Here is a 57671-nt window from a genome sequence, read left to right on the forward strand (position 1 = left end):
AGTGAGAGAGCAAAGAGTGCCATCTCTGCAACACCTCCAGTGGTGGAGCCTAAAAGTGCTGTTGAAAGAGGGAGATCGGTTAAAGTATAAAGGAGAAATGCACATACCAAAGATGTGCTCAACATCCAAAAAGATTGGAGGATAGATGGCCAGGCTAAATTACCCAGCAATTTAGCGCAATTTCTATCGAACCGAAGTCCTATAAAAGATCCAATTGTTATCTTGCTTAAAAATGAAACGACATTGGTAGGAAAGGAAATATTTACATCAAGCGACCATAACAAAGCGGTGCTTAAGAGAGGTCCCAATACGAAAGGAGCTGGTAAGCGAAACTGTGATGCACACCACGCCACACATCCGCCAGTTCCAAATAGAAAAAACAACCCAAACAGGTGAGATAACAACATAACTACACCTCTTTTTGGTCGGGAATTATATCGTAGAGGCAATGCAAGCAACGATATTCCATCTTTTAGATAGCGGGGGAATTATCAAAATTTAATGATAATTTTCCCGCTATCCATTAACCGTGGTTCGTCAAAAGAATATAAAATAAAAATTACAAAATCGAATATTATATTATCAACAAGAAATATTTCTAAATAAGATATATCGTAACCAGTTTTTATACATCAATCTTTAACAAAAAAACAATCCCATAAACAGATTTGAGTACTTTTTAGGTAATCCCTTGCTCTTTTTGGACTGTTTTATTGATCAAAGCAATATCAATCATGTGCGCTTACTACATATTTTCACACACAGTTTCGGCAAATTTAGAGCACGAGACCTCAGAAGCTCCTTTCATTAACCTTGCCAGATCGTATGTAACAGTTTTAGATTGTATTGTCCTTTCTATGCCCCTAACTATAAGGGCAGCCGCTTCTTTCCACCCTATGTGCTCAAGCATCATGACAGAGGAAAGAATTAATGAAGTCGGGTTTACTTTATCCATGCCTGCATATTTTGGAGCTGTACCGTGAGTAGCTTCAAACACAGCTGCCTCGTCGCCAACATTAGCTCCCGGCGCTATGCCTAAACCCCCAACCGTAGCAGCAATCGCATCTGAGAGATAGTCTCCATTTAAATTTGGAGTAACTACTACATCGTATTCTTCTGGCCTGAGCAATATTTGCTGGAACATGGCATCGGCTATTCTGTCTTTTACAATCACCTTTTTGCTAGAAGAAAACCCTGTTCTCTTGCTGCTTAAATCTTCTTCTGTAATAGTTTGATCAAAAAATTCTTCTTTTGCCACCTCGTAACAACAAGCTCTAAATAGCCCTTCAGTGTATTTCATGATGTTTCCCTTATGAACTATCGTTACGCTCGATCTGCCTCGTTCGATGGCATACTGCAACGCTTTTCTCATAATGCGCTTAGACCCAAAAACTGATATTGGCTTAAGGCCAAGACCTACATCTTCTCGCAGCGAAATGCCAAATTCATTCGTTAAAACGTTTCTGATCTTGGCGCACTCTACACTTCCAGCCGGCCATTCAATACCGGCATAGACATCTTCCATATTTTCTCTGAATACTACCATGTTGACTTTCCAGGGTTCTTTTAAAGGTGACGGCACTCCGTCGAAATAACGAACCGGACGAATGCAAGCATACAACTCTAGTGCTTGCCTAAGCCTTACGTTGATGCTTCGAATACCGCCGCCGACAGGTGTCATCAAAGGTCCTTTTATCGCAACTTTGAAGTATTTAATAGCCTCAAGGGTATCGTCAATAAGCCAGTTGCCAAACATTTGATTGCATTTCTCGCCTGCATATATCTCCCAAAAGTGAAGCTTTTTATTGCTTCCATATGCCTTGTAAACGGCATTTTCCGCAACAATTTTCATTGCCCGCGTTATATCGGGGCCAATTCCATCGCCTTCTATAAAGGGAATTACAGGATCATTCGGTACGATTAGTTTACCTTCATCTGTCATGGTAATGGGGGAACCAAGAGAAGGTGCATCTATATTTGTAAGTTTAAGCCCGGGAAATTTTGACATTCAAGCTACCTCCTAATTAGTAGAAGTGATCAATTTAATCCAATTAAGCTTGCCGCCTGCTTTAACGACATCTAAATCATCGCCGCATAAAGGACATATAACAGGAATTTCCATGTTTTTCGTTAGATTCCTCAAAACCGCCTGAGATTCGACATTCAGTTGACCGATATCGAAGACAAGTCGATCATCCCGATCTATCTTCTCGTAGTCATCTATATTGGCAAAAATCAATGGCAATATACCGAAGTTAACAAGATTTGCCAAATGGATGCGAGCAAAGCTTTTAGCTATAACGGCCTTAACACCTAAATACCTTGGCGCTAAAGCGGCATGCTCCCTGCTTGATCCTTGACCATAATTCATCCCTGCCACGATGAATCCGCCTTTAAGCTCCTTGGCCCTTTTTGAAAAATCTGGATCCACTACTTCAAAGACATGCTCTGCAATGACGGGAATATTAGAACGCAACGGCAAAAATTTGGCTCCTGCAGGCATTATGTGGTCCGTTGTAATGTCATCTCCTACCTTTATCAAGACCTGGCCATCAAGCTTATTGGACATGGGTTCCATTTCAGGCAACGGCTTTATATTGGGCCCTCTTCGAACAGTAACTCGCTCAGGTTCAGGCGATGGAGCTATGAACATTCCTTCATCGATTATGAGATTTGAGGGCATTTCAAAATGATATGGCTCTATGCAAATTCCCCTCGGATCAGTAATTACTCCTGTAATACAAGCTGCTGCTGCAACTTCGGGACTGGCAAGATATACCTTTCCGCTCGCATGCCCGCATCTTCCATAAAAGTTACGATTTATTGTTCTCACAGAAACGCCGTCTGTAGGAGGCGCAAACCCCATGCCCACACATGCTCCGCAACTTGCTTCCAAAATCCTCACGCCCGCTGCAATTAGGTCCTCAATAGCTCCTTCAGCACCCGCCTGCAACAAAATCTGTCTGCTTCCCGGAGAAAGCCCAACATCGACATTGGGATGTATCCTCCTGCCTTTAAGCATATGCGCTATGGTTAAAATATCGCGCAGTGAGGAGTTTGTACACGAACCGAACATTACCTGATCTACGCGAGTGCCTGCAACCTCCTTAACTGGCACTACATTATCAGGTAAAAAGGGTTTTGCAACCATCGGCTCTAATAAAGACAAGTCTATATCAATTTCTTCATCATAGACAGCATCATCATCTGGATACAAAGGTACCCAATATCGCTCTCTACCTTGAGCTCTTAGCCATTCCCGTGTTATGTCATCACTTTGAAATATAGAGGTAGTAGCGCCTGTTTCGGCTCCCATATTAGTTATAGTTGCTCTTTCACTCACGCTTAAGGATTTAACGCCAGGACCACAATATTCGAGGACTTTTCCCACTCCACCCTTAACCGAAATACGCCGTAATACCTCTAATATCACATCCTTTGCCGAAACGAAAGGAGAAAGTTTGCCCGTAAGATGTACTTTGACGATCTTAGGCATTATCAGGGTAAAAGGCATGCCGGCCATAGCCAATGCTACATCTAAACCTCCGGCACCAATGGCAAGCATCCCAATACCACCTGCTGTAGGGGTATGAGAGTCACTGCCAAGGAGCGTCTTTCCAGGAACTGCAAAACGCTCAAGATGAACATGGTGGCATATTCCATTTCCAGGCCTAGAAAACACCAGCCCGTATTTAGCGGCCATATCCTGCAAAAACCTGTGGTCATCAGGATTTTTAAAATCCTCTTGAATCATGTTATGATCAACATAAGCTACGGATAGCTCCGTTTTAACACATCTAACTCCCGTGGCTTCAAGTTCTAACATGGCCATAGTGCCTGTGGCATCCTGAATCAACGTCTGATCTATCTTAATGGCCACAGAAGCTCCCTTTGTCATATTTCCTTTAATCAAATGATTCTTTATTATTTTTTCTGTTAATGTTAAACCCATAATATAATAATGCCTCCTAAGTTTTTAGTTATCTATTTGTTGCTAACCTGATTTTTTTAATAAAGGGCCAAATGATCGAAAGAACAGTCAATGTAATTAAGACGATGCATATTGATGATCTGAAAAAGATACCGAGACTGCCATCAGAGAGCATTAAAGATTGACGAAAGGAATTTTCCATTGAAGAACCCAATACTACGGCAAGAATCATTGGCGCAAGTGGAACTTTATATCTCCTCATAAAATACCCGACGAAACCAAAAATGAGCAAAAGATAAAAATCTACCACTGAAAAATTTATGGTGTACACTCCAAAAAATGCAATAGCGACTATTAGAGGGTAAAGTAAACGTCCTGGAATAGACAGTACTCTTACTAGCAATCCTGCCAGAGGCAAATTTATAATGATGCAAATGATATCACCGACAAATAAGCTAGCAATTACACCCCAAGCAATTTCGGGATGCTGTTCAAAGAGTAGCGGTCCTGGCTGCAGTCCATAGATCATAAGAGCCCCCAGCATTACTGCCGTTGTTCCTGACCCCGGGACCCCCAAAGTCAACATTGGAATCATGGCTCCGATGGAAGCAGCATTATTGGCCGCTTCTGGCGCTGCTAGACCTTCGGGAATACCCGTTCCGAAACTGTCAGGATCTTTAGAAAGGCGTTTTTCGTTGCTATAGGCCATCATAGCAGCGATCGTGCCACCCGCTCCAGGAAGAACCCCTATGACAAATCCGATGGGAGATTCACGAAGAATTGGCATTAAACACCTTCGCCACTCCTCCATTGTGATCCATATTCGACCAAATGCCTTTTTTAGGGCAAAAACACCAGTTTCCCTTATTGTTTCGAAATTTTTGAATACCTCTCCAATTCCATATAACCCCACTATAACCACAACGAAATCGATACCGGTTTGAAGTTCAGCCACACCAAATGTAAAACGCAATACGCCCGATTGTAGATCTATACCAACGGTCGTTATCATTAGACCAAACAGAAGGGACATAAACCCCTTTATGGGGCTCTCTTGCGAAAGAGAAGCTGTTGCAGCCAGTGCAAACACCATCAACGTAAAGTACTCGGGAGGACCAAAACGTAAGGCAAATCTGGCAACAGGCATTGCCAATACCAGAAAGATAACTGCTGCAATGAGTCCCCCAATAAAAGATGCAATAGCAGAAATTGCCAAAGCTGACTCTGCCTTTCCCTTAAGCGTCATTGGGTATCCATCAAAACAAGAAGCTACTGCAGCACCATCGCCAGGAACGTTTAAAAGTATTGCACTCCTGGAACCACCAAACATTGCTCCGTAATATATAGAGGCCATTGTTATCAATGCAGTTTCAGGCCTCATAGTAAACGTAAGAGGAAGCAAGAGCGCCACGCCCGTTGCTGGACCAACTCCAGGCATCATTCCCAGTATTGTTCCCAGGACACATCCTACTGACATAAATATTATGTTTATAGGCTGAATAATAATCGTTAATCCGTATATTAAATTACTCAATGTTTCCATTTACGCTCAACTCCTGTCACGGCAACGATATATATAATATTTTCTCGAAACAATACCATATTCCAAAAGTTAAACCAACTGTAATTACTATATTTGTTATTAAACCTTTTTTACCATTAATTAAAATTAATAACGCTCCTATAAAGAAAATAGTAGAGGGAATGAAGCCTATCTTGTTGAATATAAAAGCATAAATAACCCCTATAGCCATAGTTCCTAAAACATAAAACCATGGAACTGAGGTTAATGTTTTTTCTTCTCGTCTTTTTTTCCTAAACCCTGTATATAGAAGAATTGCACTGCATAAAATCATCAAAATTCCCAAAGATAACGGGAAATATATTGGAGCCCAAGGATTTCCTATAAAAGCCTTGGGAAGAGCCAAACTTTGAACAAAATAGGAAATGCCCAAGGCTAGTCCTGCAATTCCAACAATTACGTCAGAATTCATATAAATACCCCCTATATGTAGGAGGTAGCCCAAATAATATAGGCTACCTCTCTTTATAGATATCTTTATAGATATTTATTCTCCTTTGTAAAATCCTATCGCTTGCAATACTTCCTTGTACTGCTCGTTTGTATGATCAAGGAACATCCTAAATTGATCGGAGGGCAAAAAGCTCTTATCCCATCCATTTGTTCTACATATTTCGTCCCACATCTGTGTTTTCTCCATTTGAGACAGCTTATCCTCAAGATACTTAACGGCATATTCTGGCATATCGGGAGGACCAAACAAACCGCGCCAGTTGATAAACTCTGCATCTATTCCGGACTGACGTAAGGTGGGCACATTGGCAAAGGGTCCATCTTTATAAGGTTCAGGCCTTGTTACGGCAAGGACTTTAATATCTCCTGACATCATAGGACCTTGAGTTTCTGCTAACCCGGCACTTAGTAAATCAATATGACCCCCGAGCAACGCCGCTAAATGTTGCCCCTCTTGAAAAGCAATGTACGGGATATCCTTCAAATTGCTTATACCTGCAGCTTTGGCAGCTATAAGAAACTGCACATGATCCATAGATCCAGGAGAAGATAGACCTCCAATTTTAATACTCTTCGGATCCTTTTTTAAGGCTTCCATTACCTCCGATATTGAATTGTATTTTGAATTTTTCGGAACGGCAAAAGCACCATAATCACTGATTAACCTCGCAATTGGGGCAGTATTTTTATATGAAAGTTTTGTTTGCCCTGTCAGATTAATTAACAACAGTGGCGGAGAATATACTGCTACTGTATATGGGTCACTTTTGCGTTGTTGCAAATATGCGAGGGCTACCCCTCCACCTCCGCCTGGCTTATTAACCACGGGCATAGGGACAGATACAAGCCCTTCTTCTTGCAACACCCTTGCTACCATCCTTATTGTCGTGTCCCAACCTCCACCAGGACCTGCCGGCGCGATGAACTCAAAAGGCTTGGAAGGATAATTATCCTGAGCTACAGCCATCCCTCCTAACAGAAAGAGCAAAACCAAAAAACCCGCTATTAGACCGCATCTTACCTTCATTTTCCTTACCTCCCCTTATGTTGAATAATTATTTAGATTGCCTTACATAGCAAACATTTATTTATTTTATAAGGGTATTTCTATATCAAATAAGGGTACATATTGCTGCGCACCATGCATATCAATCTCGCCTACAGATCCTTGGGGACGCATACGTGGTATCGTAAATTTGAATGCGTTTGCAGCATCAAAAAAAACAAAATTCAGTATTTTTTCCGGCTCTATTCCATATAGCTTTGCAACCAACTCACGATTTATTGCGCCGCAGGATTTTACTTTTTCGTAGTCTTCCTTGGTTTTAAATATGACATCAAAGGTAAGCTCAAAAGGACCAGCATTTTTACTTCTTATAACTTTCGCTATATCCTTTAGTTTTACCATTTTTTTATCCATAACTACACCTCCATTATATTAACAGGGAAAAGACTTACAGGATCATCAATCTCCATAAGATGATAAACGTTAAATGCAAACACTTCTCCTAAGGGAATCTCGAGAGGCGTGAATGGAAGTGCTATGTTACCCGCCGTACCTATGCGTCCTTCATAAGGACAATGCAAAAGTTCCGTCCGAGCACGTGAGCAAATCGCAGTTGCTAGCTCTTGTGTAGATGCTGCAACCTCAAGAATTATGCACAATTCGAGCGGCATAAAATTTTTAATAGGTTCTAGTTCTGCCATAACCCCATTTTTGCCATATACATGGTATATCATTTGATATTGATCCTCGGGTATATCCTTGAAGTAATCCTTAACATCCTCCGTCACTCTAGCCAACACATCATCAATATGATCTATAAAAATAGGGTCTCTTGCACCTGCTATAAATATAGAGCGGAACCCTACCTTCTTTGCTCCTTCAAGTTTTACTGTGTATTTATCCAAAGGATTGAATTTACTGCCAGAAATTTTAACCCTTCTATCATCTATTTGTTCAAAACTGGTATTAGATAAATCCAAGATACCACCGGGACCAGGTAATAAGTAAGGATGAGATTTTTCGTATAATGTATGCGCTGCTACTGACCATGTGGTACAACGTTCATCGAGGCTTCCAGGCTCAAGAATAAAGTGATCTTCCCTTATGGTACCGAACATCACTTTTCCTGCGGGTTCTGCACAGAGAGCCCCGCACTCCATTATCTTACCCATATGCCAGGCAAGTCCTGGATCAAAACCCTCCTTTATTGGTAGCGCCGCTATGGTAACAGGATCATAAGACCTTCCGGCTATTACAATATCTATATCATTTTCTTTTAAGACCTTAACAATTGGCTCGACGCCCATTTGCGCAACTATAGTAGTGGCTAAATCCACTTCTTCTTCAGATAGATGCTCGACAGGTCCACAGGGTGCTATTTGCCCTTTTTTCAATTTTTCTTTAACTATGGACTTATCAATCTCGCTATATATTGTTGCAATCTTAAAATGATATCCCTTCTCTCTAGATATTTTTTTTATAATATTTATAAAAGTGTCTACTTGAGCGTTGGTCCCAGCCCCACCTGCAGAACTAATTAATAGAGGGATCTTTTTCTCTGCGATAGCTTCTAGTAATAACGATATATCTTTCGTGTAAGCCTCTTTAGAACATGTCATAACACCCATAGCCAGTTTATGTGGACCACTATCAGTAGAACCAGAATCGACTGCTATTACGTGAGGGTCCATTGATAATGCTCGTTTAAACCACTTAACTGGAAAACCATAACCCAACATTCCGTTTGGCGTAAGAATGCGAAGCTCTTTCACTTTCACTTCACCACCTATTTACTGATTTCTGATTTATCGCAAAGACCTTCTTCTCTTAAAAATGCCTCTAGGGCACCTGTTAAGTGTTTTTTGACTGCCATTTCGGCACGTATTGGATCACGTTCAATAACCGCTTGTAATATTTCTTCATGGTCATTGAGAGCAACTATTTGCCTTTCTCGCTTTGCCATGGATATAGTTCTAAATTGTTCCAAATATTCCATATAAACTCTGACAAGTTTAATTAATCTAGGCATCCTACAAGATCTGACCAATATATCGTTAAACTCCTGACAAACGGAGAATAATTTATCGGCTTGCGATGATTCAGTATATTTTCTCATTAGATCTACTAATTGTTTTAATCGATTAATTTCGGCAGGGGTAATTTTTTCTACGGCTTTAGAAACGGCTAGAGATTCGAGTGAGATTCGGATAGCGTAAATTTCCTCCACATCTTCTTTGGTTATTCCTTTTACAAACAAACCCTTCCGCGGCACTCTTTTTAAAAGTCCTTCTGCTTCAAGAACTCGCAATGCCTCGCGAACCGGAGTACGACTTACATTAAGCATTTGAGCAAGATCCGACTCTACTATACGATCACCAGACACTAATGTTCTGTTTAAAATTGCCTCTCTGAGACGCTCAAGCACTAGATCTCTGGCAGGTCTAAAGTCATCATAAGGTATGGGTTCAATCAATTTTTGTTCGTTCATCATGCTCTGCCTCCGTATGAAATCAATTACATCATTTTTGGATACTTGCATCCTGAATACAAGGATACAATTTATATGCTATTTGTCAAGTATCTATTTTGATACTCGAATAATTTCTTATATGTGTTAAAATAAATTTAATTCAATTTATCTGATAAGTGAGGTGACAATCTTGAAGAGCTTAGGAGAGATGCTTTTAAGAAAGGAACCTTTCAGCGAGATTGTCATGGGAGATACTGCAATTGTGAGGGCTATGATAGAGGCAGGGGTAAGGGTTGCAACGTCCTATCCGGGTTCTCCCACTCCAGAAATCGCCGAGGCAATAGCCTCCGTACCTTTTGATCAACGCCCTTTCTACTTCGAATTTTCGACGAACGAAAAGGTAGCGCTTGAGGTAGCCTTCGGAGCCAGCATAAACGGTCATTTATCATGTCCATTCTTTAAGAGTGTGGGCCTAAACGTTGCAGCCGATTCCTTCGTTCAACTTTCCATGATGGATCTTTTGGGCGGCATGGTGATAGTGCTGGGAGATGACCCCGGAGCCAACTCTTCTCAAAACGAGCAGGACAACAGACATCTTGCTCGCCTGGCTTATGTCCCCGTCTTTGAGCCCGCCACACCAAAGGAAGCATATAAAATGTTCTTGGAGGCAGCCGATCTGGCTAAGAAACACCACATGCCGATTATCGTAAGGCTTACTACCCACGTCTGCCACGCAAAGGAAAAAGTTGGTTTTGGGCACTGGGAGCCCCGGCCTTTGGACAAAACGTCACGTTTCGATCCTAAAACTAGCTGTTATATTCCCCTGACCGCGGCGACTGTATACCCCATGAAGCGAAGAGCTCTCCAAAACATAGATGCCGTCAAAAAATATGCTGAAGACTCGCCCTTCAACACTACCGTAGATAACAGCAATAAAGAAAGGGGTATTATAACGGTAGGCCTGCCATTTTTATCGCTAATGGACACACTTCAGTTTGCCGAAAGCAAACCAGATGTGTTAAAACTTGGCATGGTATATCCTCTGCCGGAAAAAACCATTGTCGATTTCATGGCCTCCCACGAAGAAGTAAAAATACTTGAAGAACTGGATAATTTCATAGAACTTGAAATCAAAAGCCTTGCCTTCGATCATGGACTGAAGACGAAAATTTTAGGCAAAAAAGACGCAGAAGATTGGATAGGCGAATATGTACCCGAAAAGGTCTATCAGGTTATGAAAAAAACATGGAATGACCTGCTTCCGGAGACGGACTTTTCTCCCAAAGGCGTTTTGCCTTCGCCGAGGCCTCCTCAGCTTTGCCCCGGATGCGGACACAGATCCGCCTTTTACGCGGTAAAACGGGCTTTAAAGGGCACCGACATAACTGTTGCCGACATAGGCTGTCATACCCTGGGTTACCTTGAGCCTCACGAAATGGGGCAGGTCCTCTTGTGTATGGGACATTCTACGGGCACGGGATCGGGCCTTTCTTTGTTCAACGACGAACGGAAGGTAGTGGCTTTTATAGGTGACTCAACCCTTTTTCATGCCGGACTACCGGGCATTATCAACGCAGTCTTCAACCGCCACAATCTGACGCTCGTAATAATGGAAAACGGCACGACGGCAATGACGGGTCATCAGGATCATCCCGGATCGGGAAAGAACTTTAACGGCCCAACAGACGCAATATCTATAAAGAAAATGCTTGAAGGACTTGGCGTCAACTCCGTCAGAGTTGTCGATGCTTACTCGCAGGAAAAACTCACCGAAGCCATCAAGGAAGCAGTTAGCGAAGAGGGCTTTTCCGTCGTCATAGCTACCCATCCTTGTATGCTTAAATTTACCAGAGAGCAACGCAGGAAGGGCAAAGGTGTGGAAAGACAGGTATCGGTTGACAAGGAAAAATGCGAACACATATATGAGTGTCTTAAGGCCTTTGCCTGCCCTACTTTTCAGCTCATGGACGACGGATCCGTAATAACTTCCAAAGAGCTGTGTATAGGAGACGGCTCTTGTATTCAAACCTGCCCTGTCAGGGCAATAGGTTATCAGGATAAATAAGGCTTCCCGAAGGAACGGAGGGGTTAAAATGAAGCTAGATATTTTCGTGATCGGCGTTGGCGGCCAGGGAATAGGATTGCTTAGCGAAACCATTATACGCGCCGCAGATCATGCTGGTCTGACCGTAAAAGGAGTCGACACTCACGGATTGGCCCAACGCGGCGGAATGGTAACTTCTCACATTAGAATAGGAGAGGATGCATTTTCTCCTTTGATAATGCCGGGGCTGGCCGATATGGTCTTGGCCCTTGAAATTCACGAAGCCTTAAGAGGGCTGAACACATATCTCAAAGATAAAGGTACTTTAGTTTATTACAGCGTATCACTGCAACCTCTGAACGTACGGCTTGGCGAAGAAAAACCCGTTACTATCGACGATATAAGCAGGGAATGCAAGAAGCGATCTGTCAAAGAATACGCCGTTTCAAGGGAAGTGCCCGACCCTCGAATGCAAAACATAGCGATACTCGGAACCCTGGCAAGGGAAAGGCTGATCGATTCGGTCGAACCAAGACACTACGAAATGGCCTTAGAGGACCTGTTGTCCGGGAAGGTTCTCGAATTGAACTTAAACCTTTTTCGTTCAATTTTAGCAGATTAATTCTTCTTATCATATAACTAACTAACTTCCTATAATAAAAATAGCAGAGAGGACAACCTTTATTAAAGAAAGTCCTCTCTGCTATTTTCAAAAGAACAGTTTCAGTTTTCAAAGATTATATTATTGCTGCTGAGCCTCTTCCTTGGCATCGGTCTCTGTCTGCTCCGCCGTTTGGCTTTCTGCCTGATTTTCGGACTGGCCTTCTTCTACGACCTCTGCTCCAACATCGCTGTCTTGGCCACCCTCTTCTTCCGCCGAAGGTTGTGCAGGTTCTTCGACCTTTGGCGCCTCAAATACGGAAGAGTCGACTATCTCAACGTTAGCCCTATCTACCAAACCCTGCAAATACTCCTGACGTTGCGCTTGGGCTTTCTGCTGGCTTAAAGCAAGTTTAATATTTTCTTTAACCTCATCATATGGGATCTTTTCCTGTTTTTGGTATCCTTTGACCAAATAGATACCAAACTGCTCCTCATCAAGCTGGATTGGTCGGCTAAGCTCGCCTTCTTTTAGCTCCTTCAGAGGGAGCAACTCTTCCTGGGCTTCCAAAGTCGTCATTGGCAACAGTAAAGGCTTATCATAGGAAGTGCTGTGCAAGGCTTTATCGCCATACTGACTCATCACATCATCCCATGTCTGTCCACTCGCAAGGGCATCCCTGACTCCTTGAGCTGTTTTTTCGTCGGAAAAAATGGCGAAGTTCACCCACAATCCTTCGGGGCGCACGAAGTAGTCGTCGCCTCTGGCCTCATAAAACTCCTGCATTTCTTCCTCGGTAACCGTATCGTCCGTTTTTACCGCCGTCTGCAATAGCTTCTGCTGAGCCAGCTGCCTTCTTAGTTCTTTTTTAAGATCTTCCTCTTTGATGTTATATGCGCTTAAATAATCCTGGTAGGCTTCCTTTGTCGGAAACTGGGAAATTATCCTATCCATGGCCACGTTTATCTCATCATCTGTGACTTCGATCTTGTTCTCCTTGACTTCCTTATCCAACTCCATATCTAAGACTATTTGGTCCAAAACGTGTTTTCTCAAAATATAATACTGACTCTGAGGTAAGTTGCTTATCCCCATCTGGTCCATTAATTGCCTAACACCCATATCTATCTGAGAAAGCATGATGTTGGTTCCATTGGCTTTGGCCACCACTTTATCCTTTTCCGTAGTAGCGGAAGAATCTCCTCTTCTGGAGTAAATGCCATATCCTGCAAATATGGAAATAACGAATGCTACTGCGACTGCGATCATGATTACCTTAGTTCTCGTTCGAAGCGCCTTTAAAATCATTACAACCTTCCCCTTTCATTATTGTTCCCAAAAATCATTCACATATTTTCTATACACATAACAGCACATAGTATATATCACAACAGTTATTTTAACAAAATCAGTATATCTCCGTATATAATAGAGGCATCGGACAAAGAGGTGATACTTTTTGAGCATTTTAACGAGAGGTAGCGAGCTGACGCTAAATGCGATACCGCTATTCATCAAGCTTCGCAGGCTCAGTTTAAGGAGTTATAAAACCATACCCGAGGACGAAGTCTACGATATAAAAAACAGATTTGAACACCTGGGGCCTTCGTTCATCAAGCTCGGCCAAATGTTGAGCTGTCATTACGACGTGCTGCCACCCATTATAGCAGAAGCTTTATCCCATCTGTTGGACGAGTTACCCCCCTCTCCTTCGCCAAAGGTGTTTAAGCTCATCCAGGACGAGCTGGGAGACAAGTTGGATGAGATATCCTTTTGGGATCCCCAACCCATTGGCGCTGCCAGCTTGGCACAGGTTCATAAATGCGACCTCAAGGACGGACGGGTTGCTGCGATGAAGATCTTAAGACCAGATGTCGAGCAGCGCATCGAAGAAGATATAAAAATAATGCGCTTTTTGGTCAAGAGACTCCCCGACTCTCAATCATTCCCCATCGATCTGAAGGATACAGTTGATGAATTCTCAAGCAACATCATCAAGGAATTGGACCTTCTCAGGGAACTGGCATGCATGAGAAAATACGGCGAAGGGCTGCCTGCCGAATGGGAAGTAAAAGTCCCAAAGGGATACGCCGGGTTATGCACCAAAAATATACTCACCATGTCGTTTCACAACGGCCAGAGGCTCGATAGGGCCGTGCCTCATTTGTCACGTTTCAGGCGTCACCATATGGCTCTTTCTCTGGCAAAGACCTACTTATATAAATTTCTAAAAGAGGGGCTCGTTCATACGGATCCTCATTTTGGAAACATATTGGTGGATGAAGACGAGCATCTGGTGCTTTTGGATTACGGCGCCACTACCTTTTTATCAGAGAAGATAAGACATAAATCCATGTTGCTCTTTTGGGGGTTGCTGCGCAGGGATATCAGCCTCGTCTACAGCAGCCTCGCGTCCCTTGGAGTAATTCAGGGTCAATCGGATCCTTTGGCCATTGAAAACGAAATATACGACTTTCTCGAGGACTACCTGCACAGGCCCTTAGGACAGCTTTCCTTGCCCGACATGCTAAAAGACATGATAGCCCAAAGCCCTATCTGGGGCATAAAGATACCAAAGCCCCTGTTATATCAGGTCAAGGCCCTATCGATGCTCGAGGGAACTCTCCACACGCTGGATCCCGAAATTGGCTTTGAGGAGCTTTTAAACGAAAGTTTCCAGGAAGTCACCTCCATACTTCACCTTCAGCCAATCCTCTTCATGGAGCTTGGAAAGGAAAAAGTAAAACAAGCCCTATTCGACATTTCCATGACAACAACATCGACGAGCAGAAAACAGCAGGAGAAAAGAGGCGATACATCAGCTTTGGGCATGGCCTTCTTGCTGTCGATTTTCGGCATCGGCTTCATGGCTTTGCCACAGGGCGCTCACCCATATTGGTTTGCCCTTTGGCTGTTTGCCTCTCTTATTCTCGTCAGAAGGTAGCGGCTGCGCTTCACACTTCGGCCAAAGTGCGGCCGCTCTTTAGGTTAACCTCCAGAGGCACCGAAAGCTCTACGGCGCTTTCCATGCTCTCTTTAAGGATCCCGGAAACAACTTCCTCATCCTTTGCGGAACACTCACAAATGAGTGAGTCATGAATTTGCAATATTAGCGCAGCATCAATATTTTCTCTTTGTAGGGCCTCGTCCAAGCGTATCATGGCGATCTTCGTTATGTCGGCGGCCGTGCTTTGAATTGGGGTATTAATAGCGACCCTTTTCAAAGCTGCCGTGCTGTTTCCCACTACTGTAGTAACCTCGTTCAGTGGTCTTCTTCTTCCAAAAAGCGAGAGGGTATAACCTCTCTTTCTCGCCTCCTCATAGCTTTTTTCAATGTAATCTCCCACTTTAGGAAAGGCAGAAAAGTACCTATCTATAATTGTTTTGGCCTCTTCTCTGCCTATATTTAACCTCGATGCAAGGCCATAGGGAGTCATCCCGTACAGCAATCCGAAGTTTATCATTTTCGCCATTCTCCTAAGTTCGGGGGAAACCTTTTCCGTATCCACACCAAATATCCATGCTGCCGTCTCTGCATGAATATCTCTACCCCTCTCAAAGGCTTCGCATAGCTTTTTGTCTCCTGAAATGTGCGCCAGAACGCGCAACTCTATCTGTGAATAATCGGCAGCGATAAATATGCCGTCCCTTCGATCCGGTACAAACGCCTCCTTTAATTTCATTGCCCAGTCACCGTAGGCAGGGAGGTTTTGAAGGTTTGGATCTCGGCTGCTCAACCGCCCGGTACCGGTGCTCGTATGCTCAAATGTGGTATGCACCTTGCCGGTCTTGGGATCGATGGCGTCGATCAAGGGCTGTACAAATCCGGTAAGCATCTTAGTAAGCTCCCTGTGATCCAGGAGAAGTTTTGCCACCAATGCCTCGGGCCTATCCAATCGACTTAACTCCTCAAGAACGGTAACATCGGTCGAATATCCCGTTTTAGTCTTCTTTATGACAGGTAATCCCAGGTGATCGAAAAGCAGCCAGCCAACCTGCTTGGGCGAGTTTAGGTTTACCTTGTAACCGGCCGCCATGTCTATGGAGGCCTTTACGTCATCGAGCGTTCTCTCCAGCTCTTGCTTTACCTTCCAAAGATGGTCCAGGTCGAGGCGTATTCCCTTTCTCTCCATCCTTGAAAGGACAACCGACAGAGGTATATCGATTCGATACATGAGGCCATGCAATGCTTCGTCCATCTCTGAAGATATCTTCCCGTACAGGTCAAAAAGGGACAAAGCCTCTTTATCCAGGCCTTCTTCGCTTTTCAGCATCTTTTTTATTTCGGCCAAACCTTCTTTGGATGACGATTTGTCGGGATGAAGCAAATAATAAGCTATTTTGCCGTCCCATACCTTGTCCTTTTCAAAGGGTGCTTTCTTAATTGAAGTTGTAAACTCCTTGAACCCCCAGATCAGGATTTCTTTTTCCCTTAATTTTTCGACCAAAGCATCGTAATCGTCATCGCCTTTGGGCTCTAACAAATAAAAAGACCCTTCCCTTTCGGCTAAGACGCATCGTGAAAGGGCAAAGGACTGAGGATAACGACCCCTGCCTTCAAAGGCTAAGGCTACGATTTTACTCCAATCTTGGCTTTCCTCAGTGTTGGGCGTCTTTTCGCCCTCTCCCGCTTTAGAGCGAGTTTCCCTGGAATCGACATCCTTTACTCTCAGGCCAAGCCTTTCGGGTATCTGCTTAAAGCCAAGCCTTTGAAATATACCAATCAGTGCTTCATTGTTTCTTTCTCCTCCGCCTTTAAATTCATCGGGGCTTATACACAAGGTATCACGCAGGCGAATGAGCTCTCTCCATTGGAACAGTTCGTCCTTTTTATCCTTCAGGCTCGATGCAATTTTTTGGGGCAGTTCGTTTATGTGCTCATATAAATTTTCCAAACTGCCATATTGTTGTATTAATGCCGAGGCCCTTTTGGACCCAATGCCGGGAATGCCGGGAATGTTATCCACTTTATCTCCTATCAAAGAGAGATAATCGGGAAAGGAAGAGGGAGGAAAACCAAACTCCTCTTCAAAGGTTTTTTCATCATATACCTTGAAAGTAGAAACGCCCTTTATGGGTCTCATGACTTTGACATCAGCCCTTATCAACTGGAGCATGTCCTTATCGGCCGTCAGCACTAAAGCGCTGCCCTTTCCCTCCAAAATACGAACGACAGAGGCTATTGCATCGTCTGCCTCAACGCCCTCAATCTCTATGACGGGATAACCGAGGTATTTCATTATTTCCTTTATGAGGAGCAATTGCGACTTAAACTCCTCAGGAGTCGGAGGCCTTCCTTCCTTGTATTCTTTGTATGCTTCATGCCTGAATGTCTCGCCTTTTGCATCGAAAAAGACAATGACTTGATCTGGGTTTTCATCGTTTATTATCTTAAGCAGCATATTTAAAAATCCTAATATTGCATTGGTGGGCATCCCATCGGGCGCGTTAAGTTCCGGCAAGGCATAGAAGGCTCTGAAGGCCAAGGCATGTCCATCCACTAAAAGTATCCTTTCTTCCTTCAAAAAGCGACATCTCCCTTTTAGTTTTTGATACAATTGTAATATATGCAACAGCCGATGACAAAGGCAGATTTTTGTACCATCTTCAAGTCTAAAAATGCCATAATGTTTATTGAATGCTACAATATCACATTACTCGTTACTCTTGATTAGGAGGTATTATTCATGGACGGAGTCAGAGTTCGCTTCGCCCCGAGTCCAACGGGAAATCTTCATATTGGAGGTGCCCATACGGCACTTTTTAATTGGCTTTGGGCAAGGCACATGGGCGGTAAATTTGTGCTTCGCATAGAAGATTCGGACAGAGAAAGGTCAACCCTGGAATATGAGGAAAGCATATATTCCGGCCTTGAATGGCTTGGCTTGCTGTGGGACGAAGGCCCCAGAGCCGGTGGTCCTTATGGTCCCTACCGTCAATCCGAAAGGCTTGAGATATATAGGGAATATGCCGGCAAGCTGGTGGATAGGGGGCTCGCCTATCGCGAAGGCGAAGCCATTATATTCAGGGTCGTTCCCGGCGAGATAGTGTCCTTCGATGATATAGTTTACGGACATATTGAGGTTAAAAGCGAGACCTTAAAGGACATAGTAATGATAAAAAGCGACGGAATGCCAACTTATAATTATGCCGTTGTCATAGACGACTACACTATGTCCATAACCCACGTCATAAGAGGGGAGGACCACATCGCCAATACGCCTAAGCAAATATTGCTTTATAAGGCCCTGGGTTTCGAGCTCCCGCAATTTGCACATCTGCCAATGATTCTTGGAAAAGACAAAAAGAAACTTTCTAAAAGGCACGGAGCCACCAACGTGCTTGAATATAAAGATATGGGCTTTTTGCCAGAAGCGTTATTTAACTTCCTTGCTTTGCTGGGATGGTCACCGGGAGATGACCGCGAGATCTTTACCATAGAAGAAGCCGTCGAGTTGTTTGACATCAAAGATGTAAACAAAAGGGCAGCGGTATTCGATATGGACAAATTGCGCCACATCAATCAAGAACATATCAAGCGAATGAATCCCGACAAACGTCTGGAAGCCGTCAAGCCATTCTGGGAAGATTTGGGACTGCCTTATCACAACCATAGCTCCGATTATCTGGCCAAGGTCTTAGGTATAATGGAAGGAAGGGGACAAACCTTAAAGGAGCTGGCAGAATATACTGATTATTTCTTGACCTTCGAGCCCGTTAAAGAAAGGGTCGATCGCGAATACGCTGCAACTTCTAAGGAGGTGTTGGGTCCCTTTTGTGAGGATATGATAAAACTATCCCAGTGGGAAACAAAGGCTTTGGAAGATTTCGCTCGAGAGTGGAGCAACAAAAAAGAGGTGCCTTTAAAAAAGATAGCCATGCCGTTGAGAATCCTTCTGACGGGCACCAAGGTTAGCCCGGGAATTTTCGAAGTTATCGAACTTCTTGGAAAGGACGAGACGATAAAAAGGCTTTCCCACTGGGGCATACTCAACGTATCCGAATAAGTTTTCAAACTAAACTTTGAAAAAAGGGCCCGAGCATTTTAATCATAAGCCGCTCGGGCCCTTTTTGTATTCGTATTTCTAATTATTCCCCACCACAACCTGTTCTTTTCTATTATAGGAGGCCAGTAAGAACTCGTTGCTCATCGACAGACACTGTACAGGGCATATCTCGGTACATTGAGCACAGAAACAACATCGGTCAACATGTACCATAATTTTCTTTTCCTCCGTTATATAGGATATAGCATTGGCGGGACATACCCTTACGCACAATCTGCAGCCGATGCACTTATCTTTATCGTATGCTATCCTTCCCCTGAAGCCCTCGGGCGTTGGCACCGGTGGGTTAAGCTTTGCCTCGCCCGATTTAACCCTTTTCAAGACAGCCAACAGGTGATCCGGTATGTGCGCCAGCGGAAACAAATTGGTAAAGGGTTTTTTGAAGAATTGCTTGATGTTGATAAATAACATTTTATTTATCATTTTGTGCCCCTCCTAAAAAAACATCACATCTAGCGTAACGAGGACCATCCCCGCCAGCGCCAACCCTCCCATTTGAAACCAGTAAAATTGGGAGGCCTGCCATATTTTAAACCTTCCGTACATCGTTCTGACTACAGTAATGGCCACGATCTGAACCAGAAACACCTTTACCCAAAACCAGATAAAATCTACCAGCACGAATGATGCTCCGTTTAAGCCAAACAACTTGCCCAGCGAAAAGGGAAAGAAGAGGGGTACCAACAATGCTGACATGGCAAGGGATCGTAGAGCAAAAGTAAGTTTAAACAGCGCTAAATTCCTTCCCGAATATTCGGCCAAGAAGCCTTCCAAAATCTCCGTCTTGGCCTCGGCAATATCCATCGGGACCTTGCCCACTTCTGCCGGGACCACTCCCAGCAAGGAGAGAAGAAGGGCAAAAATTCCCATGCCGCCAATCAAACCGACGGTATTCCATACAGGAACAGAAACAAAGGTCTCCAAGCTAAAAGGAGCTCCCGGAACTCCCCTCTTGTATACCAACCATGCCAGAGTCAAAACCACGAGTGCCAAGGGAAGCTCATAGCTCATCATCAAGACCATTTCCCGCTGTGACCCGACGTTGGCATAGGGAGAGCCGCTGGCGAAGCCTCCGATAACCATCATCACAGCGGAAGCTGCGAGTAGGTAGAGTATTAAAATAATATCTCCGTTTCCGGCCAAGATTGGCGGTATGGAACCGATGGGAATATATAAAAAGATCAACAGCGTCAACGCCATAGCCATCCAAGGAGATGCCTGAAACACGGCCCTGACAGCCCTTCTGGGAACTATGGACTCCTTTCCCAACAATTTTATTACATCGTAAAAAGGCTGCAGCAAGGGCGGTCCAAAGCGCCTCTGCATTCGAGCGTGAACGATCCTATCGACTCCTTCATACAAAAGAGCAATCAATATAACAAGGCAAAAGAGCGCAAAACCCGATACAATCTTCGTAAGCAGCGGGCTCATCTATGCATCAGCCTCCTCGTCTTATCACGGCACATCCTTATCAGCTCCTCCTTGGTCGCGACAGTAGATGAACCTTTTTCATTAACGACCAACATCCTCTCCATACAAGAAATGCAGGGGTCTATGCTGTTAATGATTAGCGGAGCATCAGCTATCTCCTGATCTTTAAACATAATGGGCCACGACATGGCATTCGCATAGGTTGGAGCTCTGACCTTCCACCACGTAACGTTTTCCTGCGCCTGAGTCAGTTTGATGACATGAGTATCATCTCCGCGAGGCGCTTCTATAGATGATTGACCTACACCATCAGCTGTCTTTAACAGGTTTAACAGTTTTGCTGGTTTCGGCTCATGCATGATCGGCCCTTCCGGCAGGCCGTCCATGCACTGTTCTATAATTTCCAAAGACTGATAAACCTCCATGACCCTCACGAAAAATCTGTCGAAAACATCGCCCTGAGCATTGCCGAAGTAATCCTGCGGAACAATTGGCTCTACCTTCAAATCCTCGTAAGCCTCATAGGGGGAAGACCATCTGAGGTCAACGCGCAATCCGCTGGCACGCGCCGTGGGGCCAACGGCACAATATCTCACGGCATCTTTTTCGGAAAGCACGCCAACGTTTCGCATCCTGGCTTTGACGATAGGATCTTCGGTAACGGCATTATAAAAATACGAGAACTCCCGCTTGTAATATTCGACCATTTCTTTTATTGCTTCAGCCACTTGGAAAGTTATATCCCGACGAACGCCCCCTATCGTACCGACGCCATAATTTACCCTATTGCCCGTCATGGCCTCCAATACGTCCATGACCTTTTCCCGAAGCAACATACCCAAATTGAAGGCTGAGTCGTATCCGAAGGTATAACAAGCTACGCCAGCCCAGAGAATATGGGAGTGTATACGTTCAAGCTCCAGCAAGATAGTGCGTATATACTTTGCCCTCGGAGGAACTGGAATGCTGGCTGCATCTTCTACAGCCCTCACAAAGGAAATTATGTGAGCAAATGAACAGATACCACATATCCTTTCCGCCAGATATATGACTTGAATGGGATTTCTTTCCCTTGCCATATATTCAATCCCTCGATGTATTGCGCCAGGCCGTATGCGCACATCTACAATTCTTTCGCCATCAACTTGCAGCCAGGCAGTAATCGGCTCCTTGAGGCCTACATGAACAGGACCGATCGGAATAGTATAAGTTTTTCCTTCTCCAATAGCCATCGTTCATCACCTTTTCAAGAAAGTTCCCGTATATGTTTGGGAGACAACCCGGAATCGTCACGCCGCCAGGGATGAACCTTTTCATCCCAATTTTCGGGCAAAAATACCAACGATTGATCCGGCAACCCCTCGAAAGACACGCCCAGCATCTCATGCATCTCTCGCTCGCTGTATTCAATGCCAGGAATCTTATCATAAAGAGAAGGCATCGTAAGATCATTCTTTTGAACTTTTACAGAGACGACAACGCCCACTCTTTTGCCTCGTCCCGCACTGGTAAAGAGAGAGAAATGGTAATTCAGCAATACGAAATCTCCCGCATCATCTCCGGATATCACATGAAATATAGGGAAATCGAGCATAAAGAGGGAGTCGACAAGATCAATAAAGGCACCTTTGTCGCATGTGATCCACATGTCATAAAAGGACGTCTTTTCTTTTGCTCCAGCCACCCTCTCTCTTATTTCCAAGCTTTCCAGGTTATTAGTTAACCTTTCTTCCAAGAAAGATTTTATCTCCTCAGGCGTTTTAGGAAGATGGTTCAGGCTGTATTTAAACATCGGCAATGCCTCCCGTCCCCGTCCCAAGAAGCTCGTTTCTTTTTTCCTCGAGCTTTGCGATCGCCTTAGTTACGCCATCGATGATCGCCTCAGGCCTCGGCGGACAGCCATGTACATAGACATCTACGGGAAGTATTTGATCCACAGGACCGTCTAAGTTGTAGGATTTATAAAACACGTCCCCGGAGGCACCGCAATTTCCTACGACTATTACCACCTTAGGATTGGGCATTTGAGCATAAACTCTCCTCAACCTATCAGTCATATATTTCGTAACCGGTCCGGTGACCAATAAGGCATCGGCATGCCTTGGAGTCCCTACTAACTTCATGCCAAAGCGTTCTATGTCGTATCTGGGCGTAAGCAGGGCAACAATTTCTATATCGCAACCGTTACAGGACCCGCTGTTGCAATGAAAGGCCCATATCGACCTCGGCAAAATTCCAAGTTCTTTCTTTATGTCCACCTTAAACATATCCACGTCCTCCTATAAAAGAATCAAAATCGAAATGACGGCAACAGTTACGACCAAAATCCCCATGTAATCGGACAGTATTCCCGTGTGCATGCTCACCAACACATCGTAGAAACGGGAAAGCGCTTTCGTAAAACCCCAGTAGGACGAACTGGCGGGAATGGCCAAATCCTCGCCGTCTTGGGGAACCGGATTTCCTCCGTAAAATACTTCATCCTGATATGTGCCCTTTTCGTAGTCTCCTCTTCCCGTCGAGCGCAAGAATAAAACAATAAGAGCTCCAAGGGCAAAGAACATAACCCAAGCATATACGTTCCAAAAGCCAAATCCTGTGTATACAGTCCCGAGAACCATTATAGACCACTCCCCATTACTGCCTGAATATAACTGGCTTGGTTAACTAAATCTCGGGCAGCAGGTTCAATTAAATTAGCTAACGCCCAATTTGGCATCAAGCTAAGAGAAATTATCATGACGCAAAGGACCATCATGCCCACAATCATGCTCAAAGGTACTTCTCTGACGTTATTCAAGTCATCCCTCGACGGACCCAAAAAGCCCGACTGAAAGACCTTGACAAAAGAAGCGAGGGTCAATATAGAGGTTACCATCGCGACCACAGCCAAAAAGGGATGAACCACAAAAGAGGATTCGTATATCAAAAGCTTGGAGACGAAACCGTTGAAGGGAGGCAAACCTGCAATAGCAGCCGCCGCAACCGCAAACATGAAGGTCGTATAGGGCATTTTCCTGGCCAATCCCCCAAGCTTGTTAAGATTCGTCGTCCCGGTAGCGTAAAAAAGGGAACCCGCTGTCAAAAAGAGCAATCCCTTATACATTGCATTGTTGATTATATGGAAAATACCGCCCTTCATTGCCGTAAAACCGTATTCGCTCATGGCTTGCGAACTAGAAAGGGCGAGCAATCCCAAACCTATGCCCATAAGCATGTAACCCGTCTGCGAAATGCAGTGATATGCCATCAGGCGCTTCGCTTCCTTTTGTATAACTGCCATTATTACCCCTATAAACATGGAAAGCAAACCCAAAACTATTATCACCCATGCAAGCACGTTGCCCTCAAAGGCCTGCCCGTAAACGGAAAAGGCAATTCTAAACATCCCGTAAAGCGAGGCTTGTCCGACCACAACGAGGAAACAAGAAACGCCTGCCGGCGCCTGACCGTATGCATCGGGCTCCCACATATGCAAGGGAACGGCCCCGCTTTTCATTGCCAAAGAAACGATAAAAAGCACCAATGCAAGTTTTTCCAGGAAACCCACCTGCATGTTTTTGGCTATTGCTGCCATATTAAGCGTCCCATACACACCGTACAGGATACCAACGCCTATCAAAAAAATGAGAGCCACAAAGGTCGACAATACGGCATATTTAAAGCTCGCTTCTATCGCTTCGGGTCTGTCGCGCCAAAAGGCTATCAATCCGAAGGACGCCACTGAAGCGATCTCGAGAAAGACGAAGAAATTAAAGAAATCTCCCGTCACCTCAAGGCCCAGCATGCCGGCAAAAAGGAGGAAAAATAGGGCCACAAACTTATTTCCATCATTAACACGATCTAAGAACCTTACGGAGAACAAACCGCTGGCCAAGGTGGCTATAGACCCGGCAAGAGCCATAAAAGCCCCAAATGCATCGACCTCCATAATTATCCTGATGGGCAAGGTCATGCCCGAAGGAAGCGTAAGGTTCCATCTTTCGCCACCCATTACATAGACCAATGTACCGTTAATTGCGACGTGTCTCCACATAAGAAAGGCCAAAACTGTCGTAGCCACTAAAATTGTTGCAAACCATAAATTACGCAAGCGCGGTTTTACCATTGCAATAGAAATAAAGGCCCCTAGCAATGGGACAGAAACTACCAAAGCGGGAAGGTGTACCTGCCAACTCATCCCCTAAGCCTCCTTATCTCGTGGACGTCCAGTGTCCCGTAATGTTTGTAAAGAAGCATGATCAACGTCAACAAAAGCGCAGTAGTAGCTAAACCAATGACTATTGCTGTAAGCGTCAAGGCCTGCGGTGTCGGCAAGACCATTTTTTTGAACTCGCCTGCCAATGTGTAAACGGGTATGGAACCTCCCGTCCGATAGCCAAGGACTATTAAAAAAAGGTTCGTGGACGACTCTATTATGCTAACAGCAATGGCTATTTTTATGATATTACGCTTAAACAAAACTCCATATAACCCAATGACGAACAATGCTCCGACTGTTAACATGGGAACGTTATTTATCATCCTTTACCCCCTCCTTGCCGCCTTCAGAGACATAACGCATTCCTAAAAACATAAAGATGAGAATGGTCGAAAGACCACCCACGACTTCAAGGCCTACGGCTATATTGGCCAACGCTATGGTGCCGGAGGTGTTCAGAACGCCCACATTGGGCCCTATAGGTACGGCAGATCCGAACAAGCCGCCTTTCAAAGCCAGAAAGTTATATAGAAAGGTCGTAGACAAGCCCAAAAAACCGACACATACGAAAGCAACCAACCCGGCGCCCTCAAAGGAGGAGAAAATTTCCTTTTTAACCCATCCCAAGAAGCTCTTTCCTCCATGCGCAACCAATAGAAGGGCTATAAAGGTGGCCACTATGGCTCCGCCCTGAAAACCGCCGCCAGGCGTCAGATGGCCGTGCAGTATTATGTAGGCTCCAAAGATTGCAACAAACCAGGCAAAAATATTGCAAATCGTTCTAACAACTATTGATAGGGGCCTCATTGCTGCTACTCCTCCTTCCGAAAGAGAGCGGCCACAGACATTACCGCCGTAAAAAGTACCGCCGCTTCACCAAGAGTATCGAAACCTCTGTAATCAAACACTATTGACGTCACTACATTGTTGGCTGCCCGTTCGCTCTGGGCATTGTTTATGAAATAATCGTCCATAGCCGATACACGCGGTTCTCCAAAGGGATGGATATTATATAATCCCTGACACAAAATCCCCACAAATATGACGAAGAAGATCAAAAAAATTACCCTAGGACCTTTCATTTTTATCGTTCCCCTTTCCGGGCCAACGAGATGACCGGCAAGCTTTGAGGGCCATTATATAAATGGCTGTAGTAAGTCCGGCTCCTATGCCCGCTTCAGCAATCGCTACATCAGGAGCCTGCAAGATATAAAATTCCAGAGAGATGAGCAGGCTCATAACGCAAAGCGAAATCACCGCATTCAGCAGATTATCAAACCAGATTGCGAAAAAAGCGGATATCACGATCATCAACAATATAGCAATATGGGCAATATCCATCATGAGAACTTTTCACCCGCCTTTTCTTCCGACAACTTATCGACGATTCCAATTGGCTTTATCCCGCTTTTATGTGCTGCACGTGCTATAGCGTGGGCAGCCGTAGGATTGGTAATCAAAAGCGCAAATATTGCTATAATGACGTGAATGGTAAAGGTCATAAACCTGGGCTCTCCTGTCGTCACGTATTTGAATATCGAGTAAACCACTACAGATGCCGATGTAAATATAGAACCAAAGGTAGTACACTTCGTGGTTCCATGCAGACGAGTATATACATCGGGAAACCTATAAAGAGCAATAACGCCAAGGACATTGAAAGCCAACCCTATTCCCAACAGTATCTTTATAAAAATTGTTGAGCCATCCACTTTAGAAACCCCCTTCGATATAGCGCGCTATGAACAATGTGCCGACAAAGGACAGGGCAGCATAAACGATGGCAATGTCCACCATGACAATTGAATCGAACAACGCTCCCAGAATTACCATAGTGGCAACCACAAAAGTATTCAGCGTATCTAAAGCAACGACCCTATCCGGAACAGTCGGGCCCATAATCAAACGCCCCGACATGGCGAGTATAGCAAGGCTGAGTATTAAAAAGGCAAAGGAAAACACGCTCATTCTTCAACCACCTTCTTAGCCCAATCTTCAAAGGAACCATAAACATCTTTTCCGCTTGGTTCAACATTTTTAATGTTGATCCAGTGAATATAATAGGTGCCGCTTTCCTGATCCACGTCGACGGTTAAAGTACCTGGAGTCAAGGTTATTGAATTGGCCAACATAGTCATGGCGTAGGCATTTTTTAACGATGTTTGAACCCTCACTATACCGGGATTTATCTTCCCCGTTATGACTCTGTAGGCAACGTCGAAATTTGCCTTTGTCATTCCCCAGAGAAAGGGACCAAAGATAAAGGCAAGCAATTTAAACCATCTGTCGGGCCTTAGCGCAGTCATCCTGTATAACCCGGGGCTCCAAGAGCGACAAGCATATGTTATGATCCCACCCAAGGCTATAGCGATGACTACTTCATTTAAGGGAATTGACCCTCCTGACCAAACGAGCAACAAATACATAATGACTGAAGCCAAAAAGATTACCATTCATTAGACACCCCCTGGGTATATCTCTAATAAAAAACTTGCTAGACACACAAACATCTTTTCAGTCATCTCTTTATGCATGACTGAAAAGATGTGACCATGGCTTTAAAACCATTCTAAAATATTAACAGCGATAAATCCAATTAAAAAATCTAATCTGATGATTAACTAAAAATAAAACTTCACTTTGAAATCTATGCTCTATATGGATCTAATTTCTTTCCTCATAAACGCCAAATAAGAGACGGCAAAACATATGACCGAAGCAGCAATCAGGGCAACAAATTGCGGCCACACCACTAACACACTCTGACCAAGCGAAAGAGGGGTCAAAATCAACCCTTTAAGCTGCGTTTCAAACATGGGACCAAAGACTCTGACTGTCGGATTTAAAAGGGCAGCAGATATTTCTTCCAAAAGAACGGCAGGAGAAAACCTGAGCAACATGGTCCTCAAGCTCTCGTGCTTTGCCAAAAGCTCCGGAGTAGATTGTTGCGTGATAGGATAGACCTCATCGGCTACAACACCTGCAATCATATATACAAAGAAGGACAGAAAAATCCACAAGGCTATGGAGGTCAAAGCAGATGTAGAACTTTTTTCAAAAATAATGGAAAAAAGTATCGCCAAACTCATCCAAAAGGCAATATATAAAATACAGGCAATAAAAAACAAAATCGCCCTCACTACCTCTTGTCCGTTAGGAACGACTCCCAATTTCGCAATAGAGATACCGGCAATCATGACCATGATGCTGGCTATCATTATGGCCACCGTCGCTAAAGAGGCAAGAAACTTTCCGTTTATAATCGCATCGCGATAAATCGGCTGAGAAAGGATGAGACTCAAGGTGCCCCTTGTGCGTTCGCCGTTAATCGCATCAAAACCCAAAATGATGCCCAGCAGAGGCCCAAAGAAGCTGATGAAAAACAAGAATGAAGGCAATCCTCCACCCGATGAAGTAAAAAGACCAAGGAATAAATACTCCTCGTTCAAAAACTGTTGTTCCTTCAACGCCTCAGAGGCTGTATATGAAGAAAAGAGCCCTGTGATAACTATGATCAAGGTTATCAACATGAACCTCTTACTTCCAAACTGATCCGTGAGCTCTTTTAAAAACACGGGAAGTAATCCGCCCATCCCGAATCACTCCTCCCGAAAATATCTAATATATATCTCTTCTAAGCTATACTCTCTCCCCTTGACCTCTATAGGAAGGAAGCCTCTCATTACAACTTCGCGCACTATATCAAGTTTTTTATCCTCGTTAAATTTTAGAATGATCGAATGATTGTCAATTCTCTTCTCTACAATCCCTTCAATTCCGTCGAGATTATTTAATGCCTCCTCGTTAATATACTCGTATGACAGCTTCATAATCCCTTCACGTTCGCCCAAGGCTTGCCGGCCTATTTCTTCTATGCTCCCCATGGCGACCATCTTGCCCTTAAACATTATGCCGACCCTGTCGCAAATCTGCTGAACTTGATATAAAAGATGGGAGCTGAGCAAAATACTGACACCCATTTCTTTGCTCATCTTATAAATTAAGCTTAATACCTGTTCTGTTCCTTCTGGATCTATCCCTGTAGTGGGTTCATCCAGGATAACCAGCTTGGGATCTTTGATAAGGACAGAGGCAAGACCCAGCCTCTGCCTCATTCCCTTGGAATATGTGCCAGTGAGCTTGTCCCTCACATCCGAAAGGCCCACCGTTTCTAAAATATCATCAATTTTTTTGAGAGCAACATCATCCGGGATGCCGTTCAACCTTGCAAGATAAAGCAAGTTTTCCCTCGCCGTCATATCTTCGTAGAAACCGACGTTTTCCGGCAAATAACCAGCAATCCGCTTGACTTTGAGGGGCTCCTTATTTGGGTCATATCCACAAACCTTTATTTCCCCTGTCGTTGGTTCTGTCATCCCCAAAAGCATCAATATGGTCGTAGTTTTTCCTGCGCCGTTAGGCCCGAGAAGCCCAAAGATCTCGCCTTGGGCCACGTGAAAACTAATGCCATCTACCGCTTTGAAATCGCCATATTTTTTTTCGATATCCCGAGCCTCAACCACCAATTCCATCTTTATCGCCTCTTGAGCTTTGCAAAAATTCCAAACAACAAAGCGATGACGATCAGGATAACACCTACGCCTATCCATCCCCACGTAGTGGGAACTTTGACCGTGGCTCTCAGTTCTATAGACTTTCTATCTTGGTCGCCTGCTGCTGTAAGCACTACTTGATAATCCCCGGGGATCGTCCTCTCGGGTGTTTTAAAAGTGATTTCGACTATTTCCGGTTTTTCGGTCTTTGCAAGGGGCTCAAGCACGCCTATTTTATCGGGCTTAAAGGTTATTTCCCAATCCTCAGGCTTACTGGCCACCAAGAAAGATATGTTCTCTATTGGTGCCGATCCTTCGTTCCAGACGTAAAATACCTGCTGGCTTTCTTTCCCAGCTACCATATCGAAGTTGAGCCTTCTGCTCTCCGGTGCTATCTGCAATTTATAGGTTCCCTCGACGATAACTTTTAAATCCAATTTAACGTCACTGTCTCCAACCTTGGCATGAAACTCCAAAGGATACTCCCCTTTTTCGGATTCGATGGGAGGAACGACAGTAAAGTTCAGGGTCTCGCTAGAATTTGAGGCAATTTTAATCGAGTTTACGCGCTTTTCCGTCTCCCATCGGGGAGTCACATAGGCATTCCAACCCGACGGAGCAACAGTAACAAAATCTACTACCGCATCTTTATCGGAGTTATTTTTCACCTTAATCTCAAAACTCAAAGATTTGCCTGCAGCGCCCTCTAAAACGGGATACTTGGTTTCGAGTTCCAATTTCCCCGCACCCGAATCGACGGCAACTTTACCGCCTTTCAAATGCACAAAAATAGGATACTCTTTCGTAATTCCGTTAGCCGAAGCCTTCACTACGAACTTGTAATTTCCGGGTTCGGCATTTTCTCCAGGTTTGATATGCAACTTAATTGCGACTTCTCTATTTTCCTCTCCGGTACCTAAACGAACCCTGTTGACGCCAAAACCACCCCATTGAGAACTTATGAACCTGACGTCCCAATTGTTCGCCTTTGGATCTCTCTCCAGGTTCAGCGCTACTTCAATATCGTTATTTGTGGCGTTCCTTAAATTTACATCGACGTTGACGTCATCTTCAGTACCCATTTCGATGCCGGTAAAGGGTATGTGTAGCGTAAATCCTCCCTGCTGTGCAATCGCCGCACCGGCAAAAAGCATAAACGAAATACCAATTAGAAATGTAAGTAGGATATATTTTTTATAAGCGCTAGCGAACATGTTCATGGATACCCCTCACCTTCCCGTTTAATTTATTTTCATATCCTTGGAAAGGATACCCCACTATCCATGAAAGTTCAAGGAGGACTCACAACTCATTTGTTTCGGCAGGCCCAAAGCCAATATACCTAGAGAAGTATTTTATAATAAGACTTAGACAGCTTGCCGCAAGTACTAAAACTACCTAACCAGCTAAAAGGTGAATATCAATTTACCGTAACCGCCACTTTCTTCGCAGCCTTTTTGCGGTCTTCCTGCCGTAAAATGCTCTTCCTTACCCTTACGGAAAGCGGGGTCACTTCGACAAGCTCATCTTCGGCGATCCATTCAAGGGCTGCATCCAAAGTAAGCTTCCTTGGGACGTCGAGAATTATCGGAGTATCCTTAGATGCGGAACGATGATTGGTAACGTGTTTCTTCTTTGTAGGGTTGCATGGCAAATCATTGGGCCTGGAATGCTCTCCGATGATCATTCCCTCATAAACATGATCCATAGGCGATATAAATAGCGTACCTCTGTGCTGTAAATTATCCAGCTGATAACTCGTCGCCTCTCCTGTATCCATGCTGACCATCGATCCTCTGTTTCGACCGGATATTTCCCCCCGCCACAAATCGTAACCTATAAATCGGGATGACATTATTCCCAAACCCCTGGTATCGGTAAGAAATTCAGTCCGATAACCTATAAGCCCCCTGGTCGGAATGTTGAACTCCAAACGAAGCAAACCGGTCCCAAGGTTTTGAACGCTCATGAATTCTCCCTTTCTTTTGGAGATCTTTTCTATGACTACTCCCTGATATTCCTCGGGCACATCAATAATAAGTTGCTCAAGAGGTTCCAATAGATTGTTGTCATGGTCGTGTTTAGTAATTACCTCGGGTCGGGATACGCAAAATTCCATCCCTTCGCGCCGCATCTCTTCGATCAGAATAGCGAGATGTAGCTCTCCCCTGCCCGATACTTTCAGCCCGTCAGGTCTGCCGATATCCTCGACCTTCAGCGCGACATTTGCCCTTGCCTCTTGCATTAACCGTTCCTTCATTTGTCTCAAGGTGACGGGTTTGCCCTCCTTGCCTGCAAAGGGTCCGCTATTTACGAGAAAGAACATCGAGACCGTCGGTTCTTCTATGTCAAGCGGAGTGAGCACGGAATCCGCATTTTCTTCGAAGGACAGGGTGTCACCGATCATTATATCCTCAGGGCCAGCAATCCAAACCACATCGCCAGCAGATGCCTCCTCAACCTCCACTGGTTTCAATCCCTTTGTAAGCCAAAGATGGCTCACCTTCGCCAATTCTCGACCGGTTATTTCCCACTCGCCTTTATCCTTGTCCTGCCACCTGGTGCTCGTCCTGACGATCGCGTCGCCTTTTCTTATCTTTCCTTGCAGTATCCTTCCGCATCCGACTCTTCCTATGTAATTATTCCAGGTCAACGTAGTTGCCTGCATCAAAAATGGTTTGTTGACGTCGCCAAGAGGAGCGGGCACGTAATTTATTATCGTCTCAAAGAGAGCGTCCATTCCCTCGCGTTCTTCATCTTCCATGTCTTTGACGAACCAGCCGTGAAGCCCCGAGCCATAAAGGACGGGAAAGTCCGCTTGTTCGTCCGTTGCACCTAATTCCAAGAATAAGTCGAAGGTGGCATTCAAAGCAGCTTGCACATTTGCGTTTGGCCGATCAACTTTGTTTAGTACCACGATGGGCTTAAGCCCGGCTTTCAAAGCGCGCATCAAGACATATCTGGTTTGAGGCATTGGCCCCTCGTTAGCATCCACCAAAAGCAAAACCGAATCTACCATGCACAGTACTCGCTCTACTTCCCCAGAAAAATCTGCGTGTCCGGGTGTATCGATGATATTTATCAAGTAATCTTTCCACTGAACGGAACAATGTTTGGACCTTATGGTTATACCTCGTTCGCGCTCTAGTTCATCGTTGTCCATTACCCGCTCTTCGACTTTCGCGTTTTCCCTAAACAGCCTCGTTGCCCTAAAAATAGAATCGAGGAGAGTGGTCTTACCGTGATCGATATGGGCTATAATGGCCACATTGCGTATCTTGGAGATATCATTCATAATTCTTTCCATTCCTTCTTTCCAATGCAATTTACACCCCGCTCAGAGGCAAACAAATTTGTATTATACAGCAAAATATACAAACCATATGCATACCAAACAAAAAAGCAGCCCCCATATCCAGTTGGGGACTGCTCGTTGTCTTCTGGTGGAGGCGGGGGGAATCGAACCCCCGTCCGACAAGGGCCAGCCGTGAAGTTCTACGGGCATAGTCCCTGTTTTAGTTTTCGGCTAAGCGCTCTCCCAGGGACAGGATCGCGCTTGCCTATCCTCCTGAAGTGTCCCCTCAGGCAGGGAGGAGCTGCCTGAGAACTAGCCACCTATTGTGACGCCTGTCGATATCGCGGTGGCGGCGACATCGCAGACGTGACTGCTAACTAAGCAGCCAGTGCGTAATTTTCGTTGGCAATTATTGTTTTCCCGCCTGTTTAACGAGGTTTGCGGGGACCTCGGCCCGCTCTTCACGACCCTCCTCTTGCCGTCGACACCATTCGCCCCCGTTTAAGTTTTCGTAATCTTTCGTGCCCTTTCCATCTGAAGCCGGGCATCTCTTTCCGCTATGGCATGACGTTTATCGTAAACCTTCTTGCCCTGGGCTAACGCCAACTCGACCTTTGCCCATTTTCCGTTTTTTAAGTAGATTGAAAGCGGAATAAGTGTCAAACCTTGTTGCTGAGTTTTGCCGATGAGCCTTTTAATTTCGTCATTATGAAGTAACAACTTTCTCGGTCTCAGAGGGTCGTGATTGTAGTAGGTACCTTTTTCATAAGGTGATATATGAACATTATATAGCCAGCATTCGCCCTTTTCTATCTTGGCATACCCATCTTTTAAGTTAACTCGTCCCGCACGAATCGACTTGATCTCCGTGCCAGTTAAAACAAGACCAGCTTCATAGGTTTCAAGAATGAAATAATCGTGTCGGGCTCTTCTGTTTTGAGCAACTATTTTCTTATCCATCACCCTTCCTCCGATGCTAATTCTAACAAAACACAGCTTAATAGTCAATATTGATCAAAAAAATGGTCGGGGCGAGAGGATTTGAACCTCCGACCTCCTGGTCCCGAACCAGGCGCGCTAACCAAACTGCGCTACGCCCCGAGCTAGGAAATATTATCATCAAAAGAGGCTATTTTCAACTGCAATTTTTTGCCCATTACCCCCCTTCGTAGCGACATCTTCGATTGAGGGTTAAAACATCTCAATGCCATCTCTCCTGACAATCCCATATACGAGCTTCCTCCTGCTTTCTTTTTGCCCTGAAATCTTTATCGAAGCTTCCGCTTCTGGCAATACCTCTTGGAGGCGTTTTTCGTCGTTTCCGTAGAGTGTGGCTATATTTTCTCCCTTATTTACGTGTTCTCCTACCTTTTTGTTTAGAAATATACCTGCCGACAGGTCGATCCTGTCTTCTTTTTTCTCTCTTCCAGCCCCAAGCTTCATAGCGCATATCCCAAGCCCCTCGGCAGCCATCTTTGAGACGTAGCCATCTGCTTTTGCTTTTAGTTCGTATTTAAATCTTGCTTGAGGGAGTAAAGAATAATCTTCCAGCGCATTCACGTCACCGCCCTGAGCCATGACCATTTCTTTTAGCTTCATCATTCCCCTGCCGGAATTAAGCGCATCTCTCAATAGATCCAAGGCTTCCTCTCTGTCTTTCGCTACGCCAGCCAAGATAGACATTAAACTTCCAAGTGTAAAACATACCTCCATTAAATCGCTATTACCCCTGCCCTTCAACGCCTCGCAGGCTTCCATCACCTCCAGGGAGTTTCCGATTGCCTGTCCTAAAGGCTGATTCATATCTGTTATTACCGCCACCGTTTTTTTGCCTGCACTTTCGCCTATGTTAACCATAGTCTTCGCCAATTTAACAGCTTCATCAACATCCTTCATAAAGGCACCGTCTCCTACTTTTACATCTAATACTATGCCGTCAGATCCGCCGGCAATCTTTTTACTCATAATGGAGCTGGCAATGAGCGGAATGGAATCCACTGTGGCGGTAACGTCTCTCAGTGCGTAAAGCTTTTTGTCAGCAGGGACAAGATCTTCCGTCTGGCCAATTATAGAGATGCCTATAGTGTTTACTATATCGATGAATTTCTCAAGGGGCAAAGAAACCCTCATACCCGGTATAGATTCGAGCTTATCCAAGGTTCCTCCGGTGTGTCCGAGCCCTCTTCCCGACATTTTAGCTATCGGGACTCCGCAAGCAGCTACAAGAGGACAAACGATTAAAGTTGTCGTATCGGCCACTCCACCTGTGCTGTGTTTGTCAATTTTAACGCCGTTTATGGAAGATAAGTCCACTATTTTTCCCGAATTGGCCATGGCTAAGGTGAAAGATGCAACTTCCTCGTAGCTCATACCCCTAAAATACGTGGCCATCAAAAAGGCTGCTATTTGATAGTCAGGAATAACATCGGATGAACAACCCTTTATTAAAAAATTTATTTCTTCCTCCCTCAGGTGTATCCCGTCTCTTTTCTTCTTTATAATATCAACTGCTCTCATATCTATATTTGCAACCTCCCACCATCCTTGTCACATCTATCATAACAAAATTTTTTGTAAATTAGATTGTTATGTATAGTTAAATAATAATTTATACTATATAATTATGACACAGAGGCATTTCAGATTCGCCCTAGGGGGAAAGGAAATTTATAAGGCGACAAAAGGGGGGAAAGGGATGAAATGGCTTGCAACATATCCGGAAAAATGCGTGGGATGCGAAAGTTGTATGTTAACCTGTTCAAAGACTTGGTTCAAAGAAGAGGACAAAGAACTATCTAGGATTCAAGTAAGCAGCAGCGAATCGGGTTATGCTATCAACGTATGTAATCAGTGTGGCGAGTGCATCGATTATTGCCCTACTTTGGCCATCAAACGGGATAACAGCGGAGTGGTACGCATTGATGAAAGCAAGTGCGTCGGATGCCTCATGTGCGCAGGATTTTGCCCGACGGAAAGCATGTTCGTTGTCGAAAAAAGAGAAAAGCCTTTCAAATGTATAGCCTGCGGCATCTGCAGCAAAGAGTGCCCGTCGGAGGCGCTCGAGCTCAAGCAAGATTAACAAAGGGGGGATAATCCGTGGAGAAGATGAAGCTTCTTGCGGAATGGAAATACGAGCCGAAAAAAATCGAAAGAGGATATGCCGGAAGGACACTTTACGTCAACATTGGCGATCGCTCTTTTAAAGAAAAACCAGTTACGGAAGATATGAAGGAAAAGTTCGTTGGCGGAAGGGGATTCGGACTTAAACTGCTCTGGGACGCAGTGAAGGACACCACAAAGTGGAACGATCCTGAAAACGAGTTAGTGATTTCAGGAGGTCCTTTGTGCGGCATCACCCAATACCCCGGCTCCGGAAAATGTTATACCGTGTTCATCTCACCACTGACAGAGCAGACCTACGACAGTAACGCAGGAGGCTATTTCGGTCCTTTGCTTAAATTTTCCGGGTGGGACGCCTTGGAGGTTCAGGGCAAATCCGATAGGGATGTAATACTTTTCATCGATGGAGACAACAATAAAGTTGAAGTTTACGAATCTCCCTTCGAAGATATAAATGCCGTTACCATTACAGAAGCTTTGCACGAGTATTTTGCAGACAGCGAAGAGGACAAACGCAACATATCGGTCGTATCAACCGGAAAAGGGGCAGAAACCACTAACTGGGGATGTCTCAACATGAGTTTCTACGACTTGAGGCGCAAAACCCCGCGCCTGAAACAAGCAGGAAGAGGAGGCGGCGGAACGGTCTTTAGAGATAAAAAACTCGCTGCCATCGTCGTTAGAAAAAGGGGCGTAGGTCCTGCCAGCAACAACCCTGCAGATATATCGGTGCTGCAAAGGACGGGCCTTAAGCTCCACAAAGAGATTAAAGACTTGGACGACCAACAGAACAAAATGCGCAAAGTGGGCACCCCTCATTTAAACGAAATAATGAACGAATATCATCTCCTGCCTGTTCACAACTATAAGTTCGGCCAACACCCCGAGGCTTCGAAAATCCACTCTAAAATATTCGAAAAACTATTCACGCAAGGAATACCTGACGGATGTTGGTATGGCTGCTCCATGGCTTGCGCGAAAGCAGTAGATGGTTTCGAACTAAAGACAGGTCCTTTGAAGGGCAAAAAAGTTACCGTCGACGGCCCTGAATACGAGACATGTGCAGGGTTGGGATCGAACATCGGCATATTCGACCCCGAATGGATCATTGAAGCAAACTTTTACGCAGATCATTACGGCATCGATACCATATCCTTGGGAACGGGGCTCGCTTTCGTATGCGAATGCTACGAATTGGGTTTTCTAAATAAAGATATCACCAACGGGCTCGAGCTGAAGTTCGGCTCTAAAGATGATCTTATGGAATTGATACACAGAATGGGTCGCGGAGACGATAAGTTTGCCAGCATCGTAGGGCTTGGCATACATAAAATGAAAAAGGTATTCGCGGAAAAATATGGAGCCCCCTTCGACGTGATGGAAAAGATAGGGATGGAAGGCCAGGGCATAGAAGTATCAGAGTACGTCCCGAAAGAATCCGTAGCTCAATGGGGCGGTTATTTCCTCACCCTTAAAGGCCCTCAACACGACGAAGCTTGGCTTATTTTCATGGACAGGGTAAACAAACAACTTCCCACCTTCGAGGATAAAGCCGAGGCGCTCCACTACTTCCCCAACTTCAGGCTATGGTTCTCCCTGGTTGGTCTCTGCAAACTACCATGGAACGATATCGAACCTGCGGACAACGTGATCAAATACAAAGGCATAGAGGCCGCAAAAGTTCCGGAACACGTACAAAACTACGTCGATCTCTTCAACGCCGTAACCGGGAAGAACATCACCAAAGAAGAGCTAATAGTCCAATCCGAAAGGGTATACAACTTCCAAAGAGTATTCCAACTGAGACTGGGCAAGGGAACTCGAAGAAACCACAACATACCCTTGAGGGCAATTGGACCCGTTTTTCCCGAAGAGTGGGAGGCCAGGGCGGAATATTACGATAACGAATTAAAGGCGGCAGGGATAGATTCTCAAGGTCTGACCACCGAAGAAAAGATCCGGAAATTACAGGAATATCGCCTGTCCCAATGGGAGCAGCTGGTAGATGCAGTGTACAAGCGCAGGGGCTGGAACAAAAACGGCATTCCAACAGTAGAGACCTTGAAACGTTTAGGAATCGACTATCCTGATGTCGTAGAAGTGGTGAGGAAACACTCAAAGCCCGAGGATAACTGGGAGGAGTAAGAATATGATAAGAGTAAACGGCGAGGAGATGGAGTGGCGTCCGGGACTTACTGTAAAAGACATCCTCGAGGCCAAAAGGTTTGTCTTTCCCATGATCGGCGTTTGGATTAACGACAAACCCATTCCTCGTGACAAATTTGAGACATCCACCGTCAACGACGGCGATGAAGTTCAAGTAATACATATGATCAGCGGAGGGTAATAGCCCCGCCATTAAGTTAAAAAAATTTACCTTTCGCCATAAACATAACTTTTCAATGGACACTTCGACAACGGCCGTTGTCGAAGTGTCCATTGAAAAATAACTACACAGGTTAGGGGGCGTTTTAATTGGAAACAAAAGGAGAACCTAGGCCAAGGATCATCGATTCGTTGATCGCAATAGGGGCGCTCGTCTTCGTAATGGCAATCTGCCTCGCAGTATATCACACAGATCCTCACGTTCCACTATTAATGGGATCGCTCTTTGCAAGCATTATCGCACTCAAGGTCGGTTACAAATGGAAAGATATCGAGATGGGCATGATGCAGGGAATTACCCAGGCTTTACAAGCGATAGTGATACTTGCAATTATCGGAGTCCTTATAGGAGTGTGGATAAAAGCGGGCGTAGTTCCATCAATGATTTATTACGGACTTATGGTCATCTCGCCAAAGTTTTTCCTCGTAGCGACATTGTTAATTTGTTCCATAGTGTCTCTAGCCACAGGTACTTCATGGGGAACCATCGGGACAATGGGCATCGCCCTGATGGGTATAGGAGCTGGTCTAGGGATACCTCCTGCACAAACGGGAGGCGCAATAATAAGTGGCGCCTATTTTGGTGACAAAATATCGCCTCTTTCGGACACGACCAATCTTGCTCCAGCAATGGCCGGAACAGACTTATTTACCCACATTAAACACACCCTGAAAGTCAGTGCAGTCTCTTATCCTTTGGCAATTTTGATATTTTTATTCTTAGGAATGAAATACTCCTCCACTAATGTCGATCTGTCTCAGATAAAATCTATACAAGATGCTCTCGCCCTGCAGTTCAACATCAATCCTCTGCTTTTATTGCCGCCAATAATAGTAATAATATGCATCGCCTTAAAGGCACCTGCCATTCCAGGTATCACAATCGGCATCATAGCAGGAGCGATTGCAGCAGCGATATTTCAAGATGTTAACTTCGGAGATATAGTTAACGCAGGATACAGCGGATACGAAAGCATTTCCGGCAACGAAATGATCGATGAACTTTTAACCGCCGGGGGTTTGACGGGAATGATGTATTCGATATCCCTTACGATAATAGCAATGATGTTCGGAGGCATAATGGAAAGGACAAAGCAACTCGAGGTCCTTGTTGATGCCCTTCTCACCAAAGTCAAGACCACGGGCAATTTGGTTGCAGCAACAGCAGGGACATGCATAGCTTCAAATATGCTACTTCCCGAACAGTACATTTCGATCGTCTTGCCGGGCCGAATGTATGCAAATGCCTACCAAAAAATGGGTCTTCACCCTAAAAATTTGTCGAGAGCTCTGGAGTGTTCCGGAACGGTTACGTCATCATTGGTTCAGTGGAACACCTGCGGAGCCTTCATAAAGGGAACATTAGGGATATCTCCCTTTATGTATGGACCATATGCTTTTTTTAATATTTTGACCGTTTTGACTTTGATTATCTTCGGTTATTTCAATATCACCATGACCAAACTTGACGAAGAGCCCGAAACCGTATTACGACTTGTCCAAATGGCCGAAGAGTGATTTATCTGGACCCTTTAAAAAATAGAGGGGGGTAACCCCCCTCTATTTTTGGCTAAGATGTCTTTCCCTCATCGTTTCCCTTTTGAAGATGATTATTCCTTCTCCGAAACCTTTCTTTCCAAAGGAGACCGCGCTTTTCGTCTCCACTTATTTCCCTGAACAACGGAATTTCCGTCCAGCCCCAGGGAGTCAAAAGGATGAAGCGAAGGGAAACGCCCATTTCCGTTAATGATTTTATGTGCTTTGAGTACTGAATTACATCGCTCAATTCCCAATTTTCGGCAATAATCCATATCCTTCGGCATGTTCCTTTTGCAAACAGCGCCGCATGATCTATTGCCCATCTCATCGCTTCATCGTTATCGACTGGCGTAAATGAGAGAACGACGGCTTCCTCATGCCCGAAACCGTCTATCTCCGGACCTACAATGTCAGCGTATTCTCTAAGCCATGCCAACTGCTCCAATAAGTATTGCGGATCGTCGAGGTCGTAACCCTCCGAGGCCAATTCTTCTATTCTTTTAACCTCCTCGCCGTTGGAGACAAACCCCCACATGAAACCCTGAATTTGAGAAAGCAACCTCTCAATGAATGGTGGATAATCTTGCATAGACATCATTTTAAGCAAATCCTCCACATAAAGTTGATTATCGTCGTTTGCACTACGCCTATCCTTCTTGTTTGTCATGCCACCTACACCTCCCGCCACCATATACAACCGATGGCCGAAAGAGAATAACATAACGGGAATAAAATTTCCAGTGGAAAAATTACTGTATTTGAAGCAAAATAAATATGACAATCAATCAAAAGGAGGATCAGGCCGAATGACGCCTTATACACTGAAAAAAGACAAATCCCAGCTGTTGATAATAGACGTACAGGAACGTTTGTTACCCGCCATCTTCGATAACACGTCAATTGTAAGAAATATCGAACTGCTTTTGAAGGCAGCCCAAGTGCTCTCTATCCCGACGAAATATACAGAGCAATACCCGAAGGGTTTGGGCCCAACTGTTTCCAACATATTGGAGTTGCTTCCCCCCGAAACTCCCCGGTTTGAAAAAATCCATTTTTCCTGTTGCGATGAGGGCAATTTCAAAGATTTTCTCGGACAGGAAAGGAAACAGGTAATATTAGCAGGCATAGAAACCCATATATGCATATTGGCCACGGCAATGGATCTGTTAAATGACGGATACCAAGTGGTGATCGCCATAGAGGGTGTAGGAAGCAGGCGTAAAGAGCATCATCTTGCTGCCCTCAATGTCCTTTCGCAATTTGGTGCCATGTTATTGCCAACAGAAAGCATTATCTATCAGTGGTTGAGCAAATCGGGGACTTTCGAGTTCAAGGAAATGTTGCCTTTTTTTAAGGAGTAACTCCAAAATGAACGATATTGCCGATCTATTCTTCAAGGGAGCATTCATTAAGTTTTTAGGTACAGGCGGCGCCAGGTTCGTAATGATAAACCAAACCCGCTCCACGGGTGGCATTTGGCTTGGCCTTTTCGGCAACCACGTCTTAATTGATCCGGGTCCAGGTTCGCTGGTAAAAATTTGCGAAGCAGGTACACCCTTTACTCCGGAAATACTGGAAACGGTCATGCTTACACATAAACACCTGGACCATAGTAATGACATAAATGTTATGGTTGAGGCAATTACACATGGCGGCTTTAAAAGACGGGGCACTCTCATCCTCCCTCAAGATGCTGCAATGGGAGAGGGGCAAATATTGCTTTCTCACTTCAACACAAAAATTGGCAAAATTCACTACTGGGAGGATAAAAGACTGATACCGCTCTGCGAGGGAATGTTGGAAGCGGTCCGGTTGATTCATCACGGAGTGGAGTGCTATGGCTTTATATTGAGATATCCCGAGATTGCTCCCTTTGGTTTTATAAGCGATACACGATACAATGAAGAAATAGTAAAAAGATATCATGGTTGCAAGGTTTTAGTAGTCAACATGACCTTCAATCACATCAGAAATGGTGTTGACCATTTAGCCGTCGATCATGTCGCTCTGATCAGAGACCTGGTGGCTCCGGAACTGATCATGCTAAATCATTTTGGTCGAGGAGTAATCGATGCCGGTCCTGAAAAAATTGCCTCATCCTTGACTACCAAAAGCTGCAAGGTTATAGCACCCTTTGATGGCCAAATGATTGATTTAAAATCTTTCGAATCTTTTTCTTGAGGAGGATACTTAATGTTAATGGAATGGCATCGTGCAATCGAACTGCACAAAAGAACTAAAGGCAAAGTTAAGACATACCCATCATTAAGGCTTCGCACCAAAGACGACTTGGCCTGTGCATACTTTCCAGGAAGCTATGCCGCCGCCGACCTGATAAGCAAGAACAATGATGCTTCCTTTGAATACACGGGAAGGGGAAATTCAATCTTTGTAGTTTCAAACGGTTCTTCAATTTTGGGCCTCAAGGAACAGGATCCATTTGCAGCTTTGCCGATATTGGAGGGCAAATGCCTTATATACAAAGTATTTGGCGACATAAACGCCTTCCCCCTATGCCTTGAAGCCAAAAGCGCCGAAGAGATCATCGAGACATGTAAGTTGATAACTCCCACTGTCGGTGGAATAAACCTGTCCAACATATCGTCACTGACATCGTTTGAAATATTAAGGAAACTTCAAAGCTCATTGGATATTCCTGTATCTTCCGATGATCATTACGGAATTGCCGTAGCCCTTTTTGGGGCTCTGAAAAACGCCTTACGCATAGTAGGCAAGGATCTTTCTGATATCAAGATAGCTATATGGGGAGCAGGCAAGGCAGGCATATCGACAGCAAGATTACTGCTTTCAGCAGGAGCAAACCGAATAGCAATGGTAAACAGTCATGGCATACTGACAAAGACAAACCCCTACATGAGCAAGGAACAAGCGGAATTGGCGGAAAGATTGGACCTAAACGTGGACTATCAAGATATTAAAGCAGCCATATCTCAAGCCGATGTTCTAATAGGACTATCGACGAAGGACGCCTTCGAACCTGATTACATTAAGCTCATGAACCAAGACCCCATTGTATTTGCCTTAGCACTGCCGGAACCGGAAATTAATCCCGCTTTAGCAAAAGAAAAGGGAGCTGCTATAGTGGCTAGTAGCTTATATTGGACTACGACCATCAATCCTATAGCCAGTTTTCAGGTATACCCGGGGATAATGAGAGGAGCCCTTGATGTCCGCGCAGCGACAATAACGACAAATATGCTTTTAAGGGCAGCCGACGGATTTGCCCAATCAATTGACGAAAAGCGGCTATCTCCCGACAACATAGTGCCGCCTCTTTTTTCCGACGAGGTTACTCCACGCATAGCGGAGGCCGTGGCCCAAGCTGCCATAGAAGAGGGGATCGCCCTTAACCCTCTTCCGAAAAATAAAGTGTATGCACAAACCTGGGAGAGGTTATTCGGCGGAAGGATTATTTAATACCTTGGCTTCATAGGCTATAAGGGCTTCCTTTATTTTTATGCCCTGCGGACCTCCATAGCCCAATAAATCTCCGTCCTTGCCTATTACCCTATGGCAGGGCACAAAGGGGGGCCATGGGTTGTAGCGCATGATAGTGCCTACTGCCCGTGCTCCCTTTGGATTTCCCGCCAATGCGGCGACCTCCCCGTAAGTTTTTTTGTGCCCAAAGGGGATACCTTCCACTACTTCATATACCTTTTCAGAAAATCTAGATGGCCTTCTGGGCGTTCCCAACTTCACCTTAGGCCTTTCGCCCCTCCAAAATCTGTTCCACGCCTCGAGCAACCACAAAGGCGGATCTATGGAAGGCTCCAAATAGGAGGAAATCACGCGAAGGACAATATCCTCGATATATATAATTTCAAAAGAACAAGCAGGCGAAGGCAAAACACAACGGCTTAATATACTAGGTTTTTTGTTTATTACCACAAGTTCTGGCATCTTTACCACCACAATCTACTTATGATCAACAAGCTCCCCACTATAGTTACCCGCAGAGAGTGTCTTTCGCTTTTTACCAGAACTTCCCGTGAGAACGGTCCTTTAATCTCCTCCATCTTCGGCCACCTTTTTATAATTAAAGTCCCGGTTCTATCCCTATAACTAAGATATTCACTGCCGAATTTGTTTTGGAGAAACCCCTCCTCGTAGGGTATGATCAAAAGGCAATAGATTATATAAAAGGACAACAAAAAGATCCAAACGCTCAAACCGCCTGCCATAATCGCCCACCCCAAACCAATGAGGCCATTTCCCAGATAAAGGGGATTTCTGACAAATGCATAGGGACCCCAAGTCGTTAATTTTGAAGCCTTTACCTCTACTCCTCTGTATAATCCAATCGAACCGGCTGCCCAAAACCTTATCGCCTGGCCTGCAGTAACGAAAATAAGCCCCCAAATAATGCTTTGATGGGTCGGCTTTGCCAAAAATAGTATAATCAAATAAAGGGCAGTCCATAGACCGCCTCTCCACTTAAAGGCTGTCTTCCTGACTTCCTGAAGATTCATTTTCGCTTTTCCTCTCCAATATTTTAGTTATTATGTTCATTCCTATCGTTCTAATGGCGACGGCAACGCCTATTGCTATGGCTAAATAATGCGTAAAAAACCTCCATCCCAGCGACAAAAGACCTGCCATATTGAGAGGAACCAAGGTCTTATACACCACCACACCGCCCCCCTCGGCTACACCGCTTGCTCCGGGAGTCGGTATGAAATATAGGACGAAAAAGAAAAGCCCCTGAAGTATCGTGGCTTTCATAAAGGATACACTCACGCCTAAGGCATAGGCGAGAAGAGGGAACACCGATACGGTAAAGACAATATAAAGCAAAGTTAAAAGGCAAACCAGCGATAACCTCAAAAATCCGCTTTTTGTCAATAATTGCATATTATGCACATACAGATCGATTTGTCGATTCAAAAAACGAACTGCCGAGAAGATGCGCAAGTTGAAGACATTTAACTTGCCAATGCGTATCGTAGTTACTTTAGCAATGTGTTTGATGGAATCTGACTTTGCTACACTTATGACAATTACAGCGCAAAACAAGATGACAAAGACAACAGCGTAAAGAAACATGCCCTTCATCGTAAGGCTGTCGATAAAGGCTTCCGGAACCAGAAACATTGACAGAGGCACAAAAACGCTGAGTACGAGCACTGTTATTATCGTCCTCACTATGGTTAGGGCTACCCCTTTTCCGACAGACACCCCGTTGTTGTAAAGAGCATATATTACAAGGGGGCTTCCGCCGCTTTGAAAGGGGGTAACGGCAGAGCCAAAGGCATTCAAAAAGACCAGCGAAAGAGCCATCTTGAGGGAAACATTCTCGCCAATTATCGCTGCTATTGCCTGAATGCGAAGAGCATCAAATATCCAAGCTGCGATAGAAAAAATAAGGGCCAAAGACAGCCACGACATTTTGGCTGAAGCAAATAATCGCCATGTTTCCTCGTCACTGGTGTAATATAGGGCTAATACGCCAACGCATATTGTTAACCCGATAAAATATAATATTCCCCTCTTCAGCGACAAAGGCTGCTTCCTCCCAACACGACAATACGTTTAAAGAACAATAATATGTTCAAAAGGTACTTTTTGCCCTCTCCTCCAAAACCTCAAAGAGAACGTAAAGAAACATCGGATTTAATGTACAAAGCCGCCTCAAATAAATCATATTTAACGGCTTCGTATAGTGAAGTATCGCAAAAGGACTCCTTTGAGATCGAATGCAGATCATCATCTCTGTTGAGAAGTATACCTTTGCACCCTGCATTTCTTGCAAGTTGCACATCTACGAGCGAATCGCCTATTACCCAAGATTTGGATATATCTATATCATACTCACAGATAGCCCTTTTTATCATCCCCGTTTTGGGCTTCCTGCAATCGCAATTAACATTGTAAGGTGGTAAGCCCTCCGTAGGATGGTGAGGGCAATAATAAAAGGCATCGATAGTAACGCCATTATTCTTAAATAATCTACCTAAAATATCGTGAACATTTAGCACAAATTCTTCGCTGAAAAAACCTCTCGCAACTCCACTCTGATTCGTCACCACAATCAAAAGATATCCCATCGACTTGAACAACTTCAAGCCGTCAACAACGCGCGGAAGGACTTTAATTTGAGAAATAGAAGAGAGATATCCTACATCCTCTATTAAAGTGCCGTCACGATCGAGGAAAACCGCTGAGCGCAAACCCTCATTCTCCCTTTGTCGCTATATCGTGAAGTTCGTCCACATAGGGCTTCATCTCCCTGAATTTGGGAAGTATTTCTTCGCGCAAACGATAGGCCAGCTCGAAAAATTTACCCTCTTGCAGGCAGGGCATGGCGTCTTCAAGGGAATGAGTCAAGGCTTGACTGGCATCGAGCAAATTCCCGTCTGCTATACTTTCGCCCTTTACGCCCAACAACATTATGCTGTTTTGTATAACTTTCATTACCCAGCTGATACCTTCCATGAGCTTCGACATCAACATTAAAGCTTCTTGCGTATCTTCGCTTTCGAGTTTCTGTGCGACGAGATCTACTCCCTGCACTACAACAGGAATGTATTTTTTCGTCTCCTCCAAGGCCTCTATGACCAACTCCTTGACGTCCTTCTTTTCACCGTCGATATCCACATACACTGCAGTCACCCTCTATCCTATTATTTTAAATTTTCCCTCCACCATCTAACCATATCTTCAACCGTTTGCCTCAAGGAGAACCTCTGAACAAAGCCTGCTTCATCTTTCACTTTGCTAAGGTCGTTCCAGTATATGGGTTCATCCTTTTCGCGGACGAGATTTTTGTCCACAACAATTTTCACCTTGACAGGACAACCTTCGAGGACTATATCCAAAAGTTCCTTGATCGAGCATGGCTTCTCTCCCGAAACATTATAGGCCTCTCCGCTCCTTCCGTGTTTTTCGAGGGACAAAAAACAATCGACGGCATCTCTTACGTCAAGGAAAGCCCTCTTCGTATGGAGGTTACCCACTCGAAACACGGGCTCTGTCATTCCAAGCTCTATTGCGGCCCTCCTATATGTGAAATCTGAAACTACTTCGCCTTTCCTGCCAGGACCTACGCAATTCCCAATGCGAAGCCTTATTATATCAAGCCCGTAAGAACTGAAATAGGTAAAGCCAAGCAGGTCCTGTGTTGCCTTTGAAACGCCATATACGTGGGCAGGCCTGAAGGGCTGATTTTCCTTCACGGGGGTTTCGGAAGGATCGATAAATCCGTAAGCCGCCGTCGAAGAAGCAAGCATGATCCTTGTAGATTTCAGACCCAATTCCAGAAGGGACTCGAACAAATTTAAGGTTCCCAAGACATTGGTTTCCATTGTATAAGACGGGGCTTTGAAGGACTCCATGGGATAGCTTTGAGCTGCCATGTGATACACTACATCAGGGTCGACTTCCTCTAAAGCTTCTTTAAGATGAGGCTTATATCTTACGTCAATGTTGTAGGTCTTAACCGCATAGGGTTTTACCATTTCTACGTCAGAAGTTGGACGAAAATAAGATCCATATACTTCATATCCGACTTCGGACATTTTTTTAGCCAGATGAGATCCGATAAACCCCCCGATCCCAGTTATAAATGCTCTTTTCAACTGCAAACCCTCCTATGAACCCAGAATATAAGGTATTTCCCTTTGAGCTTTAAAATAGTCCTCTGGCACGCCGATGTCTATGAAATAACCGCCCGAACGGAATGAGTAGACAACACCCCTTCTAACCAATTGCGGAACAACCTCCTTCTCCCAGGACAGGCGTCTCAATGGAAGCTCTTCCACGATATCTCTATCGACTACATAAAAACCCCCATTCACCAACCAAAAACCGCCTTCCTCTGGCGGGACGTTCTTTTCTCCGAAGGATACTACCTTGGATTCTTCATCGACCTTCAGGGGATCTACCCGGGTCAGATCCTTCCATGGCCTGGCTGCAATAGTCAGTTTTGCCCTTTTGTCGACATGAAAATCGAACATTTCACCCAAATCCATATCGAGCAAAGTATCTCCATTCATGAAGAAAAAGGTCCCCTCGTCGATATAGGGCAATGCATTTCGCAGTGCTCCGCCCTTGTCTAAGGGCTCTTTCTCCAGGCTGTAAGTCGCTTTAAGGTTCCATTTGCTCCCGTCTTCGACAAAGGCCATAATCTTATCTGCACCATACCCCAGAAGCAGTAGAATTTTTGTAATCCCCCTGCAGCTTAACATGGTCAACAGCCAATCCAAAAAAGGCCTCCCCGCTATGGGCGCCAAGGCCTTGGGAACGTCCGAGACGACGCCTCTAAGACGTGTTCCCAAACCGCCGGCAAGTATTACAGCCAGTCTGCCTCTATTTTCTTTCATTGAAAAGTCCATCCTCCACCAAACCGCAGATGATATGCCCCCAAAGCATGTGAACTTCCTGGATTCTGGGGGTATCTTCCGAGGGCACGCTCAAAAGGACATCACACAGGGAAGACATTGTATCCGCCTTTCGACCGGTAAAACCGATCGTCTTTAAACCCTTCTTTTTCGCATAATCCAAGGCCTTTAATACATTCGCGCTTTTGCCGCTGGTGGAAAGCCCTACAAGCACATCCCCGGGCCTACCGAAGGCCTCTATCTGCCTTACAAAGACATCGGAGTAGTCGTAGTCATTGGCGATCGCCGTCAATGCGCTTGTATTGGCATGCAAGGCCATGGCAGGAAGGGCTTTTCTTTCCCTTTTAAATCTCCCCACCAGCTCTGCTGCCAAATGCTGTGCATCAGCAGCTGAACCGCCGTTTCCGCAAAACAAAACCTTGCCTCCGCCTTTATAGGCAAGAATTATCAATTCGGCTGCCATCTTCACGCAACCAAGCAAATCGTCGCTCAAGAGCATCTTTTTTAATTCTATGGAATCATTTATCTGATCCTCTATGAATTTGATCAATCATAACGCTCCTTTCATACTAAAAGCTCCGCACATGCACTAAAGACCTCATCAACACCTATTTTTGACATGCATGCAAAATCCCCGTATACGCACTCTTTTCCGACACAGGGCGCGCAGGGCAATGAGGGGGCCACCACCCTATGCCTCGTCCCCCAAGGGCCATATCTTTCTGGACTTGATGGCCCATAAAGGCCCACCACAGGGACGCCCACGGCGCTTCCTATATGCAATGTGCCCGTGTCGTTGGTAACGAAGAGGGAGGCCATACCAAGAAGAGCACCTAGCTCTGTCAGCGGAACCTTTCCCGTTAAATCAAGAGCGTTGATCTCTTGCAGCCCCTTCAGAACTTCCATGCCCAGGGCACGTTCTTCCTCGGAATATCCTATCACACCTATTACGGCACCGAATTCCGAGATCAAGCGCTTGCCCAAACTTACAAACCCTTCTACAGGCCATCTCTTAGGTGGCCAGTTGGCTCCGGGGTTAAATATCACCAGTTTTCGATCCTTAAGCTCATCTTTATATTTTGTTTTAACCATTTCTTTCGTCTCGAAAGGCACGAAAAACCTCAATTGCCTTATCCGTATTGGAATGCCAAGAGACGTCAAGGCCTGCAAAGTCCTTTCTGCTTCATGTAATGTCTTGGGCAAAAATACCTCCCGCAAACCCCATAGGGGCGCGTAGCGGGCTCCCGAAAACAGGGGCATTGCAGTTGCCCTGAGGTCGACAATCAGGTCATATTTCTCCTGCCTCATGAGCTTAATCGCCCTCAATCTCCCCTTGAATCCGGAAAATTCACCTCCCCTATCATAGATTCTTATTTTATCCCACATTGGGTCTTCGGAAAGGGCAGCTAATGCCCTTGGGCCCACCCATAGGGTAAATTCGGCCTTCGGCAAAAAAAGCCTCAAGTTCCACAATGCAGCAGAGGCCATAACCATATCCCCAAGACATGAAAGGCCTATTACCAACACCCTTTCGATTTTATTCTGATCTATCCGCAAAGAAACTGCCTCCTGCCAAAAATACCTTTTTTCGCTGTTCCGACATGAATATTTTACCATCACGAACGAAAAAGCGAAGCTCGTGCCGTCATATCCTGACTCTGCTTGCCAAAGCACCTTAAAGGCAGATACAAAATATGTCGATACTACTTATAGCGTTAAACCATGTTATCATAAATAATGAAAATTTCTCCGATCAATAATAAGGAGGTTATCTCCATGGCTACAATCGACCCTCTCTTTCAGGTAACAGGCTTGGTCTCTGGGATAGATTGGGGCACGATGATCGATAAAGTTATGGAACAGGAGCGCAAGGTTACCGACATTTGGACTGCCGAAAAGGAAAAGCTGGAATTTAAAATAGATCTCTACAACGAATTCAGCGCGAATTTCAAAAGTTTGCGAACGACATTGACACCCCTAAAACTTGAGTCCACGTACAGAACCAAAACGGCCGAACTAACCAACGTTGGCAGCTCTCTGGACCCCTCTTCGGTTTTGAGTATAACGGCAACAGCCGATGCGGAAATCGCAAGATACGATATTGAAGTGTTGCAGCTGGCCAAAGCCCACAGCATCACCAGCAAAAGGCTTGACGATCCGACGCAGACCATAGGAGATCTAATAAACGAATTTGCCGGGGGAAGCTTTGTTATAGGATCGGGAGATAAGACCACTACAATTCAGGTCACGGCCAGCGACACCCTCTCCTCTTTGGCATCAAAGATCAATTCGGCCACGACTGACGAGGGAGAGAGTATAGGTATATCGGCGAAGATAATGGATAACAGGTTAATAATTACCAGCAATGAGACGGGAGAAGCTAACGCCATAACGGTCACAGATGACAATGGCATATTGAGCGCCCTGGAAATTTGGAATGGATCCGATTTTACTAATGAACTGCAGGCGGCACAGGATGCAAAAATTAAAATTGACGGACTAGAAGTCCAAAGATCCGATAATGAGATTTCCGACCTTATAGAGGGCCTCACTTTAAAGCTCAACGGCACAGGCCATGTCGTGACCGATATAGTATTGGATGCCGAAAAGGCGGTTAATGCCATCACTGACTTTATTGATGCCTATAATGCGGCCATGGATTGGATAAACATCAGGGTTTTGGAAAAACCTATCGAAGACCCACAGGAGGAATACCAAAAGAAGATAGGGTTACTCAGAGGAGATTCCCTGTTGTGGCAAACCAAGTCCAGAATGCGATCTTTAATCTCTGACCCCATCGCCACGGACGGTGTCTTCACAATGCTTTCTCAGATCGGCATTACAACCGAAGCCGTGGACTACGGCAAAAGCGGAATGTTGGAGTTCGACGTAGACAAGTTTATGAGCGCCATGACCACGAATTCCGATGATGTCGCAGCTTTAATGACAACGGTAATGTCAAAGATGGATACGTTCATCGGAAATACGATAGACAACGTTCCTGTAGCAATCGGAAACACGACTGGCACCAAGGGACGCGTTGCAAGCCAGATAAATTACCTGAATAACAGAATTACGGCAATAGACAAAAGAATCTCAGATTTCGAAGAACGTCTTGCCATCAAAGAAAAGGGACTGATAGAACAATACAGCCAGATGGAAATCGTCCTCTCTCAGCTTACGTCTCAGGCTAATTGGCTTGCAGGAATTGTCACTCAATTGTCGTCCATAGGCTCTGGAGCTTAATTTCTGAGATTTGAAACAAGCCAGCTTTTATTACGTTAAAGGCTGGCTTTTTCTTTTATCCTTCCCCTTTGCAATATGTCGAATAGCATCAAAAGGGCCGAAAAAAACACGCCCATAAGAATTCCCTCTCCGGGAAGCTTCAAAAGGGGCCATAAACAGGCTGTTCCAATCCCCACCGCACCCGAAGCAAAGGCCATCGATGGAGACATCCCTCCGTAAAGGACCGTTGCAAGGAGTGGTACAAATACCCCAGCTCCTCTGAGGCCCATGCTGAGATAGCTCCATTGAAGTATGAAAGAACCGGCAGCTTTAAGGCTCGCAATAAAAGCTATGAGTATCACGGCTAAAAGGCTTAGCCGGTTTACCAGAAGACTGACTCTGCTTGAAGTAATTTTTTTAAAAGAAACGAAAAGATCGTAAGATACTGTTGTGGCAACTCCCAAAGATAGACCCGCCGCAGTACCCAGCGAAGTGATAAAAAGCGTTGCCCAAGCTACCCCGCTGAACACTTTGGGAAAATAATTATACAAAAAATAGGGAAGCGCCTGCGAGGGTTCGATAATCACGCCCTCCCTCCTCAGGGCTAACCCTATCCAAATTCCAAGGAGACCTATAGGTGGCATTAAAATTGCTGATAGCAGCGCTCCCCTTTTTGCCGTGCTCTCGTTTGAGGCCGACAAAATGGCCTGGGCATAAATTTGCGTTCCCAGAGTTCCGACGATCAGCGAAAGACAGGCGTTCGATTCCTTTAAAATACCCCTTGCAAACAAAGAGAAATAGGGAAATCTGGGAAGTTCTCTTATCAGGGCCCAGGGAGTGTGGCCCATGCCGTAGGCAACTACACCGCAGGCAATGAGGGTGAGATATAATAAAATAAGCTTTGTCTGTCCTATAGCGCTATAGCTTTTTGTGCCCCCAGAATAGATAAATAAAAGTATAAGAAAAGCGACGAGCAAGCTCAAAGCCCAAGATGGCAAAGGCACTATGGCCGACAATAATGCGCTCGACGCAAGAAACTGGGCTACTACGGCCATAAGGGTCCCGATGGCGGAACCCACTGCAGCCAACCTGCTCATCCGGAGGCCGTAGTGATTAGACAGAAACTGTGCTAATGTAGTGACCTTAGACTTTCTCAGGGGCTCGGCTATAAAGAGTGCCAAAAGAAGACATCCTATTCCTCCTCCAAGGGTAAACCACCAAGCTGATAAACCATAAACATAAGCCATCTCCGCAGTCCCGACTGTAGATGCTCCTCCCACGAGGGCGCCTAGCAATATTCCAGAAACCGCAAAGGGGCTTGCCCTTCTGCCCGCCAATGAATATCCTTCTTCGTCTATTTTCTTTCCCGATGCGATAACGCCTATGGATATAACGAATATCAACGTAATGACTACTGATAGAAAAAACATATGACGTGCCACCCTTCACCGCTATAGTATTGATTTATTTTTTATGCACTAACTTTTATGCCATCACAATCCCAATGCAAGGGGCACCAAGACGGGAACGAGAAGCGTCAGCAAAAAACCCGATATAAAAGAATAAATTGCAATATCAGGAGAATTGCTCTTTACGATAACCGGCAAGGCGGTATCCATTGCCGTTGCACCCGCCACGCCCACTGCTTCGAAGGATCCGATATACCTGCTTATCAGCGGTATCGATATCAGGGCAATGACCTCTCTTATTACGTTCGAAAGAAAGGCTACGGTTCCCAGTTCTACGCTGTGCATCTGAGTGATAAGAACCCCTGAAAGAGAATACCATCCGAAACCGGCGCCAACTGCCAGGGTCTCATTTAAAGGCATTTTCAATAATATCGAGGCCAAAGAAGAACCAAACCCTGTCCCCAAAACCGTTGCCACAGGAACGATAAAAAGCTTTATCCCATCTTCTCTGATATTTCTAAGTGCTTCCTTATTGCAGCCAAGATCAATTCCCACGGAAAAGAGCAGCACGAACAATCCTAATGTGATAATCAAATTAGTTATGTTGCTTAAAGAAAATATCGCGAGCTTTCCAATTAAGATGCCGCCCGCTAAACAGGCAACAATGATGACGATCAATGATTCATCATTCCCTTTTTGTCAGAAATCTGACGAATATATTTATACAAAATATTGTACCCAAAACAGACAAAAAAGAAACCGCGGCAGCTTTATAGCCCAAGTTACCTAACGCCTTGAGCACTTCTTTGTTGCTTCCAATCTCAATACCTATAGCCAGGAGTAATAAAATAAGACATAACGTCTGAACTCTCCCGTTATGCCTTTTTATAAAGTTTGGAACTCTTCCGAAATATCCTACTAGCGCTCCCGCCAACATAAAGGCAACGTAAAAATAAACGCTGTTGTCAATCAAAAAACGAAGGATTTTCATGCCGGCCCGATCACCTTTGTGTTTTTATATTTAAGAAAACCTGGACATATTACCTAATAGCTCTTTGTGATTTCTTGCCTACACATCATTTGAAAATATCCTATTGCAGAATATACTTTACTTCAAGGCTTAAAAAGCTTTTATTCTTTGTCTCAGTTATTGTAATTCATATTACATACATATTAATATCTCAGCGTGGTGATGTGGATGTTCGATTTACCCGAGAAGATCAAACGCGGCGTCGGTGAAGCGGTGTGCGCCTACTCCATGATCGAAGAAGGCGATAATGTTTTAGTGGGCTTATCCGGAGGGAAGGACAGTTCGTTGCTCCTCATTGCTCTAAAACACTTACAAAGAGTAAGCCCCATCAGATTTAATATAGAAGCCATGATTGTAGATCCAACGGGCGGGCAGTTTGATCCCGCAGGGCTTAAGGAGTTTTGCGAAAGCCTCGATGTACCCTTTACACATTATGCCTATCCTATATTTGAAATTATAAAAATCAGAAGGGAAAAATCCCCCTGCAGTTTTTGCGCGAACATGAGAAGGGGGATTTTGAGCGGGATCGCAAAGGACAGAGGGTTTAGGAAGATAGCTTTAGGACATCATCTAACCGATGCCACCGTTACGTTAATGTTGAATATTTTTTTCTCCGGAAGACTTCATACGCTACAGCCAAAAACGTGGCAAAGCAGAACGCAAACATGGGTTATCAGGCCATTGATATTCCTTCCTGAGGAAACTTTGATATCGGCAGCTTCCGAGATGGACCTGCCGGAACGGGGACCAAAATGTCCTTACGGGGACGACACGAAGAGAAAGAGAATAAATGAAATCCTGAAAAATATACTTGAAGAAGCGCCACAAGGAGAATACAGCACTTTAAGGGCACTTCGTAAGACACTTTGGGCTACTTAGGCAAGCGAAAGGACTGAGGAAGAAGCTCTGAAAGGCGGTTTCGCTGAAACTTACCTTCCATATCAAACGATATTATTTCCATATCACCAAATTCGGCCATTACCTGAAGACACGCTCCACAGGGGGGAACTATAGAGTCGGCACATATAATCATCATCTCGAAGACCCGCTCTCCCTGAGCGACGGCAGAACACAGAGCAACCCTTTCGGCACAAATAGTTAGTCCGTAGGAGGAATTTTCAACGTTACATCCGGCGTAAATGCGGCCCGATTGGGCGAGCAAAGCGGCACCCACCGAAAAACCGGAGTAGGGGGCATGAGCATTTTCCCGCCCCCTCTTTGCCACATCATAAAGTTTCGACACTATATCCATTGCGACATCAGACCTACCTCAAAAGGCCCGAAACGATAACGTCAATAGCTTCGTTCTCGGTCAAACCCTTGGCCATCAGACCCCACAGCTTTTCGTTGGCTATACGGCCTATGGCAGCTTCGTGGGTTATCTCGGCTCCGGGATGAACCACGGAGACGACGGGAACGGCTTCCGCTTTCGCATTTCCCTGCACTATTTCAGTGCAATCGACATGACCTTTCGCTCCGTCAGCAGCTCCTTGCACTTCTCCGTAGAACTTGCCGAAGCTGTTGTCTTTCAATACAACTCTAGCTTTGGCTAATCCGCTAGACTTTTCCCCGGATAGCCTTATCGTATCTTTAACGTTGCAGATATCGTCGTATTTTCCGTAAACTTTAGAGGTTATCTCCGCACTCCCAAGCCGACCGACGACATCTACTTCCACGTCGAGGGACAGAATCCCTACCCTTCCCTCGATTAACGAAAAATTGCTCACGTACCTGCCCTTTTCATCCACTACGACGCGGGTCAGCGGCCTGACTTCGATCTTTCCCTCAGGTCCGTGAACGTGCACTTCTTCATAAGTCATGTCAGCACCTTTGCCCACTACTATATCGCCTTCCATCGCATGGAGGAATTTTACAGCATTCGGAAAAATACAGTGGGAGTAAAATTTAGCTTTCGCGCCTTCTTCCAGCACGATCCTGCTTTCTATGACTTGCTTTCCCTCTTTGCCAAGGTGGCCGAAACAAAGATGTACTGGTTTCTTTAAAATAGCTCCTGCTTTTACGGTAAAGGATGCCCTAATACCAAATTCAGTCTCTTCGGCGTCGATTTCAAGACCGGGAATGTCTTTTGCAGCGATGATATTATTGGCATGAACTATAACATGAGCCTCATCGGTCCTGATGGGTTCTCCCGCCTTTTCGGCTATTTCTATCAGTGACATATATTCATTACTGAGATTCATTGGAAATCACCCCTCCGGCTAAAAGTGGGTCTGAACAGGGACTACACAGCGATATAAAGTATTGCTTTACGGCAATTGGCTGTCCCTCGAGCATGACCTTGCCGTTGCAAAGCAGGTAAGCCCTATCGCAAGCCGAAGCTATGTCATCTCTATGGGTAATTACCAATACGCTGCTACCGAAATCTATTAATTTTTTAAAAAGCTTTATCACATCGCCCAAAGCCAGAAGATCTACTCCCGAATCGGGTTCGTCTAAGATGGCAAGCTTGGGCCTCATTAAAAAGATAGACGCAAGCTCCAGCCTTTTTCTCTCTCCTCCGGATAGAGCCTTGTCGACAAAACGATCCAGGTAAAAGGGTTCCATCTGAATAAAGTCCAAAGCCTCTTCCAGTTCTCTTCTCGTTGCATCCTTACGCGACAACCTCAAATATTCGGCAACGGTAATTCCTTCATATCTAGCCGGATATTGCCATGCTAAAGTTATCCCTAATCTCGATCTTTCGGTAATCGAAAGATCGGTAATATCCTTTCCTTCAAAGAAAATCCTGCCGGAATTGGGCCTATAGGAAGGAAGGCCCATAACAGTATGGGCTAACGTCGTCTTTCCCGCACCGTTTCGGCCCAACACTCCAGTTATCTCTCCATGCTCGACTCGCAAATTGACTTGATCGAGAAGTTTTTTTCCGTTTTCTCGGGTTACCGTTACTTCATCTACTTGAAGCAAGGGGGTATCTGTCATTTATAACTTCCTCCGTTATGAATTCCAAACTTGGAATCATATTATAATCTCCGTATTTTGGCATGCACCAAAATATTCTTCAACTTCCTTCACATATTCCTCGTATCCCCTGCGGCCCATGAGCGAATATATATACCGTTTCCCCTGTTCCACTCCAGGTTGATCGAAGGGATTGATTTTCATCAAAAAACCGACAAGAGCTGTTACATATTCATAAAAGAACACCAAAGCACCAATATATCTCTCAGAAACTTCAGGAATGTTAAGGTAAATAACCGGCTTTCCAGCTTTTACCAAAGCCGAAGCCGTCGAACGAGCCTCTATACTCAACAGATCTCCGAGGGCCTTTCCGTATAAAAACTCCAAATCCTTCAATGCATCTATATCTACGACGTCCGGCAATAGGAATAACGGCCTATTTTTTACGTCGATGATCGTAATTAGCTTATCGTCAGGGCCTTCCGCGTAAAGTTGAAGCTGGGAATGCTGATCTATAGCTCCGAGAGCACGCACAGGAGTGGTGCCGTATCCCTCTTTGCCAAGGCTTTCTCCCCAAAGCTGAGCAAACCATTCGGCAAAATCGGCAAGATCGTCTCCATAGGGCATCATAACGGCCATATTACGGCCGGCTTTAGCGTGCAACAGGTTAATGCAGGCCAATAGCCATGCGGGATTTTCCCAAAGGTGCGACCGCAAGACAAGCCTTTGATCCATCTCCTTGGCACCTTGAACCAGCTTTTCGATGTTGATACCCAAAGCGGAAGCCGTTGCCAACCCTACCGAGGAAAGAACAGAATACCTGCCCCCCACGCTTTCTGGAATATTCAAACTCCTACAACCTGTAGATTTGGCAAATTTGCGCAGAATGCCCTTTCTAGGATCGGTAATTATCAAAAAATTGTCGCTTGCCCTTTCTCCTATCTTTTCCCTGACCTTTTGCCATGCCCATAAAAAGTGCGCAGCCGTTTCCGTCGTGCTTCCCGATTTGCTGACGACTATAAATGCTGTCTTCGACAAATCAAGCCGATCCAG

The 57671-nt window shown here is 44.9% G+C and carries 61 protein-coding genes, 1 tRNA gene and 1 other RNA gene (2 of these 63 running past the window's edge); 13 read left to right on the forward strand and 50 right to left on the reverse strand.

The window, feature by feature from the left end; all coding sequences use genetic code 11:
• The 9 genes from HMPREF1705_RS10570 to HMPREF1705_RS01220 all read right to left on the reverse strand — a co-directional run.
• Positions 1-407 carry the start of an AbrB family transcriptional regulator gene (locus HMPREF1705_RS10570; RefSeq protein ID WP_071804862.1) on the reverse strand. Its footprint begins 658 nt before the window's first position, so only the first 407 of its 1065 coding nucleotides appear in the window; its start codon is at positions 405-407; the stop codon falls past the left edge of the window.
• 338 nt (positions 408-745) lie between these two features.
• Positions 746-2008, reverse strand: coding sequence for an isocitrate dehydrogenase (NADP(+)) (icd, locus tag HMPREF1705_RS01185; RefSeq protein WP_009200543.1), 1263 nt, complete (start codon positions 2006-2008; stop codon positions 746-748).
• A gap of 12 nt (positions 2009-2020) precedes the next feature.
• Positions 2021-3952: an aconitate hydratase gene (locus HMPREF1705_RS01190; protein ID WP_009200542.1), complete on the reverse strand. Its 1932-nt coding sequence runs from the start codon at positions 3950-3952 to the stop codon at positions 2021-2023.
• 28 nt (positions 3953-3980) lie between these two features.
• Positions 3981-5474 carry a tripartite tricarboxylate transporter permease gene (locus HMPREF1705_RS01195; RefSeq protein ID WP_009200541.1) on the reverse strand — a complete coding sequence of 498 codons (1494 nt, stop codon included), beginning with the start codon at positions 5472-5474 and terminating at the stop codon, positions 3981-3983.
• A gap of 16 nt (positions 5475-5490) precedes the next feature.
• Positions 5491-5925 (reverse strand): tripartite tricarboxylate transporter TctB family protein, encoded by a 435-nt coding sequence (locus tag HMPREF1705_RS01200; RefSeq protein ID WP_009200540.1) that lies wholly within the window; start codon positions 5923-5925, stop codon positions 5491-5493.
• A gap of 75 nt (positions 5926-6000) precedes the next feature.
• On the reverse strand, positions 6001-6993 hold the full coding sequence (locus tag HMPREF1705_RS01205; RefSeq protein WP_009200539.1) for a Bug family tripartite tricarboxylate transporter substrate binding protein: 993 nt from the start codon (positions 6991-6993) through the stop codon (positions 6001-6003).
• A 66-nt stretch (positions 6994-7059) separates the two neighbouring features.
• Entirely contained in the window at positions 7060-7386 is a 327-nt protein-coding gene (locus tag HMPREF1705_RS01210; RefSeq protein ID WP_009200538.1) for a DUF4387 domain-containing protein, read from the reverse strand.
• A 2-nt stretch (positions 7387-7388) separates the two neighbouring features.
• Positions 7389-8744: an acyclic terpene utilization AtuA family protein gene (locus HMPREF1705_RS01215; RefSeq protein WP_040347819.1), complete on the reverse strand. Its 1356-nt coding sequence runs from the start codon at positions 8742-8744 to the stop codon at positions 7389-7391.
• Between the two features lie 14 nt (positions 8745-8758).
• On the reverse strand, positions 8759-9460 hold the full coding sequence (locus tag HMPREF1705_RS01220) for a GntR family transcriptional regulator (RefSeq protein ID WP_050767847.1): 702 nt from the start codon (positions 9458-9460) through the stop codon (positions 8759-8761).
• A 172-nt stretch (positions 9461-9632) separates the two neighbouring features.
• On the opposite strand from HMPREF1705_RS01220, the gene HMPREF1705_RS01225 reads away from it, so the two are divergent.
• Both HMPREF1705_RS01225 and HMPREF1705_RS01230 read left to right on the forward strand, forming a co-directional pair.
• Complete coding sequence (locus HMPREF1705_RS01225; protein ID WP_040347817.1) at positions 9633-11507, forward strand: thiamine pyrophosphate-dependent enzyme; 1875 nt, start codon at positions 9633-9635, stop codon at positions 11505-11507.
• 28 nt (positions 11508-11535) lie between these two features.
• A complete protein-coding gene (locus tag HMPREF1705_RS01230) occupies positions 11536-12108 on the forward strand; it encodes a 2-oxoacid:acceptor oxidoreductase family protein (RefSeq protein WP_009200534.1) in 573 nt (190 codons plus the stop codon).
• Positions 12109-12228: 120 nt separating this feature from the next.
• Here the strand turns inward: HMPREF1705_RS01230 and HMPREF1705_RS01235 are convergent, their stop codons facing one another.
• Positions 12229-13395, reverse strand: a complete 1167-nt coding sequence (locus HMPREF1705_RS01235; protein WP_009200533.1) for a SurA N-terminal domain-containing protein — start codon at positions 13393-13395, stop codon at positions 12229-12231.
• Between the two features lie 151 nt (positions 13396-13546).
• Here HMPREF1705_RS01235 and HMPREF1705_RS01240 point away from each other — a divergent pair, with 151 nt between their 5' ends.
• On the forward strand, positions 13547-15031 hold the full coding sequence (locus HMPREF1705_RS01240; protein WP_009200532.1) for an ABC1 kinase family protein: 1485 nt from the start codon (positions 13547-13549) through the stop codon (positions 15029-15031).
• A 10-nt stretch (positions 15032-15041) separates the two neighbouring features.
• On the opposite strand, the gene polA is transcribed toward HMPREF1705_RS01240, so the two are convergent.
• On the reverse strand, positions 15042-17612 hold the full coding sequence (gene polA, locus HMPREF1705_RS01245) for a DNA polymerase I (RefSeq protein WP_009200531.1): 2571 nt from the start codon (positions 17610-17612) through the stop codon (positions 15042-15044).
• A gap of 162 nt (positions 17613-17774) precedes the next feature.
• Here polA and gltX point away from each other — a divergent pair, with 162 nt between their 5' ends.
• Complete coding sequence (gene gltX / locus HMPREF1705_RS01250; RefSeq protein WP_009200530.1) at positions 17775-19094, forward strand: glutamate--tRNA ligase; 1320 nt, start codon at positions 17775-17777, stop codon at positions 19092-19094.
• 78 nt (positions 19095-19172) lie between these two features.
• Here the strand turns inward: gltX and HMPREF1705_RS01255 are convergent, their stop codons facing one another.
• The 22 genes from HMPREF1705_RS01255 to HMPREF1705_RS01355 all read right to left on the reverse strand — a co-directional run bounded on the left by HMPREF1705_RS01255 (position 19173) and on the right by HMPREF1705_RS01355 (position 35151).
• A complete protein-coding gene (locus tag HMPREF1705_RS01255; RefSeq protein WP_009200529.1) occupies positions 19173-19577 on the reverse strand; it encodes a 4Fe-4S binding protein in 405 nt (134 codons plus the stop codon).
• 12 nt (positions 19578-19589) lie between these two features.
• A complete protein-coding gene (locus HMPREF1705_RS01260; RefSeq protein WP_009200528.1) occupies positions 19590-20585 on the reverse strand; it encodes a respiratory chain complex I subunit 1 family protein in 996 nt (331 codons plus the stop codon).
• Entirely contained in the window at positions 20582-21817 is a 1236-nt protein-coding gene (locus tag HMPREF1705_RS01265; protein ID WP_009200527.1) for a hydrogenase large subunit, read from the reverse strand. The genes HMPREF1705_RS01260 and HMPREF1705_RS01265 overlap by 4 nt, the downstream gene beginning before the upstream one ends.
• A gap of 14 nt (positions 21818-21831) precedes the next feature.
• Positions 21832-22377, reverse strand: coding sequence for an NADH-quinone oxidoreductase subunit C (locus HMPREF1705_RS01270; protein ID WP_009200526.1), 546 nt, complete (start codon positions 22375-22377; stop codon positions 21832-21834).
• Entirely contained in the window at positions 22370-22852 is a 483-nt protein-coding gene (locus tag HMPREF1705_RS01275; RefSeq protein ID WP_009200525.1) for an NADH-quinone oxidoreductase subunit B family protein, read from the reverse strand. The genes HMPREF1705_RS01270 and HMPREF1705_RS01275 overlap by 8 nt, the downstream gene beginning before the upstream one ends.
• A 12-nt stretch (positions 22853-22864) precedes the next feature.
• Complete coding sequence (locus HMPREF1705_RS01280) at positions 22865-23206, reverse strand: hypothetical protein (RefSeq protein ID WP_009200524.1); 342 nt, start codon at positions 23204-23206, stop codon at positions 22865-22867.
• Positions 23206-24765, reverse strand: coding sequence for a proton-conducting transporter transmembrane domain-containing protein (locus HMPREF1705_RS01285; RefSeq protein ID WP_009200523.1), 1560 nt, complete (start codon positions 24763-24765; stop codon positions 23206-23208). The genes HMPREF1705_RS01280 and HMPREF1705_RS01285 overlap by 1 nt, the downstream gene beginning before the upstream one ends.
• Entirely contained in the window at positions 24762-25109 is a 348-nt protein-coding gene (locus HMPREF1705_RS01290; protein WP_009200522.1) for a sodium:proton antiporter, read from the reverse strand. Before HMPREF1705_RS01290 ends, HMPREF1705_RS01285 begins: the two co-directional genes overlap by 4 nt.
• The gene (locus tag HMPREF1705_RS01295) at positions 25099-25593 is read right to left on the reverse strand and encodes an MnhB domain-containing protein (RefSeq protein ID WP_009200521.1); all 495 of its coding nucleotides are present in this window, start codon (positions 25591-25593) and stop codon (positions 25099-25101) included. The genes HMPREF1705_RS01290 and HMPREF1705_RS01295 overlap by 11 nt, the downstream gene beginning before the upstream one ends.
• A gap of 5 nt (positions 25594-25598) precedes the next feature.
• Positions 25599-25868 (reverse strand): hydrogen gas-evolving membrane-bound hydrogenase subunit E, encoded by a 270-nt coding sequence (mbhE, locus tag HMPREF1705_RS01300; protein WP_009200520.1) that lies wholly within the window; start codon positions 25866-25868, stop codon positions 25599-25601.
• Positions 25855-26130, reverse strand: coding sequence for a Na(+)/H(+) antiporter subunit B (locus HMPREF1705_RS01305; protein ID WP_009200519.1), 276 nt, complete (start codon positions 26128-26130; stop codon positions 25855-25857). Before HMPREF1705_RS01305 ends, mbhE begins: the two co-directional genes overlap by 14 nt.
• Positions 26127-26498, reverse strand: a complete 372-nt coding sequence (mnhG, locus tag HMPREF1705_RS01310) for a monovalent cation/H(+) antiporter subunit G (protein ID WP_009200518.1) — start codon at positions 26496-26498, stop codon at positions 26127-26129. The genes HMPREF1705_RS01305 and mnhG overlap by 4 nt, the downstream gene beginning before the upstream one ends.
• Position 26499: 1 nt before the next feature.
• Positions 26500-26754 (reverse strand): monovalent cation/H+ antiporter complex subunit F, encoded by a 255-nt coding sequence (locus HMPREF1705_RS01315; RefSeq protein WP_009200517.1) that lies wholly within the window; start codon positions 26752-26754, stop codon positions 26500-26502.
• Positions 26751-27239 (reverse strand): Na+/H+ antiporter subunit E, encoded by a 489-nt coding sequence (locus tag HMPREF1705_RS01320; RefSeq protein WP_009200516.1) that lies wholly within the window; start codon positions 27237-27239, stop codon positions 26751-26753. Before HMPREF1705_RS01320 ends, HMPREF1705_RS01315 begins: the two co-directional genes overlap by 4 nt.
• A 201-nt stretch (positions 27240-27440) precedes the next feature.
• The gene (locus HMPREF1705_RS01325) at positions 27441-28379 is read right to left on the reverse strand and encodes an ABC transporter permease (RefSeq protein ID WP_009200515.1); all 939 of its coding nucleotides are present in this window, start codon (positions 28377-28379) and stop codon (positions 27441-27443) included.
• A 6-nt stretch (positions 28380-28385) separates the two neighbouring features.
• Entirely contained in the window at positions 28386-29318 is a 933-nt protein-coding gene (locus HMPREF1705_RS01330) for an ABC transporter ATP-binding protein (RefSeq protein WP_009200514.1), read from the reverse strand.
• 2 nt (positions 29319-29320) lie between these two features.
• Positions 29321-30559 carry a COG1470 family protein gene (locus HMPREF1705_RS01335; protein WP_009200513.1) on the reverse strand — a complete coding sequence of 413 codons (1239 nt, stop codon included), beginning with the start codon at positions 30557-30559 and terminating at the stop codon, positions 29321-29323.
• A 200-nt stretch (positions 30560-30759) separates the two neighbouring features.
• Entirely contained in the window at positions 30760-32634 is a 1875-nt protein-coding gene (gene typA / locus HMPREF1705_RS01340; RefSeq protein ID WP_040348379.1) for a translational GTPase TypA, read from the reverse strand.
• Between the two features lie 146 nt (positions 32635-32780).
• Positions 32781-33133: a transfer-messenger RNA gene (gene ssrA / locus HMPREF1705_RS10575) on the reverse strand.
• Positions 33134-33135: 2 nt separating this feature from the next.
• Entirely contained in the window at positions 33136-33594 is a 459-nt protein-coding gene (smpB, locus tag HMPREF1705_RS01345) for an SsrA-binding protein SmpB (RefSeq protein ID WP_009200511.1), read from the reverse strand.
• Positions 33595-33657: 63 nt separating this feature from the next.
• Positions 33658-33735: transfer RNA gene (locus tag HMPREF1705_RS01350), tRNA-Pro, on the reverse strand.
• Between the two features lie 90 nt (positions 33736-33825).
• Positions 33826-35151 carry a pyrimidine-nucleoside phosphorylase gene (locus HMPREF1705_RS01355; RefSeq protein ID WP_009200510.1) on the reverse strand — a complete coding sequence of 442 codons (1326 nt, stop codon included), beginning with the start codon at positions 35149-35151 and terminating at the stop codon, positions 33826-33828.
• Between the two features lie 178 nt (positions 35152-35329).
• Between HMPREF1705_RS01355 and HMPREF1705_RS01360 the strand changes: the two genes are divergently transcribed.
• The 4 genes from HMPREF1705_RS01360 (at position 35330) to nhaC (ending at position 39657) form a co-directional block, all read left to right on the forward strand.
• Positions 35330-35713, forward strand: coding sequence for a 4Fe-4S binding protein (locus HMPREF1705_RS01360; protein ID WP_040347814.1), 384 nt, complete (start codon positions 35330-35332; stop codon positions 35711-35713).
• 17 nt (positions 35714-35730) lie between these two features.
• Entirely contained in the window at positions 35731-37899 is a 2169-nt protein-coding gene (locus HMPREF1705_RS01365) for an aldehyde ferredoxin oxidoreductase family protein (RefSeq protein WP_040347812.1), read from the forward strand.
• 4 nt (positions 37900-37903) lie between these two features.
• Positions 37904-38101, forward strand: coding sequence for a sulfur carrier protein ThiS (thiS, locus tag HMPREF1705_RS01370; protein ID WP_009200507.1), 198 nt, complete (start codon positions 37904-37906; stop codon positions 38099-38101).
• Between the two features lie 128 nt (positions 38102-38229).
• Positions 38230-39657 (forward strand): Na+/H+ antiporter NhaC, encoded by a 1428-nt coding sequence (gene nhaC / locus HMPREF1705_RS01375; protein ID WP_009200506.1) that lies wholly within the window; start codon positions 38230-38232, stop codon positions 39655-39657.
• 52 nt (positions 39658-39709) lie between these two features.
• On the opposite strand, the gene HMPREF1705_RS01380 is transcribed toward nhaC, so the two are convergent.
• The gene (locus HMPREF1705_RS01380; RefSeq protein WP_009200505.1) at positions 39710-40345 is read right to left on the reverse strand and encodes a hypothetical protein; all 636 of its coding nucleotides are present in this window, start codon (positions 40343-40345) and stop codon (positions 39710-39712) included.
• Positions 40346-40484: 139 nt separating this feature from the next.
• Between HMPREF1705_RS01380 and HMPREF1705_RS01385 the strand changes: the two genes are divergently transcribed.
• The 3 genes from HMPREF1705_RS01385 to HMPREF1705_RS01395 are packed head-to-tail and all read left to right on the forward strand — an operon-like array spanning position 40485 to position 43116.
• On the forward strand, positions 40485-41039 hold the full coding sequence (locus HMPREF1705_RS01385; RefSeq protein ID WP_040347809.1) for a hydrolase: 555 nt from the start codon (positions 40485-40487) through the stop codon (positions 41037-41039).
• Between the two features lie 7 nt (positions 41040-41046).
• Positions 41047-41859, forward strand: coding sequence for an MBL fold metallo-hydrolase (locus HMPREF1705_RS01390; protein ID WP_009200503.1), 813 nt, complete (start codon positions 41047-41049; stop codon positions 41857-41859).
• A gap of 12 nt (positions 41860-41871) precedes the next feature.
• Positions 41872-43116, forward strand: a complete 1245-nt coding sequence (locus HMPREF1705_RS01395; protein WP_009200502.1) for an NAD(P)-dependent malic enzyme — start codon at positions 41872-41874, stop codon at positions 43114-43116.
• On the opposite strand, the gene HMPREF1705_RS01400 is transcribed toward HMPREF1705_RS01395, so the two are convergent.
• The 9 genes from HMPREF1705_RS01400 to HMPREF1705_RS01440 all read right to left on the reverse strand — a co-directional run bounded on the left by HMPREF1705_RS01400 (position 43093) and on the right by HMPREF1705_RS01440 (position 49592).
• Positions 43093-43599, reverse strand: a complete 507-nt coding sequence (locus HMPREF1705_RS01400; protein ID WP_111089522.1) for a methylated-DNA--[protein]-cysteine S-methyltransferase — start codon at positions 43597-43599, stop codon at positions 43093-43095. The genes HMPREF1705_RS01395 and HMPREF1705_RS01400 overlap by 24 nt on opposite strands.
• Before the next feature lie 2 nt (positions 43600-43601).
• Positions 43602-44168, reverse strand: coding sequence for a methyltransferase family protein (locus HMPREF1705_RS01405; RefSeq protein ID WP_009200500.1), 567 nt, complete (start codon positions 44166-44168; stop codon positions 43602-43604).
• Positions 44134-45198 carry a lysylphosphatidylglycerol synthase transmembrane domain-containing protein gene (locus tag HMPREF1705_RS01410; RefSeq protein WP_040347805.1) on the reverse strand — a complete coding sequence of 355 codons (1065 nt, stop codon included), beginning with the start codon at positions 45196-45198 and terminating at the stop codon, positions 44134-44136. The genes HMPREF1705_RS01405 and HMPREF1705_RS01410 overlap by 35 nt, the downstream gene beginning before the upstream one ends.
• 83 nt (positions 45199-45281) lie before the next feature.
• The gene (locus tag HMPREF1705_RS01415; protein ID WP_009200498.1) at positions 45282-45866 is read right to left on the reverse strand and encodes a D-glycero-alpha-D-manno-heptose-1,7-bisphosphate 7-phosphatase; all 585 of its coding nucleotides are present in this window, start codon (positions 45864-45866) and stop codon (positions 45282-45284) included.
• Between the two features lie 4 nt (positions 45867-45870).
• Entirely contained in the window at positions 45871-46299 is a 429-nt protein-coding gene (locus HMPREF1705_RS01420; RefSeq protein WP_091460302.1) for a hypothetical protein, read from the reverse strand.
• Between the two features lie 20 nt (positions 46300-46319).
• Entirely contained in the window at positions 46320-47273 is a 954-nt protein-coding gene (locus HMPREF1705_RS01425) for a GDP-mannose 4,6-dehydratase (protein ID WP_050767846.1), read from the reverse strand.
• 12 nt (positions 47274-47285) lie between these two features.
• The gene (locus HMPREF1705_RS01430; RefSeq protein ID WP_009200495.1) at positions 47286-48017 is read right to left on the reverse strand and encodes a nucleotidyltransferase family protein; all 732 of its coding nucleotides are present in this window, start codon (positions 48015-48017) and stop codon (positions 47286-47288) included.
• The gene (gene gmhA, locus HMPREF1705_RS01435) at positions 48004-48585 is read right to left on the reverse strand and encodes a D-sedoheptulose 7-phosphate isomerase (protein WP_009200494.1); all 582 of its coding nucleotides are present in this window, start codon (positions 48583-48585) and stop codon (positions 48004-48006) included. Before gmhA ends, HMPREF1705_RS01430 begins: the two co-directional genes overlap by 14 nt.
• Before the next feature lie 14 nt (positions 48586-48599).
• Positions 48600-49592, reverse strand: coding sequence for a glycosyltransferase family 9 protein (locus tag HMPREF1705_RS01440; protein ID WP_040347803.1), 993 nt, complete (start codon positions 49590-49592; stop codon positions 48600-48602).
• A gap of 219 nt (positions 49593-49811) precedes the next feature.
• On the opposite strand from HMPREF1705_RS01440, the gene fliD reads away from it, so the two are divergent.
• On the forward strand, positions 49812-51281 hold the full coding sequence (gene fliD / locus HMPREF1705_RS01445) for a flagellar filament capping protein FliD (protein WP_111089523.1): 1470 nt from the start codon (positions 49812-49814) through the stop codon (positions 51279-51281).
• Positions 51282-51316: 35 nt separating this feature from the next.
• On the opposite strand, the gene HMPREF1705_RS01450 is transcribed toward fliD, so the two are convergent.
• From HMPREF1705_RS01450 to HMPREF1705_RS01460, 3 genes are all read right to left on the reverse strand, one after another.
• A complete protein-coding gene (locus HMPREF1705_RS01450) occupies positions 51317-52690 on the reverse strand; it encodes a sodium:solute symporter family protein (RefSeq protein WP_009200491.1) in 1374 nt (457 codons plus the stop codon).
• 63 nt (positions 52691-52753) lie between these two features.
• Entirely contained in the window at positions 52754-53347 is a 594-nt protein-coding gene (locus tag HMPREF1705_RS01455; RefSeq protein WP_009200490.1) for a lysine exporter LysO family protein, read from the reverse strand.
• Between the two features lie 7 nt (positions 53348-53354).
• A complete protein-coding gene (locus HMPREF1705_RS01460) occupies positions 53355-53660 on the reverse strand; it encodes a LysO family transporter (RefSeq protein WP_009200489.1) in 306 nt (101 codons plus the stop codon).
• A 207-nt stretch (positions 53661-53867) separates the two neighbouring features.
• On the opposite strand from HMPREF1705_RS01460, the gene HMPREF1705_RS01465 reads away from it, so the two are divergent.
• Positions 53868-54578 (forward strand): tRNA 2-thiocytidine biosynthesis TtcA family protein, encoded by a 711-nt coding sequence (locus HMPREF1705_RS01465; RefSeq protein WP_242603491.1) that lies wholly within the window; start codon positions 53868-53870, stop codon positions 54576-54578.
• Here the strand turns inward: HMPREF1705_RS01465 and cdd are convergent.
• The 4 genes in view from cdd to HMPREF1705_RS01485 are tightly spaced (at most 36 nt apart) and all read right to left on the reverse strand, a layout consistent with a single transcriptional unit that may run on beyond the window.
• Complete coding sequence (cdd, locus tag HMPREF1705_RS01470) at positions 54571-54951, reverse strand: cytidine deaminase (protein ID WP_009200487.1); 381 nt, start codon at positions 54949-54951, stop codon at positions 54571-54573. The two genes, HMPREF1705_RS01465 and cdd, sit on opposite strands and share 8 nt — an antisense overlap.
• Before the next feature lie 13 nt (positions 54952-54964).
• Positions 54965-55900 carry a SufB/SufD family protein gene (locus HMPREF1705_RS01475; protein ID WP_009200486.1) on the reverse strand — a complete coding sequence of 312 codons (936 nt, stop codon included), beginning with the start codon at positions 55898-55900 and terminating at the stop codon, positions 54965-54967.
• Entirely contained in the window at positions 55887-56639 is a 753-nt protein-coding gene (locus HMPREF1705_RS01480; protein WP_009200485.1) for an ATP-binding cassette domain-containing protein, read from the reverse strand. The genes HMPREF1705_RS01475 and HMPREF1705_RS01480 overlap by 14 nt, the downstream gene beginning before the upstream one ends.
• Before the next feature lie 36 nt (positions 56640-56675).
• Positions 56676-57671, reverse strand: the 3' portion of a protein-coding gene (locus HMPREF1705_RS01485; RefSeq protein WP_009200484.1) for a hypothetical protein. 381 nt of this gene lie beyond the right edge of the window; only the last 996 of its 1377 coding nucleotides appear in the window; its start codon lies off the right edge, out of view; its stop codon occupies positions 56676-56678.

This window comes from Acetomicrobium hydrogeniformans ATCC BAA-1850, from assembly GCF_000160455.2.
GTDB lineage: Bacteria > Synergistota > Synergistia > Synergistales > Acetomicrobiaceae > Acetomicrobium > Acetomicrobium thermoterrenum.

Bases quoted from the DNA above. Each gene is read 5' to 3' on its own strand.
- HMPREF1705_RS01405 (WP_009200500.1), bottom strand. From the start codon at position 44,168: ATGAATCTTCAGGAAGTCAGGAAGACAGCCTTTAAGTGGAGAGGCGGT.
- icd (WP_009200543.1), bottom strand. From the start codon at position 2,008: ATGTCAAAATTTCCCGGGCTTAAACTTACAAATATAGATGCACCTTCT.
- HMPREF1705_RS01400 (WP_111089522.1), bottom strand. From the start codon at position 43,599: ATGCCAGAACTTGTGGTAATAAACAAAAAACCTAGTATATTAAGCCGT.
- HMPREF1705_RS01480 (WP_009200485.1), bottom strand. From the start codon at position 56,639: ATGACAGATACCCCCTTGCTTCAAGTAGATGAAGTAACGGTAACCCGA.
- HMPREF1705_RS01395 (WP_009200502.1), top strand. From the start codon at position 41,872: ATGTTAATGGAATGGCATCGTGCAATCGAACTGCACAAAAGAACTAAA.
- smpB (WP_009200511.1), bottom strand. From the start codon at position 33,594: ATGGATAAGAAAATAGTTGCTCAAAACAGAAGAGCCCGACACGATTAT.
- HMPREF1705_RS01255 (WP_009200529.1), bottom strand. From the start codon at position 19,577: ATGATAAATAAAATGTTATTTATCAACATCAAGCAATTCTTCAAAAAA.
- HMPREF1705_RS01320 (WP_009200516.1), bottom strand. From the start codon at position 27,239: ATGGTAATCTTTTTGGCTTCAGTCATTATGTATTTGTTGCTCGTTTGG.
- cdd (WP_009200487.1), bottom strand. From the start codon at position 54,951: ATGGATATAGTGTCGAAACTTTATGATGTGGCAAAGAGGGGGCGGGAA.
- HMPREF1705_RS01305 (WP_009200519.1), bottom strand. From the start codon at position 26,130: ATGATGGATATTGCCCATATTGCTATATTGTTGATGATCGTGATATCC.
- HMPREF1705_RS01220 (WP_050767847.1), bottom strand. From the start codon at position 9,460: ATGAACGAACAAAAATTGATTGAACCCATACCTTATGATGACTTTAGA.
- HMPREF1705_RS01265 (WP_009200527.1), bottom strand. From the start codon at position 21,817: ATGGCTATTGGAGAAGGAAAAACTTATACTATTCCGATCGGTCCTGTT.
- HMPREF1705_RS01390 (WP_009200503.1), top strand. From the start codon at position 41,047: ATGAACGATATTGCCGATCTATTCTTCAAGGGAGCATTCATTAAGTTT.
- HMPREF1705_RS01260 (WP_009200528.1), bottom strand. From the start codon at position 20,585: ATGAGCCCGCTGCTTACGAAGATTGTATCGGGTTTTGCGCTCTTTTGC.
- HMPREF1705_RS01460 (WP_009200489.1), bottom strand. From the start codon at position 53,660: ATGAAAATCCTTCGTTTTTTGATTGACAACAGCGTTTATTTTTACGTT.
- HMPREF1705_RS01295 (WP_009200521.1), bottom strand. From the start codon at position 25,593: ATGAGGCCCCTATCAATAGTTGTTAGAACGATTTGCAATATTTTTGCC.
- HMPREF1705_RS01190 (WP_009200542.1), bottom strand. From the start codon at position 3,952: ATGGGTTTAACATTAACAGAAAAAATAATAAAGAATCATTTGATTAAA.
- mbhE (WP_009200520.1), bottom strand. From the start codon at position 25,868: ATGAAAGGTCCTAGGGTAATTTTTTTGATCTTCTTCGTCATATTTGTG.
- HMPREF1705_RS01200 (WP_009200540.1), bottom strand. From the start codon at position 5,925: ATGAATTCTGACGTAATTGTTGGAATTGCAGGACTAGCCTTGGGCATT.
- HMPREF1705_RS01355 (WP_009200510.1), bottom strand. From the start codon at position 35,151: ATGAGAGCAGTTGATATTATAAAGAAGAAAAGAGACGGGATACACCTG.
- HMPREF1705_RS01205 (WP_009200539.1), bottom strand. From the start codon at position 6,993: ATGAAGGTAAGATGCGGTCTAATAGCGGGTTTTTTGGTTTTGCTCTTT.
- HMPREF1705_RS01230 (WP_009200534.1), top strand. From the start codon at position 11,536: ATGAAGCTAGATATTTTCGTGATCGGCGTTGGCGGCCAGGGAATAGGA.
- HMPREF1705_RS01360 (WP_040347814.1), top strand. From the start codon at position 35,330: ATGAAATGGCTTGCAACATATCCGGAAAAATGCGTGGGATGCGAAAGT.
- gltX (WP_009200530.1), top strand. From the start codon at position 17,775: ATGGACGGAGTCAGAGTTCGCTTCGCCCCGAGTCCAACGGGAAATCTT.
- HMPREF1705_RS01450 (WP_009200491.1), bottom strand. From the start codon at position 52,690: ATGTTTTTTCTATCAGTAGTCATTACGTTGATATTCGTTATATCCATA.
- HMPREF1705_RS01430 (WP_009200495.1), bottom strand. From the start codon at position 48,017: ATGAAAGAAAATAGAGGCAGACTGGCTGTAATACTTGCCGGCGGTTTG.
- HMPREF1705_RS01195 (WP_009200541.1), bottom strand. From the start codon at position 5,474: ATGGAAACATTGAGTAATTTAATATACGGATTAACGATTATTATTCAG.
- HMPREF1705_RS01235 (WP_009200533.1), bottom strand. From the start codon at position 13,395: ATGATTTTAAAGGCGCTTCGAACGAGAACTAAGGTAATCATGATCGCA.
- HMPREF1705_RS01290 (WP_009200522.1), bottom strand. From the start codon at position 25,109: ATGATAAATAACGTTCCCATGTTAACAGTCGGAGCATTGTTCGTCATT.
- HMPREF1705_RS01315 (WP_009200517.1), bottom strand. From the start codon at position 26,754: ATGAGCGTGTTTTCCTTTGCCTTTTTAATACTCAGCCTTGCTATACTC.
- fliD (WP_111089523.1), top strand. From the start codon at position 49,812: ATGGCTACAATCGACCCTCTCTTTCAGGTAACAGGCTTGGTCTCTGGG.
- HMPREF1705_RS01325 (WP_009200515.1), bottom strand. From the start codon at position 28,379: ATGGGCGGATTACTTCCCGTGTTTTTAAAAGAGCTCACGGATCAGTTT.
- HMPREF1705_RS01285 (WP_009200523.1), bottom strand. From the start codon at position 24,765: ATGAGTTGGCAGGTACACCTTCCCGCTTTGGTAGTTTCTGTCCCATTG.
- HMPREF1705_RS01210 (WP_009200538.1), bottom strand. From the start codon at position 7,386: ATGGATAAAAAAATGGTAAAACTAAAGGATATAGCGAAAGTTATAAGA.
- HMPREF1705_RS01330 (WP_009200514.1), bottom strand. From the start codon at position 29,318: ATGGAATTGGTGGTTGAGGCTCGGGATATCGAAAAAAAATATGGCGAT.
- HMPREF1705_RS01275 (WP_009200525.1), bottom strand. From the start codon at position 22,852: ATGTTTAAGGTGGACATAAAGAAAGAACTTGGAATTTTGCCGAGGTCG.
- HMPREF1705_RS01385 (WP_040347809.1), top strand. From the start codon at position 40,485: ATGACGCCTTATACACTGAAAAAAGACAAATCCCAGCTGTTGATAATA.
- typA (WP_040348379.1), bottom strand. From the start codon at position 32,634: ATGAATGATATCTCCAAGATACGCAATGTGGCCATTATAGCCCATATC.
- thiS (WP_009200507.1), top strand. From the start codon at position 37,904: ATGATAAGAGTAAACGGCGAGGAGATGGAGTGGCGTCCGGGACTTACT.
- HMPREF1705_RS01270 (WP_009200526.1), bottom strand. From the start codon at position 22,377: ATGTTTAAATACAGCCTGAACCATCTTCCTAAAACGCCTGAGGAGATA.
- HMPREF1705_RS01380 (WP_009200505.1), bottom strand. From the start codon at position 40,345: ATGACAAACAAGAAGGATAGGCGTAGTGCAAACGACGATAATCAACTT.
- HMPREF1705_RS01280 (WP_009200524.1), bottom strand. From the start codon at position 23,206: ATGGTTCTCGGGACTGTATACACAGGATTTGGCTTTTGGAACGTATAT.
- HMPREF1705_RS01465 (WP_242603491.1), top strand. From the start codon at position 53,868: ATGTTCGATTTACCCGAGAAGATCAAACGCGGCGTCGGTGAAGCGGTG.
- HMPREF1705_RS01335 (WP_009200513.1), bottom strand. From the start codon at position 30,559: ATGAACATGTTCGCTAGCGCTTATAAAAAATATATCCTACTTACATTT.
- HMPREF1705_RS01475 (WP_009200486.1), bottom strand. From the start codon at position 55,900: ATGAATCTCAGTAATGAATATATGTCACTGATAGAAATAGCCGAAAAG.